Raw genomic sequence first — 57039 nt, forward strand, 5'->3', positions numbered from 1 at the left:
TACAGGAACAGCAGGACGAGCTTCCACGACCATTCCGCGTGCGGCAGGCCGTCCGTGACCAGCGCCGATCCTGTCAGCACGACCGTCGCAACGAGCACCTGCCAGATCAGAAGCTGGAGCGGCGAGGCGATCCAGCGATGCGCGCGGATATAGATGATGTTGGCGGCCCAGGAGATCGCGGCCAGGATGACCATCCCGGCGCCGATGAGGACGTTGACATTGGTCCAGTCGATCGACGTTGGGTTCAGGATCACGGCAAGGCCGATCAGCCCGAGCAGGGCGCCGGCGAGCTTTGGCGCAGTCAGCGTATCCTTCCCCAGCAAGGGCGAAGCGATCGCGACCCAAAGCGGCGTGGTGTAGCCGAGCACGATGGCCTTGCTCGCAGGCAGGAAGCGCACACCGGCCGCAACCAGAACCGAGAACACCGTCATGTGCAGCAGCGCCACGCTCAGCACCACCGGAATGTCGCGCCGCTCCGGGATCATCAGATTGTTGCTCAGTCCGAGGATCACGAACAATCCGGCCAGCGCGATCCAGCTCCGGATCGCTGACGTCCACAGGGGCGGGAAGAACTGGACGAGCTGCTTCGTCACCGACCAGTTGACGCCCCAGGCAACGACGACGATCAGGAACAGGCCGATGGCCGCACGGGGTGACAGGGAGTTCATCGCGGAGGTCCTTGAAGCAGTCCAGTGCCGCGGTTAGCATCGTTATTGGCACCTGAAAAAGTGCCAGATTGGAGAATAATAAGATGCCAGTTTCAGACGGTGTGATTTCCGCCATGATCGACCTGAACCGGGCTGACGAGCAGGGGCTGATGGCACAGCTCACCAGCCAGCTCCGCGGCCTGATCGCGAGCGGCCGTCTCGGCAAAGGCCGCGTGCTGCCGTCGAGCCGTCGCCTTGCCGGCGATCTCGGCGTCTCACGCAACACCGTCACCTATGCGTTCGAGCAGCTCGCGGCCGAGGGATATCTCGAGGCCTCGCACGGACGCCGTCCGGTTGTCACGGTCGATGGCGGCGAACCCGGCAAAGCGGCGAGTGCCGCCGGTGCGCGCACCGGCAAGCCGCGGCTCTCGCCATGGGCCGCAAGGCTCAAGCAGACCGACTGGCCGATGTCCTACCAGGCGCCGCTGAAACCGTTGCGTCCGGGGCATGGTGATGCAAGGGAGTTTCCGAACGAGGTCTGGGCGCGCTGCCTGCGTCGCACTGCCGTGCGTGCGGCGAGACGTGAGCTCGGACCGATCAACCGGCCGCGCCTGCGCGAGTCGCTGGCGCATTATCTCGCGACCAGCAGGGGCGTTCGCGCTACGGCAGACCAGATCCTGATCCTGCCGAGCGCCCAGGCCGCGCTGACCTTGATCGCGGCTGCGCTGATCTCGCCCGGTGACGAGGTGTGGGTCGAGGATCCCGGCTATCCCGGCGCGGCGGCCGCCTTCCGCGCCTCCGGCGCGCGCGTGACCGGCATCGGCCTGGACCAGCAGGGCATGCAGCGGATGGCGGGATTGGCGGCCCCGACGCTCATCTTCATGACGCCATCGCACCAGCATCCGACCGGACGGCTGATGTCGCTGGCGCGCCGCACGGAGTTTCTCAAGGCAAGCAGGCCGGGCAAGACCTGGATCGTGGAGGACGACTACGACGGCGAATTCCACTATGACAGCCGACCCGTGCCGGCCCTGCAGGGGTTAGACGTCCATGGCCGCGTGTTCTATGTCGGCACTTTCGCGAAGTCGATGACGGCGGATATCCGGCTCGGCTATCTCGTCGTGCCGCCGGCGCTGGTCCGCACCCTCGAGATCGCGCAGCGGCACATCGGGCTGATCGCTGCCAGCCACATCCAGGAAGCATTGGCCGAGTTCATTGCCGACGGTCACTTCCTCGCGCATCTGCGGCGGATGCGCCGGCTCTATCATGCGCGCCGCGATCATCTCGCCGAGGGACTGGAGCGCCAGCTTGGCGAGGTGCTTTCGGTCGAGGTGCCCTCCGGCGGCATCCAGCTCGTCGCGCGCCTCAAGCGCGGCCGTGGCGATCAGGACGCGGTGAAGCGGCTGGTCGCCGCGGGTGTCGAGACGCGCGCTCTATCGAGCCTTGCGCTCGGCAGGCCGCGCGATCACGGCCTGCTGCTTGGCTTCGCAGCCTGGCGCGAGAGCGAGATCAGCGCAGCGCTGCGGGCGATGGCGGCGTGCTTCTAGCGCGCCACTTCAACCGACGGCTTTCGTCACGATGCGGATCTCGGACGTCAGCGTCCGGTGCACCGGGCACTTGTCGGCGATCTCCATCAGCTTCTTGCGCTGCTCGACGTCGAGCGCGCCGTCCATGGCGATATCGCGCTCGATCTGGTCGAGCATGCCGTCCCGCGTCTCGCACTCGGCGCAGTCCTTGGCGTAGATTTTCGAATGTTTCAGCGTCACCGTGACGCGATCGAGCGGCAGCGACTTGCGGTCGGCATAGAGGCGCATGGTCATGGAGGTGCAGGCGCCGAGGCCGGCGAGCAGGAAATCGTAGGGGCCGGGGCCGGCATCCTCGCCGCCGGCGGCCTTCGGCTCATCCGCGACCAGATGATGCGGGCCCACGGTGATGATCTGGTTGAACTTGCTCTTGCGGGTTTCCTGCACCACGACCCGGCGCGGCTCCTCCGCGAGGTCCATCGCCGGCGCGGGCTTCGCCGTGTCGATGTAGCGGCTCGCCCAGGCCGTGATCACGTCGGCTGCATAGAGCGCGTCGGCCGGCTTGGTCAGGAGATGATCGGCATGATCGAGCGAGACGAAGCTCTTGGGATGCTTTGCCGCAACGAAAATCCTGGTCGCATTGTCGATGGCGACGGTGTCGTCGACAGGCGAATGCATCACCAGCAGCGCCTTGTGCAGGCCGGCGACGTCCTTCATCAGCTCGTGCTCGACGATATTGTCGAGGAATTCGCGCTTGATCCGGAACGGGCGCCCTGCGAGCGACACCTCGACTTCGCCCCGCGCGCGGATGTTGTCGAGGTGCTCCTTGAAGAGGCCGGTGACGTGCGCCGGATCGGACGGCGCCGCGATGGTCACGACCGCCCTAGCTTCGGGGATCTTCCCGGCTGCCGCGAGGATGGCGGCACCACCGAGGCTGTGGCCGATCAGGATCGACGGCGCCTCACGAACGCTGCGCAGATGATCGGCGGCCCGCACGAGATCGGCGACGTTGGAGGAGAACGTCGAATTGGCGAAATCGCCTTCGCTGGAGCCGAGCCCTGTGAAGTCGAAGCGGAGCACGGCGATGCCCCTGGCGGCGAGTGCAACCGAGATGCGCTTGGCCGCCAGCGTGTCCTTGTCGCAGGTGAAGCAGTGCGCGAAGAGCGCGTAAGCCGCGGGCTCGCCGTCAGGCAATTCCAGCGCGGCCGCGAGCTGATGGCCACCCTCGCCGGTGAATTGGAAGCGCTCCGTTGCCATGATCCTCCCCCACTCTTGTTCGACTTCAATCGCCTGAATAGCGCTGCTCGGCCCAGGGATCGCCGCGGTTATGATAGCCGCGGACTTCCCAGAAGCCCGGCGCGTCCTCAGTCAGGAATTCGATGGCCTGGAGCCATTTGGCGCTCTTCCAGAAATAGAGATGCGGCACGACCAACCGCACCGGGCCGCCATGCTCGTCGGACAGCGGCTGGCCCGACCAGCTATGGGCGAGCAGCGCGTCCTCGGCGGCAAAATCCTCCAGCGCGAGATTGGTGGTGTACCCGTCATAGGAATGCAGCACGACGAAACGCGCATCCTCGCGCGGCCGGCAGGCTTGGAGCAGCTCGCGCGTGGCGAGCCCTTGCCATTGATTGTCATAGCGCGACCATGTCGTCACGCAATGGATGTCGGAGGTGAATTGCTGCTGCTTCTGCGCGGTAAACTCGGCAAAGCTCCAGAACACGGGATTGTCGACCGCGCCATAGACGTCGAGCCGCCAGCGTTCCCGCGACACCGGCGGCACGATGCCGAGATCGAGCACCGGCCAGTCTTTTGTCAAATGCTGGCCGGGCGGCAGGCGCTGGTCCTCCGGTCGCGTGACCTTGCCTGTCAGGAAGCGGCGCTCGCGCGCCCATTTCTCCTTGGTGCGCGTCAGCTTGCTGTCGGATGGCGTCTCGTCAGCCATAAGTTACTCGTGGATGGGCTACTCGTGAATGAGCTACTCGTGGCGATGCATCGCGGAGGCGTGCTTGGTGTCGCGCATGGTGGAATAAATGATCAGCGACAGGAAGATGATTCCGGCGAGATAATAATAGAACCAGTCCTCGTGCCCGATGCTCTTGAAATAGAGCGCGATCGCCGGCGCCGTGCCGCCGAAGATCGAGACCGTGATCGCATAGGGCAGGCCGACGCCGAGCGCCCGGACATTGGTCGGGAACAGCTCGGCCTTCACCACCGCGTTGATCGAGGTGTAGCCGGCGACGAACAGCCAGGCGCAGCAGATCAAGATGAACGCCATGAAGGGCGATTTGGTCTCCTTCAGCGTCATCAAGAGCGGCACGGTCGCGAGCGTGCCGGCGGCACCGAAGAAGATCAACAGCGGCTTGCGGCCGATCCGGTCGGAGATCGCGCCGTAGATCGGCTGCAGGATGGTCGCGAAGATCAGCGTGCCGAAGATCACGAAGGTGGTCTGGTCCTCGGTCAATCCGACCGAGAGCTTGACGAAAGTCTGCATGTAGGTGGTGAAGGTGTAGAACGCTGCGGTGCCGCCGGCGGTGAGGCCGACCACGAGCAGCAGCTCGCGCGGGTAACGCAGCAGATTGGCGAGCGAGCCCGTCGGCTTCACCACCTTCTTGGCCTCCACGAACGCCTCGGTCTCGTGCAGGCCGCGCCGCATAACGGCTGCGAAGATCGCGAGCGCGGCGCCGATCGCGAACGGGATGCGCCAGCCCCAGGCTTTCAGCTCCTCCGGCGTGAGGAAGACCTTTTGCAGGAGCAGCAGCACGATGATCGCGGTGAGCTGGCCGCCGATCAGCGTGACGTACTGGAAGCTGGAATAAAAGCCGCGGTGCTTGGGATCGGCGACCTCGCTCAGGTAAGTGGCGCTGGCGCCATATTCGCCGCCGAGGCTGAGGCCCTCGATCACGCGGGCGAGCGCCAGGATCAACGGCGCGGCAAACCCTATCGTGGCATAGGTCGGTGTCAACGCGATGATGAGCGAGCCGAAGCACATGAAGACGACCGACAGGGTCAGCGAGATGCGTCGGCCGAAATGGTCGGCGAGATAGCCGAAGAACCAGCCGCCCAGCGGGCGCATCAGGAAGGTCGCCGCGAACACCACGGCCGCGTTCAGCTGCTGCACGACCGGGTCGTTGCCAGGGAAGAACGCCGGGGCGAAATAGAGCGCGAACGCCGTATAGGCGTAGAAATCGTACCACTCGACGAGGTTGCCGACGGAACCGATGAAGATCGCCTTGATCCGCCGCTCGGCGTCGGCGATGTCGAAGTGGTCGGAGGCCGGTTGGGTTGCTTGCTCAGTCACGTCCGGCCTCTCCGCTGGTCCTGGAAAAAGCCTACATCGCCTTTCCCAGCAAAAATGGCAACTGGCGGGGGCCTCGCACCGTGCCCTGCGACCAGGTCACGGTGCCTGCCGGATCGAGGCGGAAATCCGGAATGCGCTTCAGCCATTCCTCCAGCGCAACCTGCATCTCCATGCGTGCAAGATTGGAACCGACGCAGCGGTGGATGCCGAGGCCGAAGGCGGCATGACGATTCTCGCGGCGGTCGATCACGACTTTGTCAGCGTCCGGAAACATCTTTGGATCGCGATTGGCGGCCGGAAAGGACAACAGCACCATGTTGCCTGGCTTCACCGGGCAGCCGGAGATGGTGGTTTCCTTGACCACCTCGCGCGCCATCGTCACCGGCGAATAGGCGCGCAGCAGCTCCTCCACCGCGGTCGGGATCAGCCCGGGCTCGGCGATCAGCCGCTCGCGGTCTGCCGGTGTCCGGGCGAGGTGCCACAGCGAGGAGCCGATCGCGCTCCAGGTGGTGTCGATGCCGGCGATCAGGAGCAGCCGCAGCGAGCCCAGCACGTGGGAGTCCTCGAGCGGATTGCCCTCCTTGTCCTTCGCATTCATCAGGTAGGAGATCAGATCGTCGGTCGGCTTCTTCTTGCGCGCCTCGATGTGTCCGCTGAAATAAGCGCTCATCTCCTCCACCGCCTGCAGCAGCACGTTCTCGTCCTTGATGCCGAGCTCGAGGATCATGTGAATCCAGTTGATGAAGAGGTCGCTGTCGGTCTCGGGAATGCCGAGCATATGCGCGATCGCGCGCACCGGGATGTGCTTGGTATAGCGCTCCGCCGCGTCGATCCGTGCTTCGGCGACGAAGCCGTCGATCAGTTCGTTGCAGATCGCGCGCACCCGCGGCTCGAGCTTCTTCATTGCGTCCGGTGTGAAAGGCGGCAGCAGCAGCTGCTTGGCCGGCTTGTGCGCGGGCGGATCGGACGTGATCGGCGGGGCGGCGTTCCTGCTCGTGATCTCCGGCCGCACGTCGCGGACAATGATGCGGCGGGAGGAGAAATGCTCGGTATCGTTGGCGATCGCGCGCACCGCTTCGTAGGTCGTCGGCATGTAGCAGCCGAGGAAGCGCTGGGTGTGCACGACCGGGCTTGCGGCGCGCAATTCCTCCCAGATCGGGAACGGATCGTCGGTCCATTGCGGGTCCGTGTGATCGAAATCATGGACCCAGTCGGTCACGGGCGGATGGGCGGCGGGCTGGCTGACGTCGGACATCTCGAAAATCCCTTGTAGCTCGTGTTCGCTCAAAGCACGCGGGGCGCGGGGAGGTCCCGCTACTCTTCGATCACATCGATCGCGATTTCCGGGCAGTTGGATTTGGCAAGCCAGGCCTTGTCTTCGAGGCCCGGCGGAACGACGCCGTCACCGGCCTCATGGGCGTTGCCGTACGCGTCGAGCTCGAACAGCTCCGGCGCCAGCGCCTTGCAGCGCGCGTGGCCCTGGCACTTGTCGGGATCGACGTGAACCCTCAGTCGCTCTGTCATGGCGGCTCCTCGGTCGTATGCGCGTGGCCCGAAGGGCGCGCGTTCCTCAATCTTGACCGCGACATTTGCGGCTTGTTCTAAGTTATATGCTATTACATTCGCGACAGGCTTCCCCTGTCAAGCGCAAACTTATAGGTTGGCCGCAACATGCGCTCAAAACTAGCCCGCAAGCCCGAGAAGACCTACCACCACGGCGATCTCCGCGACGCTCTGATCAAGGCCGCGTTGCGCGAAGCGGAGCAGGGCGGGGCGGAAGCAATCAGCATCAAGGCGCTGGCAAAGCAGCTCGGCGTCTCGCAGCCGGCGCCCTACCGCCACTTTGCCGATCGGGAGGCGCTGCTTGCGGCGGCGACGGCGGAAGCGTTCCGCCAGCTCAGTGCGATCCTGCGCGAGGCGATGGCGAAGCCGTCGAAGCAATCAAAACTGTCGCGGCTGGCGCAGGCGACGCTCGATTTCGGGTTGCGCCGCAACGGCATCTACCGATTGATGTTCGCATCCCGCACCGTGTCATGCGCGGCCAAGGGCAGCGAGCTGCACGCGGCGACGCGGGAGACGTTTGGGCTCGTGATCGAGGCGCTGGAAGCGCCGGCCGTCGGCTATTTGCGCGAGCGGCAGGCTCTCAAGATCTGGGCCGCCCTGCACGGCGTGGTGATGCTGGCCGAGCAGGGCCTGTTCACCGGCGAGTCGGCGCACGCCACGCGCGAGGAGCTGGTCGAGGATTTTGTCAACGAGACGAAGGCCGCACTCGCGGTTGCGATCAAGGATGCGCGGCGTCAGAAGACTGGCGCCTAAAGCGCGACGAGATTTGGATGAATCATCATCGCGCTTCAGGTTGTTGTTTGAGCATGATCTCCGCGCAAACGCGTTCCGCGTTTGTCGCGAGGGAAAACCGCTGCGCATTTTTCCGGATCATGCTTTAGGTTTTCGCCTTGAGCAGCCGCATCAGCTTGTCGACCGCGCTGTCAGGCGTTGTCACCACGGGACGGCCGGTCGCCTCCGCGACCAGCGGCGCTGTCGCCGCGATGCTGAACTGCGCCAGCGCGATGACGTCGCAATCGCGCAGGTCACGCGAGGCTTCCGCGATCAGCCGGTCGTGCGTGGCGCGGTCCCCGCGGTCGAGCGCCGCCAGGGCGCCCTCGGCGAGTTTTGGTACCAGCTGAACGGAGGCGGGAAACTCCGGCGGCATCGAAGCCAACGTCGGCGGGAAGGTCGAGAGCAGGCCGATCCGTTTGCCCATCGTCACGGCACGTTCGATCATCGCTTCATTGGGCTTCAGCACCGGCGTCGGCGCATGTGCCCGCGCCACCGCCTCGATGCAGGTACCGAAGGCCGAGCAGGTGAACAGGATCGCATCTGCTCCGGTCGCCGCCGCATAGTCGCCGAGCGCGAGGAAGCGCTCGGTCATGGCATCGTTGAGTGCACCGGCGCGCGCCAGATCCGCCGACAAGCTGTCGTCAAGCAGGTTCATCAGCCGCGCCTCCGGCCACACCTTCGCGAAGGCCGCCTCGATCGGGCCGATGGAGTGCTTGAGGGCGTGGATCAGGGCGATGCGAGGGGGCATTGTCATTGAGCGCGTAGACCCGGTCTCGTGCCCCGGGCGCAGCGCAATGCGAAGTATTGCGCTGCAGAACCGGGGCCCATTGTCGCTGCTGGGTCCCGGCTCTGCGCAGCAGCGTGCCGGACGATGCTTCGCATCGCCGGGACGCTGCAGCGCGTCCGGGACACGCGAGATTTTTACTTGAATGGTATCGCGTACATCAAGCCGCCCTTGCTCCAGAGGCCGTTGAGACCGCGCTCGAGCTTGAGCGGGCTCGCCTTGCCGACATTGCGCTCGTAGATCTCGCCATAATTGCCGGTGGCCTTGATCACTGTCACCAGCCATTTGTTGTCGAGACCGAGCCGCGAGCCGAGATCGCCGGTGGCGCCCAGCAGGCGCTGGATCGCGGGCGTCTGCGACTTCGTCATCTCCTCGACATTGGCTTGCGTGACGCCGAGCTCCTCGGCTTCGATCAGGCCGTAATGCAGCCAGGTGATGATGTCGCTCCACACCTCGTCGCCGTTGCGGGTGAAGGGACCGAGCGGCTCCTTGCTGATGGTCTGCGGCAGCACGACGTAATCCGCAGGGTTCGGGGCGGCGGTCGTGACGGCGCCTGCGAGCGCGGAGGCGTCCTGGGTCATGGCGTCGCAGCGGCCGCCAAAGAAGGTCTGGTACATGGTGTCGACGCGGTCGAACACCAGCGGCTTCCAATCGATGCCGTTGGCCCGGCCGTAATCGCCTAGCGTGACCTCATGCGTGGTGCCCTGTGCGACACAGACGGTGGCGCCCTTGAGGTCCTTCAGCTCTTTCACGCCGAGGTCCTTCTTCACAACAAAGCCCTGGCCGTCGTAGAAATTGATCGGGCCTTGCCGCAGGCCCAGCGTGACGCCGCGCAAATAGGTCTGCGTCGAGTTGCGGTAGAGCACATCGATCTCGCCCGATTGCAGGGCGGTGAAGCGGTTCTGCGCCGTCAGCGAGACGTAGCGCACCTTGCTGGGATCACCGAGCACGCCGGCTGCGAGCGCGCGGCAATAGTCGACGTCGAGACCTTTGTAATTGCCCTGCGAGTCCGGCGCGGAGAAGCCGGCAAAGCCAGCGCTGACGCCGCACACCAGCGTGCCGCGGCTTTTCACCGTATCCAGCGTCGCCGCCGATGCGACGATCGTCGATGCGGCGAGCACGCCCGCTGCGATGACCACTTTCCTCATTCTACTCTCCCCTCAGTGATTGACACTACGCAACACGTTGTCGACGGCCGTGCCGAGCTTATCGACGATCTGATCGATCTCGCCTGCCGAGGCGATATAGGGCGGCGCCAGCAGCACATGATCGCCGCGGACCCCATCCGCGGTGCCGCCGCCGGGATAGCAGCCGAGCCCGTTCGCGAAGGCCTCGGCCTTGATCTTCTGGTGCAGCTTCAGCGCCGGGTCGAACGAGGTGCGGCTGGCGCGATCGGCGACGAGCTCGATCGCCCAGAACAGGCCGCGGCCCCTGATGTCGCCGACATGGCGATGATTGCCGAAGCGCTCGGTCAGGCGCTGCTCGAGCTGCTTGCCGCGCTCCCTCACGCGATCGAGCAGACGGTCCTCGCGGATCACCTCCTGCACTGCAAGCGCGGCTGCGCAGGCGAGGGGATGGGCGAGATAGGTGTGGCCGTGCTGGAATGCGCCGGAGCCGGACCGGATGGTGTCGATGATCTCTCTGCTCGCGAGCATCGCGCCGATCGGCTGGTACCCGCCGCCGAGACCCTTTGCGATCGCCTGAATGTCGGGCGCGATGCCTTCCTGCTCCCAGGCGTGCGTCGTGCCGGTGCGGCCCATGCCGCTCATGACCTCGTCCAGAATGAGCAGCGCGCCATGCCGGTCGCAGATCTCGCGAACCGCCTTGAAGTAGCCGTCCGGTGCCGTCACGGCGCCGGCGGTGGCGCCAACGACGGGCTCGGCGAGGAATGCTGCGACAGTGTCGGGACCAAGCCGCTGAAACTCGGCCTCCAGCTCCGCGGCAAGACGCGCGACGAACTGCGCATCGGACTCGCCGTCGTGCTTCTCGTGATAGGCGAAAGCCGGCGTCACATGGCTGAACGCGGCCGAGAGCAGCGGCGCGTAGGGTGCGCGGCGCCAGGCATTGCCGCCGGCGGCGAGCGCGCCGAGCGTGTTGCCGTGATAGCTCTGCCGCCGCGCGATGAAATGCTGCCGCTGCGGCTCGCCGCGTTCGATGAAGTATTGCCGCGCCAGCTTGATGCTGGCTTCGATCGCCTCCGATCCGCCGCTGACGAAATAGGCGTAGGCGAGGCCGCCGGGCTCGTGCCCGACCAGGGTTTCGGCGAGCGCCTCGGCCGGCTCGGATGAGAAGAAGGCGGTGTGGGCATAGGCCAGCGTCGAGGCCTGCTTGGCGATCGCCGCGATCACGCGGGGATGCTGGTGGCCGAGGCAGGAGACCGCCGCACCGCCGGACGCATCGATCACGCGTCGTCCGTCCTCCGCAAAGAGATAGACGCCTTCGCCGCCGATCGCCTTGGGCGGCGTTTCGCGGAGCGAGCGGTGCAGCACGCGGCTGGTACGGGTGCCCATGACTCAACCTTTCTCTGAGACGTAGGTGGAGGCAGCGGCGAGCCGCGCCTCGGTATGTTCCAGGCGCTTCTTCGCGGCAGTGCCGCCGAGCGAGAACGTCACTGCGGCCAGTGACTGTGCGATCGCGATGGCTCCGGTGAGGCTGGGGAAGAACCCGGGGGAGGAAGCCGCTTCGAACAGCAGCACCTGGTCGGCGCCCTCGGCCATCGGTGCCGAGAGGCTGTCCGCGATCGCAATCAGCGTTGCACCGGCGCGATGAGCGGCTTGTGCGACCCGCACGCTCGCGTTCGTGTAGGGCAGAAAGCCGATGACGATCACCGCCTCGCCGGAACGAAAGGCGCCGAGATCGAGATCGTCGGGACCGGATGCGCCGACAAGCTGCACCTGTTCGGGGCGGAACAGCCGCAGCTCGTAGTTCAAGAGCTCCGCGACGCTGCGGCAGCTGCGGTAGCCGGCGATCCAGATCCGCTTGGCTTCGTGCAGCGCGCGGGCTGCGGCCGCAATGGGTTGTGCCGGAATGCGCGGAAGACCGGCAGCTTCAGCTTCGAGCTTGTCGATGACCAGCGCGACATCGGCGTTGGGGCCATGACGCCGGCCCTTCGCCCTGGCGGAAAACGGCGAGGTCTGCAACGGCCGCCGCGCTTCGGTCAGCGCCGCGCGCAGCTCGTCCCAGCCGGAATAGCCGATCGCCTTGGCAAGCCGGGTGAAGGCGGCGGGATCGGCGCCGGCTTCGGCGGCGAGATCGCGCATCGAACGGGTGGTGGCGTCGTAATCATTGGCGGCGACGAAGCGGCCGACCTCCTGCAGGCGCAGGGGAAGCGATGGCAATGCGATGCGCAGTTCGCTCAGCGGCGAGGATTTCGCGGGCTCGGCCATGAAACATTTGTTGCATGAATCCAGGATTGGTGCAACAGTTGACGTGCGCCGCCGGAAATCGTTGCTTTTGAGAAGGATTTTTGTGCTGTGACATCAGACACGCCAAGACCGCCGCCGCGTCGCCGCCTGTTCGGTGGATGGGGCCCCCGCGAGCTGAAGGGCCTGCTCTGGCAGGTGCTGGTGGTCGGGATCGCGGTCGCGGTCATCGCTTTCCTCTGGTCCAACACCGTCACCAACCTGTCGGCCCGCCGCATCACCACCGGCTTTGCCTTCCTTGGCCGCGAGGCCGGCATGCCCATCGCGGACAGCCTGCTCGCTTATAGTCCGAGGGATACGTATTTCTGGGCGTTCGTCGTCGGCGTCGCCAACACCCTGCGCGTCGCAGTGATCGGCATCGTGCTCGCCACCCTCCTGGGCACGCTGATCGGTATCTCCAGGCTGTCGGCGAATTGGCTGCTGTCGCGGCTCGCCGCCGTCTATGTCGAGACTCTCCGCGACATCCCGCTGCTGCTTCAACTCTTGTTCTGGTACGTGCTGATGCAGGCGCTGCCGGCCGCGCGCGCGGCATGGCGGCCGGTCGAGGGGGTTTTCCTGTCCAATCGCGGCCTGATCCTGCCGGCGATCCCGGTCGGAGCGCCGCAGCTCTGGGTACTCGGCACGGCTGTGCTCGGGATTGCCGCGTTCTATCTGATCCGGCGATGGTTGATCGCGCAGCAGATGCGCGACGGCAAACCGCGGCCGGCCTGGCCGTTCGCGCTTGGTCTCATCGTCGCGCTGCCTGCGGCCGTTTCGCTGGTGCTCGGCGTCTCCTGGACGATCGAGTGGCCGCAGCTGCGCGGCTTCAACTTCGTCGGCGGCCTGACGCTCGCGCCGGAATATTTCGCGCTGCTGATCGCGCTCGTGACTTACACGTCCGCCTTCATCGCCGAGATCGTGCGCAGCGGCATCCAGTCGGTGCCGCGCGGGCAGTGGGATGCCGCCAATGCACTTGGTCTGCGCCGCAGCTTCATGCTGCGGCAGATCATCCTGCCGCAAGCGCTGCGCGTCATCGTGCCGCCGATGACGAGCCAGTATCTGAACCTCACCAAGAACTCCTCGCTCGCGGTCGCGATCGGCTACCAGGACGTGGTCTCGGTCGCCAACACCACGTTGAACCAGACCGGGCAGGCGATCGAAGCGATCGCGCTGATCATGGCTGTGTTTTTGACCATCAGCCTGTCCATCAGCTTCTTCATGAACTGGTACAATGCGCGCATCGCGCTGGTGGAGCGCTGACGAATGACCGCGATCACCGACATGCCCGATGCACCACGGGCAGCCCGCCGCCCGCAAGCCGGCAATCCCGTGCTGCGCTGGCTGCGCACGAATCTGTTTTCGTCGATCCCGAACGGCATCCTCACGGTCGTGCTGCTGGCGCTGCTCGCCAAGGGCATTTTCAGCTTCGTGCAATGGGGCATTGCCAATGCGGTCTGGCTGACGCCGGCGAACGATTCCAGCGCCTGCCGCGCGGTGCGTGGGCTTGGCGCCTGCTGGGCGATCATTCCGGAAAAATATCGTTTCATCCTGTTCGGTACCTATCCGTTCGACGAGCAGTGGCGGCCGGCGCTGTCGGTGCTGCTGTTCATCGCGCTGTATTATCTCTCGACCCGCCGCGCCCTGTGGCGGCGCGAACTCGTCTATGTCTGGATCGGGGCGCTGGCGCTGATCAGCCTGCTGATGTGGGGCGGCCTGTTCGGGCTCTCCTTCGTCTCGCAGGACCGTTGGGGCGGCCTGCCGGTGACGCTCATCCTGGCGACATTCGGATTGGCGTTCGGATTCCCGCTCGGCATCCTGGTCGCACTCGGCCGGCGCTCAAAACTGCCGGCGATCCGCTCGCTCAGCGTGCTCTATGTCGAGCTGATCCGCGGCGTGCCGCTGGTGAGCCTCCTGTTCATGGCGAGCGTGATGTTCCCGCTGTTCATGCCTGCCGGCTTCAACATCGACAAGCTCTTGCGCGCGCAGATCGCGATCATCCTGTTCGCGGGCGCGTACCTCGCCGAGGTCATCCGCGGCGGCCTGCAGGCCGTGCCCCGCGGGCAGTATGAAGCCGCCGACGCACTGGGACTGTCCTACTGGCGCAAGCACCGGCTGATCATCCTGCCGCAGGCGATCCGGCATGTCATCCCGCCGCTGGTCAACACCTTCATCGCGTTCTTCAAGGACACCAGCCTCGTGCTGATCATCGGCATCTTCGACCTGCTCACCACGGCCAAGACCGCGATCATCGATCCGGCCTGGCAGCAGTTTTCGGTTGAGGTCTACATCTTCGTCGCCGCGATCTATTTCGTGTTCTGCTTCGCGATGTCGCGCTATAGCCGAAGTTTGGAAGCGACGAGCGCAAGGTAAGGTCCGGTGTCCCGGACAAGGTGCAGCGCGTGAGCGCTGCGCTGCGTCCGGGGCACGAGAGCGGTTACTTCACCTTCGGGTCGATCGGTGTCGTGCCGCGAAGGTCCAGAATGTCCTCCAGCACCTTGGCGCCCGAGATCACCTGCGCATCCGCGCGCGGGGCGCCCACGACCTGCACGCCGACCGGCAGGCCAGAGGCCGTGAAACCACAGGGCAGCGACAGTGACGGACAGCAGGCAAGCGTGATCGCATAGACGATCCCGAGCCATTCGACGTAGTTCTCGAATTTCTTGCCGCCACATTCGGCGACATAGCGGTGCTCGACCGGGAAGGGCGGCACGATCGTCGTCGGCGTCAGCAACAGATCATACGTCTTGAAGAACTCGACGGCGCGTGCGGTCATGCCGACGCGCTGCGCTTCGGCGCGCGCGAGTTGCTCGACAGTGAGCTTGAGACCTTCGTTAATGTTCCAGATCACCTCGGGCTTGAGCAGGTCGCGCTTGGTGCGCAGCAGGTTGGCCTTGGTGATCGCGAAATCGAAGGCGCGCAGCACGTGGAAGCATTCATGCGCCTCGCGCCAGTCCGGATGCGCCTCTTCGACGATGACGCCGGCTTCGGCAAAACGTTCCGCTGCCTTGCGCGTGATCGCCTTCACCTCGGGATCGACCGGGGTGATGCCGAGATCGGGCGAATAGGCAATCCGCCTCGGTTTCTTGCCGGATTGCGCCGCCGACAAGAACGAGGTCAGAGGCGCCGGCAGCGACAGCGGATCGGCGGCATAGTCGCCGCTCATGGCATCGAGCAGCAGCGCGAGGTCCTCGACATTGCGCGCCATCGGGCCGACCACGCCGAGATTGCGATCGATCGCCGATTTCGGGGTATGCGCGACCCGGCCGATGCTCGGGCGCATGCCGACGACGCCGCAGAATGCCGCGGGGCTGCGCAAGGAGCCGCCCATGTCGGAGCCCTGCGCGAGCCAGGCCATGCCGGTGGCGAGCGCTACGGCCGCGCCGCCGGACGAGCCGGCGGCCGATTTCGACGTATCCCACGGATTGAGCGTCGCGCCGAACACCTCGTTGAAGGTGTTGGCACCGGCGCCGAATTCGGGCGTGTTGGACTTGGCGTAGACCACCGCGCCGTTGGCCTCGAGGTTCTCGACCATGAGGTCGGACGTTGCAGGGATGTTATCCCTGAAGATTGGCGAGCCCTGGGTGTTCAGGACGCCTGCGACGTCGGTCAGGTCCTTGATCGGCACCGGCAGGCCCGCGAGCAGCCCGCGCGCGCCGGCCGGCTTCTGCATCAGCACTTTGGCATGGTCGCGCGCGCGATCGAAGCACAGCGTCGGCAGCGCGTTGACCTTGCCGTCGATCTCCTTGACGCGCTTCTCCACCACATCCAGCAGTTCGAGCGGAGAGACGTCCCCCGAGCGCAGCTTGTCGACGACGGTGCAGGCGGTTTCGCGGATCAGGTCTTGGGACAAGTATCGTACTCCTACCTCTTGATTGTCATTCCGGGGCGCCCGCAGGGCGAACCCGGAATCTCGAGGTTCCGGGTTCGATGCTTCGCATCGCCCCGGAACGACGATGCTCAATGCTCTATGTCAGTTTAACTCCAACCCGCGCTGATGCCGCCATCCACCGTATAGATCACGCCGGACGTATAGCCCGCGCGATCCGAGGCCAGGAACGCCATGAGATCACCGATCTCGCGCGCATGCGCGGGCCGGCCGAGCGGCAGGCTCTTCTGGAACTCCTTGTAGCGGCTCTCGTCGCCGAACTGGTGCTTGGCGCGTGTCTTGAGCAGCGTCACGTGGCGGTCGGTGCCGACAGGGCCGGGATTGATGCCGACCACGCGGATGTTGTCGGCGAGGCTTTTTCCCCCGAGCGCACGGGTGAAGGCCATCAGTGCGGCATTGCCCGCGCTGCCGCAGATGTAATTGGCGTCGAATTTCTCGCCGGCGGCGCCGATGTCATTGACGATGACGCCGCCGCCCCTGGCCTTCATCTGCGCATAGATCTGCCGCGTCAGGTTGATATAGCCGAAGACTTTCAATTCCCAGGCGTGGCGCCAGGTCGCCTCGTCGATCTTGTCGATCGAGCCGCCCGGGATGTCGCCGGCATTGTTGACGAGCACGTCGATGCCGGCGGCGTCCTTGGCGAGTCGTGCAATGTCCTCGGCCTTGCGCAGGTCCACCACGCTGGTTGCCGCGTCGATCTGGTGCGCAGAGCGCAGGCGCTCTGCCAACGCCTTGAGCTGGTCGCCGCTGCGGGCGGCCAGCAGGAGGTGCGCGCCTTCCTCGGCGAACGCCTCGGCGGCGGCAGCGCCAATGCCCTTGGACGCGCCTGTGATCAGGACGCGCTTGCCACGCAGATGCAAATCCATGAGGAGTACTCGCGAGGATGAGAACAGGATGAAACCAGTAGGCGCTCGGCAGCGCCATGGTCAACATTGCAGTGCAGCGTTGCGCTGCCCGCGAGTTTGGTCCATTGCAGTGCGGTCAAAACGCGGCGGCTGCCGGACCAACCAAGGACGTTCTCGATGAGCAAGAAACAATACCGGATCGCGGTCATTCCCGGCGACGGCATCGGCAAGGAAGTGATGCCCGAGGGCCTGCGCGTTTTGGAGGCCGCGGCGAAGAAGCACGGCGTCTCGCTGCAATTCGATCATTTCGACTTCTCGTCCTGGGACTATTACGAGAAGCACGGCCAGATGATGCCCGACGACTGGAAGGAGAAGATTGGCAAGCACGATGCGATCTATTTCGGCGCGGTCGGCTGGCCGGCCAAGATTCCGGATCACGTCTCGCTGTGGGGCTCGCTGATCAAGTTCCGCCGCGAGTTCGACCAGTACGTGAATTTGCGTCCGGTGCGGCTGATGCCCGGCGTGCCGTCGCCGCTGGCAAACCGCAAGCCCGGTGACATCGATTTCTGGGTGGTGCGCGAGAACACCGAAGGCGAGTATTCCTCGGTCGGCGGCCGCATGTTCCCGGATACCGATCGCGAGTTCGTGACGCAGCAGACCGTGATGACCCGAACCGGCGTCGACCGCATCCTGAAGTTCGCCTTTGAGCTCGCGCAGTCGCGGCCGAAGAAGCACCTGACCTCGGCGACGAAGTCGAATGGCATTTCCATCACCATGCCCTATTGGGACGAGCGCGTGGAGGCGATGGCCAAGAAGTTCCCGGGCGTGAAGTGGGACAAGTACCACATCGACATTCTCACCGCGAATTTCGTGCTGCATCCGGACTGGTTCGACGTCGTGGTCGGCTCCAACCTGTTCGGCGATATCCTGTCCGATCTCGGCCCGGCCTGCACCGGCACCATCGGCATCGCACCGTCAGGCAACATCAATCCGGAAGGAGATTTCCCCTCGGTGTTCGAGCCGGTCCACGGCTCGGCGCCTGATATCGCAGGGCAAGGCATCGCCAATCCGATCGGCATGATCTGGTCCGGCGCGATGATGCTCGAGCATCTCGGCGAGAAGGTCGCCGGCAAGTCCATCGTCGAGGCGATCGAGCGCACGCTCGCCGAACGCACGCTGCGCACCAAGGACCTCGGCGGCAATGCCGACACCACCGCCTGCGGCAAGGCAGTTGCGGACATGGTGGACTAAGGCGGAGCAACAACCACGGTGTCGTCCGGGACGACACCGGTTATGATCGTTCAGCCCGCGATCTTCTCGATCGCGGCCTGATCCAGCCCGAACTTCTTTCCGGCCTCGACGATCTCCTGCCAGGTGGTCGGATCGACCGGGATGCCTTCGGCCAGGCGCTTCGTCTTGGTCTCGCGTTCGGGCTCACCGGCGATCTTCACCTTGTCGACGCCGGGGCCGGGCGGCGAGCCGGTGTGCCAGGCAACGAAGCTCTCGACTTCGCGCGCGAGGTTTTCACCGGTGCCGAGCTTGTCCGGATCGATGACGATCGAGAGCATGCCGTTGAGGACGTTGTACTTGCCGTCGGACGGGCCCTTGACCACTTGCCCCCCGGCGAGCGCGCCGCCAAGGATTTCGCACACCAGCGCGAGCCCCGAACCCTTGTGCTCGCCGAACGGCAGGATGGCGCCATGCGGCGGGATCACGGTGTAGCGCGGGTTGGTGGTCGGCTTGCCCTCGTTGTCGATGATGGTGCCGGGCTCGAGCTCGACGCCCTTGTTGTGGGCGACGCGAGTCTTGCCTTGCGCGATCCTGCTGGTGGCGAAGTCGAGCACGATCGGGTCCTTGCCCCTGCGCGGAATGCCGACGCAGAACGGGTTGGTGCCGTGGCGGGCATCGCTGCCGCCCCAGGGCGCGACGATCGGGCGTGAGATCACGTTGACGAAGTGGATCGAGACCAGCCCGTGATCGATGCACTGCTCGGCCCACTGGCCGATGCGGCCGATGTGGTGCGAGTTGGAGAGGCCGACGAGACACACGCCGTTGCGCTTGGCGCGCTCGGCCGCCAGCTCCATCGCTTCATGGCCGATCACCTGGCCGTAGCCGGTGAGGCCGTCCAGGGTGAGAAGTGGGCCAGTGTCGAGCACGATCTTGACGTGCTGGTTCACGGCGAGCCCCCCATTGGTGACGCTCTGGACATAGCGCGGGATCATGCCAACGCCGTGGGAGTCATGTCCTTTGAGATTGGCCTCGACGAGGTTGGTGGAGACGAGCTCGGCTTCGCGGTCCGAGGAGCCGCCGGCCTTGACAATGGCGCGGACGACGTTGGTGAGCGGCTCAGCCTTGATGGTGCGGTAGTCGGCCATTGTCGTTGCTCTTATCCTTTCGCGATCCGGCGGCAGTGGACCCAGGCCGCTTCAATCAGGTTCTCGCTGGCCTCCGGCGTGCGGAAGGCCGAATGCGCCGACAGCGTCACGTTCGGAATCCTGGTCAGCGGATGGTCGGCGGGCAGGGGCTCGATGTTGAAGACGTCGAGGCCGGCATGACGGATATGGCCCGACTTCAGCGCGTCGATCATGGCGGCTTCGTCGACGATCGCGGCGCGCGCGGTGTTGACGAGGATGACACCGGGCTTCATCGCAAAGATCTTCTCGCGCGTGATCATGCCGCGCGTCTCGTCATTGAGCAGCAGATGCAACGATACGACGTCGCTTCGCGCCAAGACGCTGTCGAGATCGGTGAACTCGACGCCGGGATGGCTCTTCGGCGAGCGGTTCCAGGCGATCACCTTCATGCCTGAGCCGGACGCGATGCGCGCGACCTCCGCGGCGATGCCGCCGAAGCCGATCAGGCCGAGCGTCTTGCCGGTGAGCTGCATGCCGTCCTCACGCAGCCAATTGCCGGCGCGCATCTCGCGATCCATCATCGCGATGACGCGAGCGGAGGACCACATCAGCGCGATCGCGGATTCCGCCACCGCCGTGTCGCCATAGCCCTTGATCAGGTGCACGGAGATGCCGAGCTCGGCGAGCTCCTCCGGGTTCATGTAGCTGCGCGCGCCGGTGCCGAGGAACACGACGTGCTTCAGCCCTGCACATTTCTTCGCGACCTCAGTTGGCAGCGCGGTGTGGTCGACGATCGCGATCTCGGCGCCGTCGAGGATCTCAGGGTATTGCTGGGGCTTGATATCGGGATCGCGGTGGATCCGCACCTTGGGATCACCGGGCTTCTCCAGCCGCTCCATGATCACGGCGAGGGCTTCGTTGGCGTCGACGAAAACTCCGCGCATGGCTCTCTCCGGTCAGGACGCGACGCCGGCGATCGCCAGCACGGTGTGCATGAGCACGTTGGTCCCCGCGGCGCAGTCAGGCTGCGTGGCGTCCTCCAGCTCGTTGTGGCTGATGCCGTCCTTGCAGGGCACGAACACCATCGCTGCCGGCATCACGGTGTTGAGGTTGCAGGCATCGTGGCCGGCGCCGGAAGTGATGCGACGAGAGGAATAGCCGAGCGTCTTAGCGGCATTCTCGACGGCTGCGATCAGCTTGGGATCGAAATGCGTCGGCGGCTTGCGCCAGACCAGTTCGATCTTCACGTCAACCTTGCGGCGCGCGGCGATCTCGGCAATGGCGGCGCGCAAGTCCCGATCGAGCGCATCCATGATGGCGCCATCAGCGCTGCGGCAATCCATGGTGAAGGCGATCTCGCCGGGGATGACGTTGCGCGAGGGATTTGCGATCACGGCCTCGCCGATAGTGCCGACGGCGTTCGGCCCGTGCTTCTTGGCGATGGCCTCCATCGCCAGCACGATCTCGGAAAGCGTTGCCAGCGCATCGCGCCGCAGCGGCATCGGGGTCGAGCCCGCATGGCTCTCGAAGCCGGAGATCTTGCCGTCGTACCAGAGCACGCCCTGGCCGGAATCGACCACGCCGATGGTCTTGCCCTCGGCCTCCAGGATCGGGCCCTGCTCGATGTGCAGCTCCACGAAGCAGCCGAGCTTCTGGAAGCCGACCGGCTTGTCGCCGCGATAGCCGATGCTGTCGAGCGCCTGGCCGACGGTCGTACCCTCGATGTCCTTGCGCGAGAGGATGTCGTCAGTGGTGAAATCGCCGACATAGGCGGCGGAGGCCATCATCGCCGGCGCAAAGCGCGAACCCTCCTCATTGGTCCAGTTGACCACGCAGATCGGCGCCTCGGTTTCGATCCCGGCATCGTTGAGCGTGCGGATCACTTCGAGCGCGCCGAGCGTTCCCAAAATGCCGTCATACTTGCCGCCGGTCGGCTGGGTGTCGAGGTGCGAGCCGATGCCGACGGGCAGCTTCGACATGTCGCGGCCCTTGCGCAATCCGAACATCGAGCCGAGCGCATCGACGTGCACTTCGAGGCCTGCATCTTCGCAGGCCTTTCGGAACCAGTCACGCACCTGCTTGTCCTCGTTGCTCAGCGTCAGCCGTCGCACGCCGCCCTTGGCCGTCGCGCCGAATTGCGCGGTCTCGTGGATCGAGCCCCAGAGGCGGGCGGAATCGATTTGCAGATTGGTGGCGGCTCGGCTCATACGGTCAGTCTCTCAGTTGTCATTCCGGCGCGGCTCGAAGAGCCGAACCCGGGATCTCGAGATTCCGGGTTCGATGCTGTCGCATCGCCCCGGAATGACGTGGAAGGTTGTCCGGCGCCTTTTTCAATGACGCGCCAGCACGGGCGCGTCAACAGCAAGGCTCCTCTGCGCAATCTGACGTGCAAGCTCCGCGACGCGTTCCACCGCGACGACGTCGGGCGAGGCGAGCCAGCTCGCGGTGAATGTCAGCGGCGCGATGGCAAGATCGGTGTCGAGCAGCTGCAGCCGCCCGTCGGCGAGCTCGTTCTCGACGATGGCATCGGGAATCACGGCGATGCCGAGTCCCTCGACCGCCATGTGGATGACGGTCGCAAGCGATGCGGACGCATGCAGCCGGATCGGCGGTAGCTCCGGCCGGTCGAACACCTCGCGCACGACCTCATAAGGCTTCGTCTTGCGCGGGAAGGTGATGATCGGAAACCGCGCGAGCTCCGCCGGCGTGACCGGCCCCTTGCCGAGGCCGAGCGAGGGGCTTGCGAGAAAGCCGATCGGATAATCGGCGAGCACGCGATTATGCACGCCCGAGGCCGACAGCGGCCCGACGACGAAGGCGAGCTCGATCTCCTGTGCGAGCAGGCGCGCGGTGAGGTTCGGCGTGATGTCGACCTCGATCTCCAGCGACAGGTTCGGATAGACCTCGTTCACGCTCTTCACGAGGCGCGGCAGCCAGGTGTGTACGATGGTCTCGGCGACGCCGAGACGCATCACGCCGCGCATGGCCGAGCGGTCACCGATCTCCGCCATCATTTGGGCGCGCAGGCCGATCAGCTTCTCCGCATAGACCATCATCTGCCGCCCGCTCGGCGTCGGCGAAGCCACGCGATGGTCGCGGTTGAGGAGCTTGACACCCATCTCGCGCTCGAGCTGGGCGATGCGCTGGGAGATCGCCGGCTGGGTCGTATTGAGCCGCGCCGCAGCGCCGCGGAAGCTGCCGAGCTTCACGACCCAGAGGAAGGTTTCGATCGACCTGAAGTCGAGCATTGGAAGGATTTTCCTGGTCGATAAAGCGAGTTTATCGATATCGATTAAAAAGGACGATTAGACTTTATAGTATGCTTGATGTTGGCTGTGCTTGTCGAGTTCATAGGCAGGTCGATCAAATGACTGTTTTAGTGGCAGCGCAGCAAACTGAAACGCCCGACACGCTCCCGAGCCGCAAGGCCCGGCTCGCCTACCGCGAGGGGCTGGTCGCTTCCACCGCCGGAATCGCTCCGGGCTTCGTCCAGGGCAATCTGGCGATCCTGCCGGCCGAATATGCCAGTGCCTTTCACCGCTTCTGTCAGCTCAATCCGAAGCCGTGCCCGATCATCGGCATGTCCGATGTCGGCAGCCCGCACATTCCCGCGCTCGGCGCCGATCTCGACATCCGCACCGACGTGCCGCGCTACCGGGTCTGGCGCGACGGCGAGGTGGTGGACGAGCCGACCGACGTGACCAGCTATTGGCGCGACGACCTCGTGACCTTCGTGCTCGGCTGCTCCTTCTCGTTCGAAGAGGCGCTGCTCGATGAAGGCATGCCGATCCGCCACATCGAGCACAATGTGCGCGTGCCGATGTACCGCACGAACATCGCCTGCGGCGAGGCCGGTCCGTTCGCCGGCCCCATGGTGGTGTCGATGCGCCCGTTCAAGCCGGCGGACGCGATCCGCGCGGTGCAGATCACGTCGCGCTATCCCGCCGTGCACGGTGCGCCCGTGCATCTCGGCCATCCGCATCTGATCGGCATCAAGGACATCGCCAAGCCCGACTATGGTGACCCCGTGCCCGTCGCCGACGACGAGATCCCGGTGTTCTGGGCCTGCGGCGTGACGCCGCAATCTGTAATCAACGCTGCGAAACTCCCGTTCGCGATCACGCATTCGCCCGGCCTGATGCTGGTGACAGATCTGAAGAACAGGGCCATGGCCGTGATTTAGGAGGCAGCGTTTGCTGCTTCTTCGGGCTTTACGCTAATCGCCAATCGCTTCATTCGAACAGTCGAAATTCAACAGGGGACTTTGCCATGACGATCACTCGCCGCGACGTGCTGCTGGGCGCCACCGCTATTGCCGCGCTGGTGCCGCTCGCCGCACGCGCCCAGACCTCGGAAGTCGTGATCGGCGTGATCTATCCGTTCTCCGGCGGCAGCGCACAGCAGGGCGTCGACGCGCAGAAGGCCTACGAGACTGCGCTCGAGGTCATCAACAAGGATACCGATTTCGACCTGCCGCTGGCCAAGGGCGAGGGCCTGTCGGGGCTTGGCGGCGCCAAGGTGCGCCTCGTGTTCGCCGACCACCAGGCCGATCCGCAGAAGGGCCGCGCCGAGGCCGAGCGCCTGATCACGCAGGAGAAGGTCTGCGCCATCATCGGCACCTATCAGAGCGCAGTCGCCGTCACCGTCAGCCAGATCTGCGAACGCTACCAGATTCCGTTCGTCTCCGCCGACAATTCCTCGCCGAGCCTGCATCGCCGCGGCCTGAAATATTACTTCCGCGCCGCGCCGCATGACGAGATGTACTCGGCCGCGATGTTCGACTTCTTCGATGCCATGAAGAAGAAGGGGACGAAGATCGAGACGCTGTCGCTGTTCCACGAAGATACCATCTTCGGCACCGACTCCGGCAACGCGCAGGCCAAGATCGCCGGCGAGCGCGGCTACAAGATCGTCACCGACATCAAATATCGCGCCAACTCGCCCTCGCTCTCGGCCGAGGTGCAGCAGCTCAAGACGGCCAATGCCGACGTGCTGATGCCCTCGAGCTACACCACGGACGGCATTTTGCTGGTCAAGACCATGGCCGAGCTCGGCTACAAGCCGAACGCGATCGTGGCGCAGGACGCCGGCTTCTCCGAGAAGGCGCTGTATGACGCCGTCGGCGACAAGCTCGAAGGCGTGATCTCGCGCGGCACTTTCTCGCTCGACCTCGCGCAGAAGCGCCCGATGGTCGGCAAGATCAACGAGATGTTCAAGGCGCGCTCGGGCAAAGATTTCAACGACCTCACCTCGCGCCAGTTCATGGGCCTGATCATCCTGGCGGACGCCATCAACCGCGCCAAGTCGACCGACGGCGAGAAGATCCGCGATGCGCTGGCGGCGACCGACATCCCGGGCGAGGAGACCATCATGCCCTGGAAGCGCGTCAAGTTCGACGAGATGGGCCAGAACAACGACGCCGACCCGGTGCTGCTGCAATATATCGGCGGCAAGTTCGTCACCATCTTCCCGCCGCAGGCCGCGATCGCCGAAGCGACCTGGCCGATGAAGTAAGCGCTGCGGGAGCAGGGGAGCAAGTAGAGATCGTCGCGCGAGCCTCGTCATTGCCAGGAGCGAAGCGACGAAGCAAACCAGGCAATTGCCGGAGAGGCAGTCTGGATTGCTTCTTCGCTCGCAATGACGGAGCAAACGATCACGTTTCGGACGGGGGACCAGAGTTGACAGCCCAAGCCATAATCCAGAAGTCTCGCGAGCGGCCTTCTCATGGGCCTGCTCTATGGATTGATCGCCGTCGGCCTCGCGCTGATCTTCGGCCTGATGGACGTCGTGAACTTCGCTCATGGCGAGTTCCTGATGATCGCGATGTATGCGAGCTTCTTCCTGTTCGCGTTCTTCGCCATCGATCCCTTGCTGTCGGCGCCCTTGGTCGCCGCCGCACTGTTCGTGTTCGGAGCGGTCGTCTACCTCTTGATTGTACGCTTCGCCATGCGGGCCAAGGCCAATGCCGGCATGGTGCAGATCTTCTCGACCTTCGGCCTTGCCATCGTCATGCGCGGCCTCGCGCAGTTCTTCTTCACGCCGGACTACCGCAGCATTCCGCAGTCCTGGCTCGGCGGCAAGACGGTATCGATCGCCGGCATCTTTCTGCCGGAGCCGCAGCTGATCGGCGCGCTGGTCTCGATCGCAGCCTTCGCCGGCCTCTACTTCTTCATCCACCGGACCGATTTCGGCCGCGCGCTGGAAGCCACGCGTGAAGATCCCGGCGCGGTCGCGCTGGTCGGCATCGACAAGAACCGCGTGTTCGCGCTCGGCTGGGGCCTCGGCGCCGCGTTGGTCGGTCTCGCCGGCGCGATCATGGCGGTGTTCTTCTACATCTATCCCGACGTCGGTGCGTCCTTCGCGCTGATTGCCTATGTGACCGTGGCGCTCGGCGGCTTCGGCAGCGTGTTCGGCGCCTTCGCCGGCGGCATCATCGTCGGTCTGGTCGAGGCGACGACCGCCCTGGTGCTGCCGCCCTCGCTGAAATCGGTCGGCATCTATGCGGTCTACCTGCTCGTCGTCTTCATCCGGCCGCGCGGCCTGTTCGGGTCGATGTGATGGACAAGAATTTTGCCGCGCGGCGCCGCCGCGACCTCATCATCGCCGCGGTGCTGGCAGCCCTCGCCGCACTCGCGCCGCTGTTCATCAAGGACGTCTACGTCCAGAACATCCTGATCCTGACCCTGATGTATGCGGCGCTGTCGCAGAGCTGGAACATCCTGTACGGCTATTGCGGACAGATCTCGCTCGGCCACGCGCTCTATTTCGGCATCGGCGCCTACACCACCGAGCTCTTGTTCACCAAGTTCGGCGTGCTGCCCTGGTTCGGCATGCTCGCCGGCGGCGTGATCGCGGCGGTGATCGCGATGGGGCTCGGCTATCCCTTCTTCCGCCTGCGCGGCCACTACTTCGTGATCGCGACCATCGTCATCGCCGAGATCGGCCTGCTGCTGTTCCAGAACTGGGAGTGGGCGGGCGCTGCGATGGGCATCACCATTCCGGTGCGCGGCGACAGCTGGCTGAAATTCCAGTTCCTGCGCAGCAAGCTGCCGTACTTCTATTTCGCGCTGGCGCTGTGCAGCCTCGCCTGGTTCGTCACCTGGTGGCTGGAAGACTCCAAATGGGGTTTCTGGTGGCGCGCGGTGAAGGACAATCCGGAAGCGGCCGAAAGCCTCGGCGTCGTCGTGTTCAACTCCAAGATGGGCGCGGCTGCCGTCTCGGCCTTCCTCGTCGCCATCGGCGGCGCCTTCTATGCGCAGTTCCTCGCCTATATCGATCCTGAGAGCGTCATGGGCTTCCAGTTCTCGCTGCTGATGGCGCTACCGGCCGTGCTCGGCGGCATCGGCACCCTCTGGGGCCCCGTGCTTGGCGCCGCCATCCTGATCCCGATGACCGAGCTGACGCGGTCTTATATCGGCGGCTCCGGCCGCGGCGTCGACCTCATCGTCTACGGTACGCTGATCGTGGCGATCTCGCTGGCCCTTCCTCAGGGCCTAGTGAGCCTGTTCTCCCGTTCAAAGTCGAAAGGAGCCACGCGATGACCGCGCTCCTTGAAACCCGCGGCGTCTGGCAGCGGTTCGGCGGCCTCGTCGCCAACAGCGACGTCTCGATCTCGGTCCGCCGCGGCGAGATCGTCGGCCTGATCGGCCCCAACGGCGCCGGCAAGTCGACCCTGTTCAATCTGATCGCCGGCGTCTTGCCGCCGACGCAAGGCTCGATCTGGTTCGACGGCGAGGACGTCACCCACATGCCGGCGGCCGCGCGCTGCCAACGCGGCGTCGGGCGCACCTTCCAGGTGGTCAAGAGCTTTGAAACCATGACCGTCGTCGACAACGTCATCGTCGGTGCGCTCGTGCGCAACACCGTGATGCGCGAGGCGCGCCGCAAGGCGCGCGAGGTGCTGGAATTCACCGGCCTTGCCGCGCGCGCCGACGTGCTCGCGAGCGATCTCGTCCCGGCCGAGAAGCGCCGCCTGGAAGTTGCGCGTGCGCTCGCAACCGAACCGAAGCTACTGCTGCTCGACGAGGTCCTCACTGGCCTTACGCCGACTGAGGCGCAGACCGGCGTGGCGCTGGTGCGCAAGGTGCGCGATGCCGGTATCACCGTCTTGATGGTCGAGCATGTCATGGAGATCGTGATGCCGCTGGTCGACCGCGCCATCGTGCTCGACCTCGGCAAGGTGCTGGTCGAGGGCAAGCCCGCCGACGTCGTCCGCGATCCCAAGGTGATCAGCGCATATCTGGGAGATCGTCATGCTCAGCGTGCATGAAGTCACGACCGCCTATCAGGGCCTGGTCGCGATCTCCGCGGTTTCGATCGAGGTCCAGAAGGGCGAGATCGTCTGCGTCGCCGGCGCCAACGGTGCGGGCAAGTCGACGCTGCTGAAATCCATCGCCGGCGCCGAGCGCCCGCGCTCGGGCACGGTGACGTTCGATGGCAGGCGCCTCGACGGCATGGCGCAGCATCACGTCACCGCCACCGGCATTGCCTACGTGCCGGAGAACCGCCGCTTGTTTCCGCGCCTGTCGGTGCGCGACAATCTCCGCCTCGGCAGCTACCTCTATCGCGGCGATGCGGATCGCGAGGGACCGCTCGACCTGGTCTTCAACCTGTTTCCGCGCCTGTCCGAGCGCCTCGAGCAGCGCGCTGAGACGCTCTCCGGCGGCGAGCAGCAAATGCTCGCGATCGGCCGCGCCCTGATGACGCGCCCGCGGCTGTTGATGCTGGACGAGCCCTCGCAGGGCATCATGCCAAAACTGGTCGATGAGATCTTTCAGGCCGTGAAACGGATCCGCGACGCCGGCATGACCGTCCTGATCGTCGAGCAGCGCATGGCCGAGTGCCTCGAGATCGCCGACCGTGCCTACATCCTGCAAACCGGCCGCGTGCTGATGCAGGGCCCGTCCGCGGAGATCAAGGGCAATCCCGACGTGCGCAAGGCGTATCTGGGGCTGTAGCTAGACTGCCGTCGCAATCTCCGCCGTCATTGCGAGGGAAGCGAAGCAATCCAGACTGCCTCGGCGGAAAGATTCTGGATTGCTTCGCTGCGCTCGCAATGACGAGGGGTGAGAGCCGGGCTCTAGTGCTCGTGCCCACGCTCCGGCAACGTCACCCCGAACACCTTCACCAGATCCGTCACCTGCTCGGGCGAGAGATACCGCGGGTTTAGCCCGCGCAGCAGCAGATACAGCTTCGCGGTCTCCTCAAGCTCCTCCGTCGCGAACACGGCGGCTTCGAGCGTGTCGCCAGCGACGACGGGGCCGTGGTTGGCGAGCAGCACGGATGAGTACTTTCCCGCTAGTCCCTTGATCGCGTCGGCCACCGCGGGATCGCCGGGGCGGTAATAGGGCACGAGCGCGGTGGCGCCGCATTTCATCAGGTAATAGGCGGTCATCGGCGGCAGTGCGGCGCGCGGGTCGATCTCGGGCAGCATCGAGAGCGCCACCGAATGAGTCGAATGCAGATGCACGATCGCGCGTGCGCTGCCGCGCGTGTCATAGAGCGCCGTGTGCAGCGGAACTTCCTTGGTCGGCGCATCGCCCGATACCAGCCGGCCCTGATCATCCAGCCGGGACAATTTTGCGGGATCGAGGAAGCCGAGCGAGGCATTGGTGGGGGTCACCAGCCAGCCACCGCCGTCCAGCCTGACGCTGATATTGCCGGAGGAGCCCGGCGTTAGCCCGCGCTCGAACAGGGACCGTCCGATCCGGCAGATATCCTCACGCAGCCTTGTCTCGTTGCTCGGTTCAGTGCTCATGGCCGTCATGCCCGCTTGTCTCACGCTTTGGCAGCGCGGCCAAGCCGTGTTATTCGGTTGCCAAGCCGCCGCAAAGGGCGGCCGTCCAGGAAACGTTCGCAAGGGTCAGTTGCATGTCCGCCACCACGTCACAAAATCAGCGCATCGCCGTCATCGGGCTCGGCTCGATGGGGTATGGCATGGCGACCTCGCTGAAGCGCGCCGGCCATGCCGTGACCGGCTGCGACGTGTCGGCGGACGCTGTGGCGCGGTTCGTGAAGGACGGCGGCAGCGGCGCCAAAACGCCGGCCGAGGCCGCCAAGGACACCGACATCGTCGTCAGCGTCGTCGTCAATGCCGCCCAGACCGAAGCGATCCTGTTCGGCAAGGACGGCGTCGCCGAGACCCTGCCGAAGGACGGCGTCTTCATCTCCTCCGCCACCATGGATCCCGACGTGGCGCGGCGCCTTGCAAAACAGCTCGAGGCGACCGGCCGGCATTATCTCGATGCGCCGATCTCCGGCGGCGCGCAGCGCGCCGCGCAAGGCGAGCTGACGATCCTCGCCTCCGGCAGCCCTGCCGCCTTTACAAAGGCGCGGCCGGCACTCGACGCGATGGCCGCAAAGCTCTACGAGCTTGGCGATGCCGCAGGGCAGGGCGCCGCCTTCAAGATGATCAACCAGCTGCTCGCCGGCGTGCACATTGCCGCTGCCAGCGAAGCCATCGCGTTCGCCGCCAAGCAGGGCCTCGACATCCGCAAGGTCTATGAGGTGATCACGGCCTCCGCCGGCAATTCCTGGATGTTCGAGAATCGCATGCCGCACGTGCTCGACGGCGACTACACGCCGCGGAGCGCGGTCGAGATTTTCGTGAAGGACCTCGGCATCATCCAGGACATGGCGCGCAGCGCCCGGTTTCCGGTGCCGGTCTCCGCCGCCGCGCTGCAGATGTTCCTGATGACGGCTGCCGCCGGCATGGGCCGCGACGACGATGCCTCGGTGGCGCGGATGTACGCGCAGGTCACTGGCGTGAAGCTCCCCGGCGACAAGTAAGAGGATCTCCAATGCCCCGTTTCGCCGCCAACCTCTCAATGATGTTCACTGAGGTGCCGTTCCTCGACCGCTTCGATGCCGCAGCCCAAGCCGGCTTCACCGCGGTCGAGTTCCTCTTTCCTTACGAGCATCCGGTCGAGGCCGTCGGCGAGCGGCTCAAGCGCAACGGTCTGACCCAGGCGCTGTTCAACCTGCCGCCGGGCGACTGGAATGCCGGCGAGAAGGGGTTTGCGGCACTCCCTTCGCGCTTCAATGATCTCAAGGCGAGCCTCGAGACAGCGCTGCCTTATGCCAAGGCAACCGGCGTCAAGCGCCTTCACCTGATGGCCGGCATCGCCAACCGCGGCGAGCGCGTCGCGATTGAGGCGTTCTACAAGTCGGTGGCGTGGGCCGCCGAGTTCTTCGGCCCGCACGGCATCGACATCGTGCTCGAGCCGATCAACGCCCGCAACGTGCCCGGCTACTTCCTCAACGATTTCGGCTTCGCGCGCGACCTGATCCAGGAGTTGCGGCTGCCGAACCTGAAGCTCCAGTTCGACATCTATCACTGCCAGATCATCCATGGCGATGTCACCATGCGGCTGCGCGAGATGATGCCGATCATCGGCCACATCCAGATCGCCAGCGTCCCCTCGCGCAACGAGCCCGACGGCGAAGAGCTGAACTATCCGTTCCTGTTCGAAGAGCTCGACCGGCTCGGCTATCCCGGCTTCGTCGGCTGCGAATATAATCCGCGCGGCAAGACCACCGATGGCCTCGCCTGGTTCAAACCTTACGCCGGAGTGAAGCCGTGACCCCCGCAGCAAAAATTTCTCTTGGCTGCATCGCGGACGACTATACCGGTGCTTCCGATCTCGCCAACACGTTGACGCGCGCGGGCCTGCGCACCGTGCAGACTATCGGCGTGCCCGCCGATGATCTGGCGCTGCCCGAGGTCGACGCTGTCGTGGTGTCGCTGAAAAGCCGCTCGATCGAGGCCGGCCTTGCCGTGTCGCGCTCGCGCGCGGCCGAGACATGGCTGCGGGGCCGCGGCGCGGACCACGTGCTGTTCAAGATCTGCTCGACCTTCGATTCCACCGATGCCGGCAACATCGGCCCGGTGATGGATGCTCTTCGCGCCGATGGCGGCGAGGGCGTCGTGCTGGTGACGCCGGCCTTCCCGGAGACCGGCCGCACCGTCTACCAGGGCAACCTCTTCGTCGGCGCGGTGCCGCTGAACGAGAGCCCGCTGAAGGACCATCCGCTCAACCCGATGCACGATTCCAACCTGGTGCGCGTGCTGGCGCGCCAGAGCCGGACGCAAATCGGCCTCGTCGATCTCGCTACCGTCACGCGCGGCGCAGATGCCGTGCGCGTGCGGCTCACCGAGCTCGCGGGCAAGGGCATTGGGGCAGCGATCATCGATGCCGTGTTCGACCGCGATCTCGAGACCATCGGTCTCGTGGCCGCCGAACATCGGTTGTCGGTCGGTGCCTCCGGCATCGGCCTCGGTCTGGCGCGGGCGCTGGTGTCGACGGGTAAGGTCAAATCGGCCGCGACGAGCGGAGAGGCGGGCGCCGCGGTCGGCGGACCGGCGGCCTGCCTTGCCGGAAGCTGCTCGCAGGCGACACTTCAGCAGATCGCGAATGCCGAACGTGTCATGCCGGTGTTGCATCTCGATCCCGACCGTATTCTTACGGGAGCGCGCGAAGCGCAGCGTGCGCTGGACTGGGCAAGGCCGCGACTGGCCGAAGGTCCGGTGCTGATCGCATCGAGTTCGACACCGGATCAGGTCGCCGCGCTCCAGGCGCGTCACGGCCGCGACGCGGCGGGCCATGCAATCGAGCAGACGATGGCTGATATTGCGGAAAGCCTTGTAAAATCAGGTGTACGGCGCCTGGTCATTGCCGGTGGCGAAACATCCGGCGCCGTCGTTGATCGGTTGAGGATTCCCGGATTTCTCGTCGGAGTGGAAATCGCCGCTGGCGTTCCGGTGCTGCGCGCGGTCGGTGCTGGCGGCGACATGCTGCTCGCGCTGAAGTCCGGAAATTTTGGCGGCGCGGAGTTTTTCGCGGACGCGCTTAGGCTCATGCGCTGAGCGCAGGGCATTCTTAGCCCCTCATTCATTTCTTTCGGCTTCCGTACCTGTGCGGAGTCGTAGTTAAGAGCTGCTCAGTCGCCTTGCTGTTGGATATCGGCACCGCATCGTTTGTTGATGACCATTTCCGGACGCGCCGCCGCGCCAACGCAAAGAGACCGCTTATGCTCGCTAAGATTTCCATCCGCGCCAAGATCATCAGTGTCGTGGCGTTCCTGCTCGTCGCGATGGCCGGTATGGGCCTGCTAGCCGTCATCAAGATGCGGTCGATGAACGCCAATACGGTCGACATCACCACGAGCTGGATGCCGAGCGTGCGCGTGCTGGGCGATCTGCGCGCCGGCGTGATCACCTACCGCAACGTGATCCGCGAGCACATGCTGGCCGAGACGCTGGATGAAAAGCTGGCGGCGGAAAAGACTGCGGCGTCCGTAACCGAGATGTTGGCCAGGGCTCGCAAGGACTACGAGGCGATGATCACCTCGCCGGAAGAGCGGGCGCTCTACACCGAGTGGTCGAAGCTCTGGAGCGAGTACCAGAAAGGCGGCCAGGACGTCATGGAATTGTCGCGCATGGAGGCGGGCAAGGTGCCGCACGGATCCCATGAGCTCAACACCAAGACTGTCAACAAGATCGGCCTGAAGTCCGACGAGGTGCTGCAGAAGGACATCGAGCTCAACACCAGGGGCGGCGACCAGGCCGCACGGGACGCGGCCGACAGCTATTATCATGCGTTCATGCTGCTCTCGATCATCCTCGGCGCCGCCGTCATCGTCGGCATCGGCGTCGGTTTCTATCTCGTCCATGATGTTTCCAGCGGCATCAACTCGATCACCCTGCCGATGCAGGCACTGGGCAAGGGCGACCTTTCAGCCGAAGTCCCGCACCGGGGCGAGAAGACCGAGATCGGCGCCATGGCCGACGTGCTTCAGATCTTCAAGGAGGCGCTGATCGCCAAGAAGGCCGCCGACGAGGCCGCCGCGGCCGCTGCCGAGGCCAAGATCGAGCGCGGCCGCCGCGTCGACAACATTACCCGCGAATTCGAGACGATGATCGGCGAGATCGTGCAGACCGTGTCGTCGGCCTCGACCCAGTTGGAGGCCTCCGCCTCGACGCTGACCTCGACCGCCGACCGCTCCCAGCGGCTCGCGACCACCGTTGCCGGAGCATCGGAGGAAGCGTCCACCAACGTGCAGTCGGTGGCCTCGGCGACCGAGGAGATGGCCTCGTCCGTCGGCGAGATCAGCCGTCAGGTGCAGGAATCGGCACGGATGGCGGGCGACGCTGTCGGCCAGGCCCGCGCCACCACCGAGCGCGTCAGCGAGCTCTCCAAGGCGGCATCCCGCATCGGCGACGTCGTCGAGCTGATCAACACCATCGCCGGACAGACGAACCTTCTGGCGCTGAACGCCACGATCGAGGCGGCGCGCGCCGGTGAAGCCGGCCGCGGCTTTGCTGTGGTGGCTTCCGAAGTGAAGGCGCTCGCCGAGCAGACCGCGAAGGCGACCGGCGAGATCGGCCAGCAGATCTCCGGCATCCAGGCGGCGACCAACGACTCTGTCGGCGCGATCAAGGAGATCTCCTCGACCATCGAGCGCCTCTCGGAGATCTCCTCGGCGATCGCGGCTGCGGTGGAAGAGCAGGGCGCAGCGACCCAGGAGATCGCCCGCAACGTGCAGCAGGCGGCGCAGGGGACCCAGCAGGTCTCCTCGAACATCACCGACGTGCAGCGTGGCGCGACCGAGACCGGCACGGCCTCCTCGCAGGTGCTGTCGGCGGCGCAGATGCTGTCCAACGATTCGAACCGGCTCAAGGCCGAGGTCAGCAAGTTCCTGACGAACGTCCGCGCGGCGTAAACCGCGGCGCCGGACATCCATCGACGAACGGGCGGCGCCGCGAGCGCCGCCCGTTTTCTTTTGGCGGACGCATGATATCGTCTAAAGGTAGCATTGTGACGGATTACCCGTACTCGTACGGGCGCGCAGTTTCATCGATGGTTAAATTCGATTTACAAGAATTGCTCGCGGGCGGCCTCATATGGCGACAGCCCCGGTTGGAATGAGTCCATACCGAAGCGTGCTCTGGGGGGCCGATGCGCAAGAATTTTCCTGTCACCGATATCGAATATCCCGTCAGCGACGAGACGCTGATCGTCTCGCGCACCGACCTCAAGGGCAAGCTCACCTATTTCAACGAGGACTTCATCGCGGCCGCCGGCTTCAGGTCGGCGGAGCTGATGGGCCAGCCGCACAACATCGTCCGCCACCCCGACATGCCGTCGGAGGCGTTCGACAATCTCTGGGACACGCTGAAGGCCGGCAAGCCATGGCTCGGCGCCGTGAAGAACCGCCGCAAGAACGGCGACTTCTACTGGGTGCTGGCGACGGCATCTCCGATCCGTGAGAACGGGCAGGTCAAGGGTTACACCTCGATCCGCACGAGGCTGCCGGCCGACCAGCGCAAGCTCGCCGAAGAGGTCTACGCCGCAATCCGCGAGAAGAAGCCGCATGGCTATCGCATCGATGCCGGCATCATTCGCCGCCGCTCGCTGCTCGACCGCTTCAGCGTCTTCACCGGAACCCTGAGGGCGCGCCTCGTCACGACGATGGCGCTCCAGGCGCTGTTCATGCTCGCGCTTGGCGCCGGTGGTGCGCTCTCCACCGGCGGTTCGACCGGCCTGATCCTGTCGCTGCTGGCCGTCATCGGCGCTGCCAGCGCCGGGTTCGCCGGCGTTGCGACGATGCTGGCGATCAAGGGGCCGATGCAGCACCTCAACGACACCCTGGTCAACCTCGTCCAGGACAAGCTCGACAACCGCATCAACATCGAGCGCGATGACGAGATCGGCGAGGCGCTGCGCAATCTCCAGACCGTCCAGACCATCATCCGCTTCAGCCGCGACGAGGTGCAGGCGGTGCAGCGCCGCGCCGAGGCGCAACGCAAGACCGACATGACCAAGCTGGCCGACGGCTTCGAGGCCGCGATCGGCGAGATCGTCGAGACCGTGTCCTCGGCCGCGACCGAGCTCGAGGCGTCGGCCTCGACGCTGTCCTCGGCCGCGGGCCGCGCCGAGGAACTGGCGACGGCTGTCGCCTCCGGCTCCGACAGGGCCTCCAGCAACGTCCATTCGGTGGCCTCGGCGGCCGAGCAGATGTCGTCCTCGGTGCGCGAGATCAGCCGCCAGGTGCAGGATTCGGCGCGTATCGCCGGCGAGGCGGTCAGCCAGGCGCACGCCACCACCGAGCGGGTCAGCGAATTGTCGCGCGCCGCAGCGCGGATCGGCGACGTTGTCGAGCTCATCAATGCCATCGCGGGTCAGACCAATCTGCTGGCACTGAATGCCACGATCGAGGCGGCGCGGGCCGGCGAGGCCGGCCGCGGCTTCGCGGTGGTTGCGTCCGAGGTCAAGGCGCTGGCCGAGCAGACCGCCAAGGCCACCGGCGAGATTGGCCAGCAGATCGGCGGCATCCAGGCGGCGACCCAGGAATCGGTCAGCGCCATCAGCGAGATCAGCGGCACCATCGCGCGGCTGTCGGAGATATCCTCGATGATCGCGGCGGCCGTGGAGCAGCAGGGCGCGGCGACTCAGGAGATCGCCCGCAACGTGCAGGAAGCGGCCCACGGCACCCAGCAGGTCTCCTCCAACGTCAACGGTGTTCAGCGCGGCGCCTCCGAGACCGGCTCGGCGTCCTCGCAGGTGCTGTCGGCGGCGCAAATGCTGTCGCGCGATTCCAACCGGCTTAAGATGGAGGTCGGCAAGTTCCTGACCAACGTCCGCGCCGCCTGAGGCATGCGGCTGCATGGCTGCGATGTAGATTTCGCAGTGCGGTAGCAGGGAAGTGAATGCAGGACAGCCGCCGGAGATTAGCGTTTCCGGCGGTGCTCGGGTAAAGGGGAAAGGGATCCCCATGGGCGGATTCCGTAAATCCTCGCTCGACCTGGAATTGCCTGACGAATGATCGCTCTGGTCCGAATTGCCCTGAGCCGACCCTATACGTTTGTCGTGCTCGCGCTCCTGCTCCTCATCATCGGACCGCTGGCGGCGCTGCGGACGCCGACCGACATCTTCCCTGATATCCGCATCCCCGTCATCGGCGTGGTCTGGCAGTACACTGGCCTGCCGCCGGACCAGATGTCCGGCCGCATCACGACGCCGTTCCAGCGCGCACTGACGACGACGGTCAACGACATCGAGCACATCACCGCCAACTCCTACAACGGCTTCGGCATCATCAAGATCTTCTTCCAGCCGAACGTCGACATCCGCACCGCCAATGCGCAGGTCACCGCGATCTCGCAGACGCTGCTCAAGCAGATGCCGCCGGGCGCGACGCCGCCCCTGATCCTGAACTATTCCGCCTCGACCGTGCCGATCATCCAGGTGGCGCTCTCGGGCGAGGGCCTCACCGAGCAGAACCTCGCCGATATCGGCATCAACCAGCTGCGAACACCGCTGGTCACCGTGCCGGGCGCGGCGATCCCCTATCCGTTCGGCGGCAAGCAGCGCCAGGTGCAGATCGACCTCGATCCCTCCGCGCTCCAGGCCCGCGGGCTGTCGGGCCAGGACGTCGCCAATGCGCTCGCAGCCCAGAATCTGATCACGCCGGTCGGCACCCAGAAGATCGGCCAGTTCGAGTACAACATCCAGCTCAACAATTCGCCGCTGAAGATCGACGAGCTCGGCAATCTGCCGATCCGCACGGTCAACGGCGCGATGGTCTATGTCCGCGATGTCGCGACCGTGCGCGACGGCAATCCGCCGCAGACCAACATCGTCCATGTCGACGGCAACCGCTCCGTGCTGATGATGGTGCTGAAGGCGGGCACGACCTCGACGCTCGATATCATCGCCGGCATCAAGCAGAAGGTGATCGAGGTCAAGGACCAGCTGCCGGACGCGCTGAAGATCGGCTTCATCGGCGACCAGTCGGTGTTCGTGCGTGGTGCGATCGAGGGTGTCGCGTTCGAAGGCGTGATCGCAGCGCTGCTGACCAGCGTCATGATCCTGTTGTTCCTCGGCAGCTGGCGCTCCACGATCATCATCGCGGTGTCGATCCCGCTCTCGGTGCTGGGCGCCATCATCATGCTTTCGGCGATCGGCGAGACGCTGAACATCATGACGCTCGGCGGTCTCGCGCTCGCCGTCGGCATCCTCGTCGACGACGCCACCGTGACCATCGAGAACATCAACTACCATCTGGAGCAGGGCAAGCCGGTCGAGCAGTCGATTCTCGACGGCGCCAACCAGATCGTGACACCGGCCTTCGTCTCGCTGCTCTGCATCTGCATCGTGTTCGTGCCGATGTTCTTCCTCAGCGGCGTCGCGCGCTTCCTGTTCGTGCCTATGGCGGAAGCCGTGATGTTCGCGATGATCTGGTCGTTCATCCTGTCGCGCACACTGGTGCCGACTATGGCGAACTACCTCCTGCAGGCGCGTGTCCATCACGACGGCGCCCCGCCGAAGTCACGCAATCCCCTGGTCTGGTTCCAGCGCGGCTTCGAGGCGCGGTTCGAGCGCATCCGCGGCTTCTATCGCGGGCTGCTCGGCCTTGCGCTGGCGCATCGTGCGGTGTTCGTGATCGGCTTCCTCTGCGTGGTCGGCGCATCCTTTGCGCTGGTGCCGTTCCTCGGCCGCAATTTCTTTCCCGCCGTCGACGCCGGCAACATCCTGATGCATGTCCGCACGCAAGTCGGCACCCGCGTCGAGGAGACCGCCAACCAACTCGCCGACGTGCAGAAGGCGGTACGCAAGCTGATCCCGGGCGAGATCGAGACCATGACCGACAACATCGGCATGCCGATCTCCGGCATCAACATGACCTACAACAACACCGGCGTGATCGGCCCGCAGGACGGCGACATCCAGATCAAGCTGAAGGAAGGCCACAAGCCGACCGAGGAGCATGTGAAGGTGCTGCGTGAGCAGCTGCCGCGGCTGTTCCCCGGCGTCAGCTTCGCGTTCCTGCCCGCCGACATCGTCAGCCAGATCCTGAATTTCGGCGCGCCGGCGCCGATCGACCTGCAGATCCGCGGCGCCAATCTCAACGCCAACTTCGCTTACGCCAACAGCTTGCTGGCCAAAGTCCGCAAGATCCCGGGCGTTGCCGATGCGCGCATTCAGCAATCGCCGAACAACCCGACCTTCAACATCGACGTCGACCGCACCCGCGCGCAATATGTCGGCCTGACCGAGCGCGACGTCACCAACAGCCTCGTGGTCAATCTCGCCGGCTCCTCGCAGGTCGCGCCGACCTACTATCTCAACCCGGACAACGGCGTGTCCTACTCGATCGTGATGCAGACGCCGCAATACCAGATCGACTCGCTCAGCGCACTGCAGACGCTGCCGATCACGGCTGCAGGCAATGCGCAGTCGCCGATCCTCGGCGGCATCGCCGACATCAAGCGGTCGACCTCGAGCGCGGTGGTCTCGCAATACGACATCCAGTCGATGGTGCAGATCTTCGCGACGACCTCGGGCCGCGATCTCGGCGTGGTCGCCGCCGACATCCGCAAGGTCATCGCCGACACCGCCAACGACGTGCCGAAGGGCTCGTCCGTGGTGCTACTCGGCCAGGTGCAGACCATGAACAGCGCCTTCACCGGCCTCCTGTTCGGACTGCTTGGTGCCGTCGTGCTGATCTACTTTCTGATTGTCGTGAACTTCCAGTCCTGGTCCGATCCGTTCGTGATCATCACTGCTCTGCCGGCTGCGCTCGCCGGCATCGTCTGGATGCTGTTCATGACGGAGACGACGCTGTCGGTGCCCGCGCTGACAGGCGCGATCATGTGCATGGGCGTTGCCACCGCCAACAGCGTGCTGGTGATCTCCTTCGCGCGCGAACGCTACGAGGAGCTCGGCGATCCCGTCGCGGCTGCGCTCGAAGCCGGCTTCGTCCGGTTTCGTCCGGTGCTGATGACCGCGCTCGCCATGATCATCGGCATGGCGCCGATGGCATTGGGCCTGGGCGAGGGCGGCGAGCAGAATGCGCCACTTGGCCGCGCCGTGATCGGCGGCCTGATCTTTGCAACTTTCGCCACGCTGATGTTTGTTCCCGTGGTGTTCAGCATGGTACACAAGAAACAAGGCGCCAAAGCCGCCGCCTCATCGGAGACACCGCATGTCGCCCACTGAACCACGCTCCCCGGTCTCGCACCGGAAACTGGGCATCTTCGGCGTGGTGGCGCTGATCGCGGCAGGCCTCGTCGTCGGCACCGGCATCCGGGCCCGCGAAGACCAGGGCTCCAAGCTGAAGGAGTGGACCGAGGACCAGGCCGTCCCCAGCGTTGCGGTGACCCTGCCCAACGCCAAGTCCCTCAATGCCACCATCGACCTGCCGGGCCGGCTGGAGGCCTATTACCGCGCGCCGATTTTCGCGCGTGTCTCGGGCTATCTGAAGAGCTGGAGCGCCGATATCGGCGCGCGGGTCAAGGCCGGGCAGGTGATTGCCGAGATCGAGGCGCCCGATCTCGACCAGCAATTGCTTCAGGCCCGCGCCGACCTCGCCAGCCAGCAGGCCAGCGCCAGGCTGTCGGAAGCCACCCTCAACCGCCGCAAGACGCTGGTCGCCTCCAACTTCGTCTCCGCGCAGGAGATCGACGAGCGCACCGCCGATCTCTCCAACAAGAACGCGGCGGTGAAGTCCGGCCCGTCGAGCGGCTTGAAGCGCTGGCCGGCTATAAGAAGATCACGGTGCCGTTCGACGGTGTGGTGACCTCGCGCGACACCGACGTCGGCGCGCTGATCAACGCCGGCGGCGGCTCGGGCCCGGCGATGTTCGTGGTCTCCGACATCACCAAGCTGCGCGTCTACGTCAACGTGCCCCAGAACTACGTGCCGGCGATCAAGATCGGCGCCAAGGCCACCATCACGCTGCCTGAGTATCCGAACCGGACCTTCCAGGCGACGGTGGAAGCCTCCTCGCAGGCAGTCGACGTCGCCTCCGGCACCACGCGCATGCAGCTCGGCCTCGACAACTCCTCCGGCGAGCTGATGCCCGGCGGCTATGCCAGCGTGAAGCTGAACCTCCAGCGCGACTCTGCGCCGCTCAGCATCCCGGCCAGCGCCCTGATCTTCAACGGCAGCGGCCTGCGCGTCGCAACTGTCGGCGCCGACGACAAGGTGCTGTTCAAGACCGTGACCGTCGCCCGCGATCTCGGCCGCGAGATCGAGCTCGCCTCGGGCATCGCCGCGGACGACCGCGTCATCACCGCCCCGCCGGACGGCCTCTCCGATGGCGACCAGGTCCGCGTGGTTGGCGCCGGCGCCAAGGGCAAGCCGGCGACGGCATCCGAGAAGCAGGCGCCGAAGAGCTGAAGACTGTCTCGTGCCCGGACGCGGCGCAGCACCACAAGCGCGTTTACGCGCGTCTTTGATGCGCTATGGTGGTGCGCTGCTGAGCCGGGGCCCATCTCTCCTCGCTGTCTTGTGTAGCTTTCTGGTCCCGGCTCTGCGGAGCGGCATGGCATGCCGCGCCGCGTCCGGGACAAGAGAGGGAGCTATGCCACCTGCCACTCCGGCACGCCATCCGCGGCCATATTGACCTCGCCGAGCGAACCCACCGGCGTGCGGTCCATATTCAGCAGATGCGCCAGCGTCGCATTATCGCTCGCTGGAATCCGCGCCAGCGTGCGCCGGTCATGTTCGGTCCGCAGCATCACGACGCCATGCTCGACCTCGCCGCCACGGCCGTAGAGCACCGTAAAACTCTCGACCTTGCCCTTGCCCGAGGCCTTCGTGACGAACTCAGGTACCGCGCGCTTGTTGCGGTCGGCCTCCGCCTGGACGCTCGTCTCGTGCGCCAGCGCCTCGCGCGGCGGCGCCTTCGCCACCACCAGCGCATGGTGCTTGGTGACGAAGCCGCCCTGGCCGTAGAGCAGGCCGAGCCTGGCGCCGTCGCGCAGGCGCCGCACCATCGCGCAGGCCGCATGCGTCATGTAGGTATTTAGCGGCGCGCCGAAGAAGGTGAGGCCCCCGGTCACGGTCGGCTGGACGTCATCGGAAAGACCCAGCGTCCGCCGCGCCATCTTCGGCACGCAGGGAAAGCAGCTGTAGAGCTCGATCGCGTCGAACTTCTTGCCGTCGCCACCGGCGAGGTCCATCACGCTTCTGAGCACCGCGTTCTGCGGATGGCTTTCGTAGAACTGGTCACGCAGGAGATAATCGCGCGGCTCTTCCGCCGAGGCCCCGCCGAGTGGATAGACCAGCTTGTCTTCGGCGATGCCCGCTGCGCGCACCTTGGCGAGGCTGGTCAGCAGCAGCGCGCCGCCCATGTTGACGCTGGGATTGGCGACCATCAGCTTGTTGTAGGGCCAGGCGATCAGACGGTTGTCCGCAGTCGGCGTCGTGATCTCCTCCGGCGCATAACGCCGCTTCAGCCAGGCGCTGGGATTTTGCGCGGCAGCTTCCGAATAGCGCGACCACAGCGTGCCTGACTCCGCCATGGCCTCGCGCGGCGTCTGGCCCCAATGCGCCGAGGAGGCCGCCTCGTAGAACGGATAGACCGTGACGGGCCGGAACACGCCGAGCTTCACCGCCAGCGGCTTCTGGAACGCCGCGCCGCGCTTGGGCTCCTCGACGTCATGGGCGAACGGCGTCCATGGCAGCTTGACGCCGGCGCGCTCCGCCTTGGTTGCGGTCGACTGCGCCTCCGCGCCACACACTGCCGCCACAGTGCATTCGCCGCGCGCGATGCGCTTGGCTGCCTCGTGGATGTAGCGGATCGGGCTCTCGCCGCCGACCGGCCCGTAATAGCAATGCGCCGGCGAGATGCCGAGACGTTGCGCCAGCAGTTTTTCCGGATCGCGATAGCGCCAGCTCAGGAAATTAACGACGTCGAGCGATTGCACCTCGCCGAGCAGCTTTGCGCCAGCGTCAGCCTCGGCGCGCCGCAGCGCCTGTTCGAGCAGATCGAGCGGCTCGAGGCCTTCGGTGATCTCCTTGGGGCGGTCGACGATCTCGCCGATGCCGACGATGACGGGGATACGATCTTCGGGGGTATTGGTCATTTCTTCTTCAATTCACGATGTTAGTTGTTCGTCATTGCGAGCGCAGCGAAGCAATCCAGAATCTTTCCGCAGAGGCAGTCTGGATTGCTTCGCTGCGCTCGCAATGACGACTGGGATTAGTCCGCCACCAGCGCATTCATGTGCTCGACGGCTTCGGCGAAATCTTCCTTGAACTCCTGCACCACCGCGCCGGCCGACTTCACGCTGTCGATCAGCCCGACGCCCTGGCCGACGAAATAGCTGACGAGATCGCGCGCCTTCGCATTGCCGCTTGCGGCGGCGCGATCGATCGAATTGAACGCATCGCGGCTGATGATGCTCTGCAGCGGCATCGGCAGCGCACCCGGGCTTTCCGGCGCGCGGTCCCAGGCATCGGTCCAGACCGAACGGAGTTGCCGCGCCGGCTTGCCGGTGCGGCCCTTCGAGCGGATCGCATCGCGCGAGGACGCCGCGATCATCTTCTCGCGAAAGACCTCGCTGGTCTCGGCCTCGACGGTCGCGAGCCACACCGAGCCGGTCCATGCGCCCGCCGCGCCCATCGCCATGCAGGCGGCCATCTGCCGGCCCGTCATGATGCCGCCGGCCGCGAGCACGGGCACGTCGCGGATATTCTTGATCGCCTTGATCACCTCCGGCACCAGCACCATGGTCGAAACCTCGCCGCAATGGCCGCCGGCCTCGGTGCCCTGCACCACGAGGATGTCGACGCCGGCCGCGACCTGGCGCAGCGCGTGCTCCTTGGCACCGACGAGCGCGGCCACGGGCACGCCGTGCGACTTGCCCATCTCGATCATCGCCTTCGGCGGCACGCCGAGCGCATTCGCGATCAGGCGGATCGGATGATTGAAGGAGATCTCGAGCATCTCCAGCGCCGTCTTGGCGTCGAACGGCTGAGGTTGATCGTCGGCAACGCTCGTCGTGGTCAGCTCGATATCGTACTTCTTCAAGAGGTCGCGCGTGTAGGCGCGGTGCTGTTGCGGCACGCGCGCCTCAAGGCTCTTCCAGGTGACGTCCTTCTCGCCTGCAGTCGAGATGTTTTCCGGGATCAGCACGTCGATGCCATAGGGCCTGCCGTCGACGTGATCGTCGATCCATTTCAGCTCGCGTTCGAGCGTATCGGGCGTGTGCGCGGTGGCACCTAACACGCCAAAGCCGCCGGCACGGCTGACGGCGGCAACGACATCGCGGCAATGGCTGAAGGCGAGCAACGGGAACTCGATGCCCAGCATGTCACAGATCGGCGATTTCATGGTCCTCTCCCGGCGCGCGTTCGACGAGACTGTGCCCTCATCGTCGTGCGCGATGCCATGCCGGATTCCAGCGCGCATCTTGCGTGCAGGCGCCACGTCGCGCGACGGGCCATTGCCCTCGCAACCATGCGCGGCCTAACGAGGTTGCCGGATGCATGACACCGACCTGAGGCCCGCGCCTGACGCAGAGCCGGCAGGCCTTGCCATCGACCGCGCGCGGGCTAATTAATGCAGGCGCATCTTTTTGCCGGAGCCCCCGCATGACCGACGCCCCCGCCTACGTGCCGCCCAAAGTCTGGACCTGGAACAAGGAGAATGGCGGGCAGTTCGCCAGCATTAACCGGCCCATTGCCGGTCCCACCCACGACAAGGAGCTGCCGGTCGGCAAGCATCCCCTCCAGCTCTATTCGCTGGGGACCCCGAACGGGGTGAAGGTCACGGTGATGCTGGAGGAGCTGCTGGCGCTCGGCCACAAGGGTGCCGAATACGACGCCTGGCTGATCAGGATCGGCAATGGCGACCAGTTCGGCAGCGGCTTCGTCAACATCAACCCGAACTCGAAGATCCCGGCGCTGATGGACCGCTCGGGTCCGGAGCCGATCCGTGTTTTCGAATCCGGCTCGATCCTGTTCTACCTCGCCGAGAAGTTCGGCGCCTTTCTGCCGAAGGACATCAAGACCCGCACCGAGGCTATGTCCTGGCTGTTCTGGCAGATGGGCAGCGCGCCCTATCTCGGCGGCGGTTTCGGCCATTTCTACGCCTACGCCCCGACCAAGATCGAATACGCCATCGATCGCTTTGCGATGGAGACCAAGCGCCAGCTCGACGTGCTCGACCGGCGCCTCGCCGACAACGAGTACCTCGCGGGCAAGGAGTACACCATCGCCGACATCGCGGTGTGGCCGTGGTACGGCGCGCTCGCCAAGGGGCTGGTCTACGGCGCCGGCGAATTTTTGTCGGTGCAGGACTACAAGAACGTGCAGCGCTGGACCGACCAGATCGCGCAACGCCCCGCCGTGAAGCGCGGCCGCATGGTCAACCGCGTCTCCGGCGATCCCTCAAGCCAGCTCCACGAGCGGCACGACGCGAGCGATTTCGAGACGAAGACGCAGGACAAGGTCGAGGCGGCGAAGACTGCGTAACTCCCAGGTATTGTAGGGTGGGCAAAGCGAAGCGTGCCCACGCGTTTATTGCTAGCGGAGAGAGGTCGTGGGCACGGCGCGTTGCGCCTTTGCCCACCCTACGGTTCTTCCCGCGTCAGGAGAGGCGAGGTTCACGCCATGCTCAGCTCGTGGCGGCCGACCACCATCCAGTGCACCTCGTCCGGACCGTCGGCAAAGCGCAGATGACGGACGTCCTGATACATCTCGGCGAGCGGGGTCCAGTGCGAGATGCCGGTGGCGCCATGCATCTGGATCGCCTGGTCGATGATCTTGCAGGCGCGCTCGGGCACCATGGCCTTGACCATGGAGACCCAGACCCGAGCCTCCTTATTGCCGAGCACGTCCATCGCCTTCGCTGCTTTCAGCACCATCAGCCGCATCGCCTCGATCTCGCAGCGCGCCTGCGCGATGATCTGCATGTTGCCGCCGAGATGGGCGATCTTCTTGCCGAACGCTTCGCGGGTGAGGCCACGCTGCACCATCAGGTCGAGCGCCTTCTCGGCCTTGCCGATAGTGCGCATGCAGTGATGGATGCGGCCGGGTCCGAGGCGCAGCTGCGAGATCTCGAAGCCGCGGCCTTCGCCGAGCAGAATGTTCTCCTTGGGAACGCGCACATTGTTGAAGCGCATGTGCATGTGGCCGCGCGGCGCGTGGTCCTGGCCGAACACGTACATCGGGCCGAGCACTTCGACGCCGGGCGTGTCGCGCGGCACCAGGATCTGTGACTGCTGCTTGCTCGGCGCCGCATCCGGATTTGTCTTCACCATCACGATGAGGATCTTGCAGCGGGGATCGCCCAAGCCGGAGATGTAATATTTCTCGCCGTTCATGACCCATTCGTCCCCGACGAGCTTTGCCGTCGTCGAGATGTTCTTGGCATCGGAGGAGGCGACGTTCGGCTCGGTCATGACATAGGCCGAGCGGATCTCGCCGTTGAGCAGGGGCTTGAGCCACTTCTCCTTCTGCTCCTTGGTGCCAACGCGCTCCAGCACCTCCATGTTGCCGGTGTCGGGCGCCGAGCAGTTCATGGTTTCGGACGCCAGCGGGCTCTTGCCGAGCTCGGCCGCGATATAGGCGTAATCGAGGTTCTTCAGGCCCTGGCCAGTCTCATCATCGGGCAGAAAGAAATTCCAGAGGCCTTCCTGCTTGGCCTTGTTCTTGGCCTTCTCCAGCACCTCGAGCTGCTTCGGCGTGAAGCTCCAGCGATCCTCCTTGCCTTCGCCGGCCTTGGCGAACTCGATCGACATCGGCTCGACGGTGTCGCGGATGAACCTCTTGACGTGATCGTAGAGCGGCCGGACCTGGTCCGACATGCGCAGATCGTTCAGCTCGTCGCCGGGATTGAGCGTGTAGTTGGTGGTGCGGGGAATGTAGGCGTGTTTTGTCATTGGTCCTCCCGGGGGCGCTGAGTTCGTGTTGGCCGCAAGAATAGTCGCAGCCTCGCCAAAGTGCGAGCGCGTATTTTCTCGCGCGAGCCATGCCACGCGATGGAATTTCGCGACGGCGTTTGAAATGTTGTTTGAATGAGGGTGAGTGGCAGGCGCGGGCCGCGCTCACCGCTGTCATCGCCCGCGAAGGCGGGCGATCCAGTACGCCGTGACGTCAGCGTTTCACGGAGAAGCCGTGGCGTACTGGATTCCCCGCTTTCGCGGGGAACGACACCGTCCTAGAGCAATCAAATCGGCATCCGGTGCATCGCGCAGATCTTGTTGCCGTCGAGATCGCGCAAATAGGCGAGATAAAGCTTGTTTCCCGCGCCCTCGCGGATGCCGGGCGGATCCTCGATCGGCGTTCCGCCGGCCGCGACGCCGGCGGCGTGCCATTTGTCGACCTGCTCGGGTGAGTTGGCGGCAAAGCCGATCGTGCCGCCGTTCGCGCAGGTCGCCGGCTCGCCGTTGATCGGCTTGGAGACGGAGAACACGCCGGTCTTGGTGATGTAAAAGATGCGGTGCCCGTCGACCCGCGCCGGTCGCACGTCGAGCGTGCTCAGCAGGCTGTCGTAGAACGCCTTGGCTTTGTCCAGATCGTTGGTGCCGATCATCACATGTGAAAACATCTGCCTGTCCCCTCTGCGCTTACAGACTCGGAAAAACCGTAGGGTAGGCAAAGCGCAGCGTGCCCACCACTGCAAATCGAAAACCGAATTGGTGGGCACGCCGCAAGTGCGGCTTTGCCCACCCTAGGAGATATCAAAACGCCGTATAGCCGCCGTCGATCACGAACGTATCCGCGGTGTGATACGATGACGCCTTGCTCATCAGATACACGGCAATGCCGCCGAAATCGGATGCCTCGCCGAAGCGCCGCACCGGAATCCGCGGCATCACGTTGGCGACGAACTTTTCGTTGGCCATGAGACCTGATGTCATGTCGCTCTTGATCCAGCCGGGCAGGATCGCATTCGCGGTGACGCCGTGGCGCGCCAACTCGACGCCGAGCGCGCGCACCAGCGCGTTGATGGCGGCCTTGGTCGCGGCATAATGCTCGTTGCGCGCGGTGCCGAAGATCGAGGCGAGGCTCGAGGTCGCAACCAGCCGGCCAAAGGGATCGCCGGCATTGGCACGCTCGGTCATGTGCTTCGCGGCGGCCTGGAACGCGTGGAACACGCCGTCGAGATTGGTCGCGAACATCGTGCGCCATTCCTCTTCGGTGCGCTCGATGAAGGCGCGTCGTCCGCCGCCGCCGATGCCGGCATTGGCGAAGCAGCCGTCGACCCGGCCGAAAATGTCGAGCGTCGCCTTCATCGCGGCATTGACCGAGGCCGGATCGCTGACGTCGCAGACGCGGCTGTCGACCTTGCCTGACAGCCCCGCCAAGCTCGCGGCAGCGGCCTTGTTCTTGTCAGCATTGCGGCCCCAGATCGAGACGTTGCAGCCCTGGCCGGCGAGCGCCTGCGCTATGCCGAGCCCGATGCCGCCGTTGCCGCCGGTGATCACGGCGACGCGGCCGGTGAGGTCGAAAAGGGTCATGGCGCGTTTCCTGTTCTTGATATGAGGGGCATCAGCCGCTGCGCACAAGATTGCTTGCTATGCTCTGATCACCATGGACAAGGCCGCGACAAAAATCAAATATGCGCGCCGGAAAAAGAAATTCCGGTCTGCGAAACTGACGCGGTCCGCAACTGACGAGGAAACCATGCAGTTCAAACATGTCACGCTCGATTTCGATGGCTCGGTCGCGGTTCTCCGGCTCGACCATCAGGAGGTGATGAACGCGGTCTCCGTGGACATGCTGGGCGGCCTTGCCGAGGCGCTGGACGCGATCGAGGAGAAGAAGGACGAGGTGCGCTGCATCGTGCTGACCGGCGCCGGGCGCGCGTTCTGCACCGGTGCGAATCTGCAGGGCCGCAACAACCAGTCGAAGAAGACCAAGGCCGGCCTGACGCTCGAGACCGGCTTTCATCCCTTCCTCCGCCGCATCCGCAATCTGCACTGCCCGATCATCACCGCGGTCAACGGGCCGGCCGCGGGCGCCGGCATGAGCTTCGCCCTGCTCGGCGACATGATTCTTTGCGCTCGCTCGTCGTATTTCCTGCAAGCGTTCCGCCGCATTGGCCTCGTGCCGGATTGCGGCTCGACCTGGCTCTTGCCGCGCCTCGTCGGCCGGGCGCGCTCGATCGAATTGTCGCTGATGGGCGAGCGCCTGCCGGCCGAAAAGGCGCTGGAATGGGGCCTCGTCAACCGCGTCTATGACGACGGCGTGCTGATGGAGGAGGCGATGAAGCTCGCGCGCGATCTCGCCAGCGGGCCGACAGTGGCGCTGTCGCTGATCCGCAAGCTCTATTGGGACAGCCCGGAAAATTCCTTCGAGGAGCAGCTCAATCTCGAATTCCAGTGCCAGCTTCGTGCCGGCGACACCGAGGATTTCCGTGAGGGCGTTGGCGCGTTCCTGGAGAAGCGGCCCGCACAGTTCAAAGGCAAATGATCGAGGCGGAGCTTTCGCGCAGCGTCAAGCGCTGGTGCAAGGGCGCGACAGGCGTCACCGGCGCGGCAAAACTGTCCGGCGGCGCCAGTCAGGAGACCTGGCGCTTCGACATTGTGCATCCCGACGGGGCGATCGGCGCGATCCTGCGCCGCTCGCCTAAGGGCTATGGCGCCGCGCCAACGCGCGCGGCCGGACTCGCCGCCGAGGCGCAGCTGATGCAGCTCGCTTACGAAGCCGGCGTGCCTTCGCCGCGGGTGATGCATGTGCTGACGCCGGAAGACGATCTGGGCACTGGCTTTATCATGCAACGCGTCGAGGGCGAGACCATCGCGCGCAAGATCCTGCGCGATGAGGAGTTCGCGGCGGCGCGGCCCATCCTCGCGCGGCAGATCGGCGGCGTGCTCGCCGGCCTGCATCGGCTGCCGCAGGACAAATTGCCCGAGCTGCGCAGCCGGGGCGCGACCCAGGAGATCTCAGAGTTCGAGCGCGACTATCGCAGCCTGAACTGGCCAAAGCCGGTGTTCGAGCTGGCGCTGCGCTGGCTGCGCGATCACGATCCGGGTCCCTCAGTCGAGACCACGCTGGTGCATGGCGATTTCCGCAACGGCAATCTCATCATCGGCGCTGATGGCGTTCGCGCTGTGCTCGACTGGGAGCTCGCCCATCTCGGCGACCCCATGGAGGATCTCGGCTGGGTCTGCGTCAACTCCTGGCGCTTTGGCGAGATCGACAAGCCCGTCGGCGGCTTTGGCTCGCGCGAGGAGCTGTTCGCCGGCTACGAAGCGGCAGGCCGCAAGGTCGATCCGGCGCGCGTCAAATTCTGGGAAGTGATGGGGACGCTGCGCTGGGGCATCATGTGCGGCGGCATGATGCAGCGTTTTCGCGAGGGGCCGGACCATTCCATGGAGCGCGCCATGATCGGCCGCCGCGCCAGCGAGAGCGAGATCGATCTGCTGCGGCTGCTTGCGCCGCGGGGAGGGTAGACATGCAGGACGAGCCGACCCCGATCGAGCTGACCAAGGCGGTCGCCGATTTCCTTCGCAACGACATCACGCCGCTGATCTCCGGCCATCATGCCTTCAAGCTGCGCGTCGCCATCAACATCCTCGATCTCGTCACGCGACAGCTGACGCAGGAGGCGGGGAGCGATGCGCGAGAGGTCGAGCGGCTGCGTGCGCTGCTCGGCATCGACGGCTCGGTGATCGAGCTGAACCGGGTGCTCGCCGATCGCATCGCCAAGGGCGAGGTCGATCTGACAACGCCCGGCCTCGCCGAGCATCTGTGGGCAACCACGATGGACAAGCTCGCCGTCGATCAGCCGAATTACGCGTCCTACAAGCGGGAGCTCGGGCGGGGAGGGTAGGCGGCGCTGCATCCACCGTCATTGCGAGCGCAGCGAAGCAATCCAGAGTCTCTACGCAGATGAGTCTGGATTGCTTCGTCGCAAGGGCTCCTCGCAATGACGGCCGAGACACCTTTTACTTCCCCACCCATTTCGGCGGCCGCTTCTCCGAGAACGCTTTCGGGCCCTCGATGTAGTCCTGCGAAGCCACCATCGCTTTCACCGCTGGATATTCGCGCTGTTCCTCGATCGCCTGCTCCAGCGACACGCCGAGCCCCCGCTGGATGGCCTGTTTGGACGCGCGGATCGACATCGGCGAGTTCTTGGTGATCATCTCGGCCCACCGCAATGCGGCAGCGAGCGCTTCGCCTTGCGGCACCACCTCGTTGACGAAGCCGAGCTCGTGGCCTTCCCTGGCGCTGACATGGCGCGCGGTGAGGATCATGCCCATCGCGCGCTTCAGCCCAATCTGGCGCGGCAGCCGGTGCAGGCCGCCGGCGAGTGCGGCGAGGCCAACGCGCGGCTCGGGCAGCGCGAAGGTCGCATTCTCCGAGGCGATGATGAGGTCGCAGGCGAGCGCGATCTCGAAGCCGCCGCCCATCGCGACGCCGTTGACCGCCGCGATGATGGGCTTGTCGCAATCGAAGCGCGAGGTGAGTCCGGCAAAGCCGCCCTTGTCCCAGCCGCGCTTGCCGCCCGCCGCCTGCCACTTCAGGTCGTTGCCGGCGCAGAACGCCTTGTCGCCGCTGCCTGTGACGACCGCGACCCACTGCTCGGGATCGGCGGCGAAATCGTCAAACACCTTGTTGAGCTCGAAATGCGCATCGATGTGCAGCGCGTTGTAGACCTCGGGCCGCGACAGCGTGACGATCGTGATCGGCCCCTTGCGTTCCACGTTCGAAAATTTCAGCTCCATCGCGCGCTCCCGCATTTTCTTCTGAAGGAATATTGGCGTCATACTACCGCGCCTCAGTGCCGGAGCACCATCGAATTGCGCGGGCGCGCCTTGCGCATCCGGCACGCCTCGGCTTGCTTGACTTGACGGCGCTCTTCTCACCTTAATCGTGCGAAGCAAGAACGCGCTAGCGCCTTAACACAAAACGATAAAATCAATCCGGGAGAGAACCTGTGGATTTCTCATTGCCTGCCGATCTCGTCACCTATCTCGGAGAGCTCGATCGTTTCATCGAATGCGAGATCAAGCCGCTGGAGGAGGCCGACGACAACATCCGCTTCTTCGACCATCGCCGCGAATGGGCGCGCACGGATTTCGAGAATGGCGGCCTGCCGCGCCCTGAATGGGAAGCGCTGCTGCGCAAAGCCAAGGATCTCGCGGACGCCGCGGGTCACTTGCGCTTTCCGGTGCCGAAGCAATATGGCGGCAAGGACGGCTCCAATCTCTGGATGGCGGTGATCCGCGAGCACTTTGCCGCGAAGGGCCTCGGGCTGCACAACGATCTCCAGAATGAGCATTCCATCGTCGGCAATTTCCCCGTCGTCACGATGCTCGACCGCTACGGCCGCGACGACCAGAAGGCGATGATCGACGGCTCGATCAAGGGCAAGTATCGCATCACCTTTGGCCTGACCGAACCGCATCACGGCTCGGATGCAACCCACATGGAGACACGCGCGGTGCCGGCGACGCGCGACAACGTCAAGGGCTGGATCATCAACGGCGAGAAGATGTGGACGACGGGCATGCACGTCGCCACGCATTGCGCGCTGTTCGCGCGCACCTCGGGCAATGACGGCGATGCCCGCGGTATCACCTGCTTCCTGGTGCCTGCCAAGAGCCACGGGGTGAAGATCGAGGAGTACATGTGGACCTTCAACATGCCGACCGACCATCCGCGCGTGAGCTTCACCGAGGTGTTCGTGCCCGAGGATGCGCAGTTCGGCGAGGTCGGCCGAGGCCTGTCATTGGCACAGTGCTTTGTCCATCAGAACCGCATCCGCCAGGCGGCGAGCTCGCTCGGCGCGGCGGTCTACTGCATCAACGAGAGCGTGAGATACGCGCGCGAGCGAAAGCCGTTCGGCCGGGCGCTCGCCGAGAACCAGGCGATCCAGTTCCCGCTGGTCGAGCTCGCCACCCAAGCCGAGATGCTGCGCCTTCTGATCCGCAAGACCGCCTGGGAGATGGACCAGCTCACCGAGGAGCAGATCGAGCGCACGCTCTCCGATCGCGTCTCGATGTGCAATTACTGGGCAAACCGTCTCTGCTGTGAATCCGCCGACCGCGCCATGCAGGTCCACGGCGGCATGGGCTATTCACGCCACAAGCCGTTCGAGCACATTTACCGGCACCATCGCCGCTACCGGATCACGGAGGGCAGTGAGGAGATCCAGATGCGCAAGGTGGCGGGGTTCCTGTTCGGCTATATGGGGCCGGGGAAGCACTGAAGCTTGCTCCAGTCTCGTAGGGTGGGCAAAGCGAAGGGTGCCCACGATCTTTCGATTATCGAGCGAGCACGTGGGCACGGCGCTTCGCGCCTTTGCCCACCCTACGGCACCGCGGAATCAATTCACCCGTCGGTCCTTCCCCGCCCAATAGGGCTCGCGCAATTGCCGCCGCAAGATCTTGCCTGACGGATTCCGCGGCAGGGCCGGCAAGAACTCCACGCTCTTCGGCGTCTTGTAGCCGGCGATGCGCTCGCGGGTGAAGTTGATGATATTGGTGGCACTCGCCTGCTTGCCAGGCTTCATCACCACCACGGCCTTCACCGCCTCGCCCCATTTGTCGTCGGGCACGCCGATCACGGCGGCCTCGGCGACGTCAGGATGGTCGCACAGCGCGCTCTCGACCTCGGCGGGATAGATGTTCTCGCCGCCGGAGATGATCATGTCCTTGATGCGGTCGTGGATATAGAGATAGCCGTCCTCGTCCATGTAGCCGGCATCGCCCGTGCGCAGCCAGCCGTCACTGCGCAGCGTCGCGGCGGTCGCCTCCGGCAGGTTCCAATAGCCCGCCATGTTCGAGCCCGAGCGCGTCGCGATCTCGCCGACCTCGCGCGGCGGCAGCGGCTTGCCGTCGGGGTCGAGGATCGCGATCTCGACACCCGGCAGGGCCTTGCCGGCCGAGCGCATCCGCTCGAGACCCTCGACATGATCCTCCGGCGGCAGCGCGACGATGGTGCCGGTCGTCTCGGTCATGCCGTACATCTGCACGAAGCCGCATTTGAAGACCTCGATGCACTCCTTCAGCAGCGCCGCCGGAATCGGGGACGCGCCGTAGAGCATGTATTTCAACCGTGAAAAGTCGACGGTCTTCGCGCGTGGCTGCCGCACCACGAATTGCATCGCCGCCGGCACCATGAACAGTTTTGTGATGCCCGACTGCTCGAAGAAATCCAGCACCTTGGTCGGATCGAACTCGCGCGCGATGACGCCGCGGGCACCGTGATAGAGGCCCATCACGCCCCAGCCGGACCCGCCGATGTGGAAGATCGGCATCGCGACCAGCGAGACGTCGTCGGTCGACCACCGGTTCCACTCCGGCTTGTCCTCCGCATTGCCTGTTTGCACGAGGTTGAGGAAGTTCGCGTGGCTCAGCATCGCGCCCTTCGGCTTGCCCGTCGTGCCCGAGGTGTAGAGCTGGATCGCGATGTCGTTGGTGTCGATCGGCACCTTCGGGTCGGCGCCGCTCTGTGCATCGCGCCAGGCTGTGAAATCCTGCCACTCCGGGGCACCGCCTTCAGTCGTGATGATCGTGCGCACGTCTGATATCTGATCCCTGATCTGCCGGACCTGCGTGATGAACTCCGGCCCGACGAACAGCACCGGCGCCTTGCAATCGGAGACGATGAAGGCGACCTCCGGGCCGGCGAGCCGCCAGTTCACCGGCGCCATGACGACGCCGGCCTTCATCGCGCCCATCAGCAATTCGAAATAGAGATCGCTGTTCTTGCCGAGATAGGCGATGCGGTCGCCCTTCTTCAAGCCCATGGCGAGGAGCGCGTTGGCGACCTTGTTGGTCTTGACATCGAACTCGGCAAAGCTGGTGATGCGACCCTCGAACTCAAAGGCAATGGCGTCGCCGCGGCTCGTCGCGCGCTCGCGCACCATGTCGGCGAGGTTCGCCAATGGCTGTGTGGACATGTCTCTCCCGTGGCGTTTTGTTTTGTGCCGGGGAGTGTGGCGTTATCCGCAGGTGAAGACAAGATGCGAGAAGGCCAGCCATGGTCTCGTGTCCCGGACGCGCTGCAGCGCGCACAAGCGCGTTCACGCGCGTCTTCAACGCGCTATGCACTGCTGCGCAGAGCCGGGACCCATTCATTGCGTACGCCGAGAGATGGACCCCGGCTCAGCAGCGCACCACGACGCATTGGACGATGCTTCGCATCGCCAGGGGCGCGCTGCGCTGCGTCCGGGGCACGAGAGAGACTACCCCCGCTTCGCCCGGTCCTTCTCGTTCTGCGCCATGATGCTTTCGCGCGCGGCTTTCCAGTCGTCGTCGCTCCAATCGCGCAGCTGGTAGAAATTGCCGCCCATGGCGAGCGCCTGGGCGCCGTCCATCGCGATGGTCTCGCCGTTGATCCAGTCGCAGCCGCCGGAGATCAGGAACACCGCAAGGTTCTGCAACTCCTCCATGGTGCCGACGCGGCCCATTGGGTTCATCGCCTTGGTGCGCGCGCCGGCCTCGTCGCCCGGCTTGATGCGCTTGCTCATGCCCTCGGTCGGGATTTCGCCCGGCGCGATGGTGTTGAGGCGGATACCGTAGCGGCCCCATTCGGTCGCGAGCGACATCGTCATGGCGTGGATCGCCGATTTGCTCATCGCCGACGGCACGACGTAGGGCGAGCCGTTGCGCACCCAGGTCACGGTGATCGACACGACATTGCCGGGCTGCTTCAGGGCGATCCAGCGCTTGCCGACCGCATGGGTCACGTAGAACGTGCCGTGCATGACGATGTTGGCGACGGCATCGAAGCCGCGCGGCGAGAGTTCTTCGCTGCGCGAAATGAAATTGCCGGCGGCGTTGTTGATGAGATCGGTCAATGGTCCGTCGCGAAAGATGGTCTCGATCATCTCCTCGACCGCGAGCGCGTTGCGAATATCGACGCCGTGGCTGGTGACGCGGCCGCCATACTCGGCCATCAGCTCGGTCGCGGTCTCGTCGCAGACGATCTTGCGCCGGCCGCAGATATGCACCTCGGCGCCGAGCTGGAGAAAGCGCGCCGCCATCGATTTGCCGAGCCCGGTGCCGCCACCGGTCACGAGGATGCGCCGCCCAGCCAGAAGATTTTCCTTGAACATGGCTGTTTCTCCCGTACGGATTGTCAGTTAATTGGTCGATTGACTAAATCCGGCCGCCAGCTTTCTGTAAAGCGGCAACCGGTCAAGAACAGGGGAGAATTCGTCCATGGAAGAGCGCGTCTCGATCTCGATCTCGAAAGGCGTCGCCGACGTGCGGCTGGTGCGCGCCGACAAGATGAATGCGCTGGATCAGGCCATGTTCGAGGCCCTTGTCGCCGCAACCGAGCGGCTTTCGAAGGAAAAAGGCCTCCGCGCCGTCGTGCTGTCGGGCGAGGGCCGCGCCTTCTGCGCCGGGCTCGACATGGGGCGTTTTGCCGCCATGAAGGAGAAGGGCGGCAACGGAATTCCGGGTGGCGAAAATCGCGATCTCACCAAGCGCACGCATGGCCAGGCGAACTTTCCGCAGGCCGCGGTGTGGGGCTGGCGCCAGCTTCCGGTTCCGGTGATCGCGGCGGTGCATGGCGTTGCCTTTGGCGGCGGCTTCCAGCTCTCGCTCGGGGCCGACATGCGCTTTCTCAGCGCTGATGCGCGCATGTCGATCATGGAAATCAAATGGGGCCTCGTCCCCGACATGGCGGGCACGCCGATCCTGGCCTCGCTGGTGCGCGACGACATCCTGCGCGATCTCACCTATACGGGCCGCATCTTCTCCGCGCAGGAGGCGATGACCTACGGTCTCGCCACGCGCATCTGCGACGAGCCGCGCGCGGCAGCGCTCGAAGTCGCGCGCGAAATCGCCGGCAAGAGCCCCGATGCGATCCGCGCGGCGAAGCGGTTGCTGAACAATCTCTCGGTCGATCCGGGTCCGGCACTGCTCGCCGAGTCCGTCGAGCAGCAGAAGCTGATCGGCAGTCCGAACCAGACCGAAGCGGTGCGGGCCAATCTGGAGAAGCGTGCGCCGAAGTTTGCGGATTAGTTCACTGTCGTTCCGGGGCGATGCGCAGCATCGAACCCGGAACTCGAGATTCCGGGTCTGGTCCTTCGGACCATCCCGGAATGACGAACACAAGAACAAAGAAAAACAAAAATGAGCGAAACGTCCCAATTCCTCGGCATCGTCTCCGGCGAGCGCCGTCGTGATCACGCCCAAGTCGCCAACCGCGCCGATCGCATCGCTTCGGGTCTTGCCAAGATCGGCGTCCGCCAGGGCGATTGCGTCTGCATGCTGATGCGCAACGACATTGCCTTCCTGGAGGCCGCCTACGCCGCGATGCGCCTCGGTGCCTATGGCGTACCGATCAACTGGCACTTCAAGCCGGAGGAGATCAACTACATCCTCCGCGACACCGGCACGTCCGTGCTGATCGGACATGCCGACATGCTGCACGCCCTGCGCGATGCGATTCCCGAAGGCGTCACCGTGCTCAGCGTGCCGACGCCGCCGGAGATCCTGGCCAACTACAAGATCGATCCAGATCATCTCAGGACGCCCGAATTCGCGATCGATTTCGAACCCTGGCTCGCGCAATTCCAGCGCTATGAGGGCCCTGTCGTGCCGCAGCCGATGAACATGATCTACACGTCAGGGACGACGGGCCATCCCAAGGGCGTGCGGCGCAATGCGCCGACGCCGGATCAACAGGCCGCCGGCGAGCGCATGCGCGCGATGATCTATGGCCTCAAGCCCGGTGCCCGCGCGCTGCTGCCGGGGCCGCTCTATCATTCCGCGCCGAACTCGTTCGGCATCCGCGCGGGAAAACTCGGAGGCGCGCTGGTCTTGATGCCGCGCTTCGAGGCGGAAGAGTTTCTGCAGCTGATCGAGAAATACAAGATCGACACCATGTTCATGGTGCCGACCATGTTCATCCGCCTGATGAAACTGCCGGAAGAGACCCGCAAGAAGTACGACGTCTCTTCGCTGCGCCATGTCATCCACGCCGCCGCGCCGTGCCCGGCCGACGTCAAGCGCGCCATGATCGAGTGGTGGGGCCCGGTGATCTACGAATTCTATGGCTCGACGGAATCGGGCGCCGTCACCTTTGCGACGTCCGAGGACGCGCTCAAGAAGCCGGGCACCGTCGGCAAGGTTTCGCCCGGCGCCGAGCTGCGCTTTCTCGGTGAGGACGGCCGCGTGCTCGGCGTCGGCGAGATCGGCGAGATCTATTCCCGCATGGCCGAGCTTGCCGACTTCACCTACCACAACAAGCCCGGGAAGC

At 65.1% G+C, this 57039-nt stretch carries 48 protein-coding genes and 2 pseudogenes (2 of these 50 running past the window's edge); 25 read left to right on the forward strand and 25 right to left on the reverse strand.

Annotation, left to right across the window (positions count from 1 at the left end; genetic code table 11):
• Positions 1–668: pseudogene (locus AC5V87_RS12720) on the reverse strand (DMT family transporter) (it extends 246 nt beyond the left edge of the window).
• A gap of 83 nt (positions 669–751) precedes the next feature.
• Here AC5V87_RS12720 and pdxR point away from each other — a divergent pair.
• Positions 752–2194, forward strand: a complete 1443-nt coding sequence (pdxR, locus tag AC5V87_RS12725; protein ID WP_495371177.1) for a MocR-like pyridoxine biosynthesis transcription factor PdxR — start codon at positions 752–754, stop codon at positions 2192–2194.
• A 9-nt stretch (positions 2195–2203) separates the two neighbouring features.
• On the opposite strand, the gene AC5V87_RS12730 is transcribed toward pdxR, so the two are convergent.
• Genes AC5V87_RS12730 through AC5V87_RS12750 form a run of 5 tightly spaced genes read right to left on the reverse strand, consistent with a single transcriptional unit; the run spans position 2204 to position 6992 of the window.
• Entirely contained in the window at positions 2204–3427 is a 1224-nt protein-coding gene (locus AC5V87_RS12730) for a bifunctional alpha/beta hydrolase/OsmC family protein (protein ID WP_495371178.1), read from the reverse strand.
• Between the two features lie 25 nt (positions 3428–3452).
• A complete protein-coding gene (locus tag AC5V87_RS12735) occupies positions 3453–4112 on the reverse strand; it encodes a sulfite oxidase-like oxidoreductase (protein ID WP_495371179.1) in 660 nt (219 codons plus the stop codon).
• 33 nt (positions 4113–4145) lie between these two features.
• Entirely contained in the window at positions 4146–5468 is a 1323-nt protein-coding gene (locus AC5V87_RS12740; RefSeq protein ID WP_456839763.1) for an MFS transporter, read from the reverse strand.
• Positions 5469–5499: 31 nt separating this feature from the next.
• A complete protein-coding gene (locus AC5V87_RS12745; protein ID WP_456839762.1) occupies positions 5500–6723 on the reverse strand; it encodes a cytochrome P450 in 1224 nt (407 codons plus the stop codon).
• A gap of 59 nt (positions 6724–6782) precedes the next feature.
• Entirely contained in the window at positions 6783–6992 is a 210-nt protein-coding gene (locus AC5V87_RS12750; RefSeq protein WP_456839761.1) for a ferredoxin, read from the reverse strand.
• Positions 6993–7139: 147 nt separating this feature from the next.
• On the opposite strand from AC5V87_RS12750, the gene AC5V87_RS12755 reads away from it, so the two are divergent.
• Positions 7140–7784 carry a TetR/AcrR family transcriptional regulator gene (locus tag AC5V87_RS12755; protein WP_495371180.1) on the forward strand — a complete coding sequence of 215 codons (645 nt, stop codon included), beginning with the start codon at positions 7140–7142 and terminating at the stop codon, positions 7782–7784.
• Between the two features lie 124 nt (positions 7785–7908).
• On the opposite strand, the gene AC5V87_RS12760 is transcribed toward AC5V87_RS12755, so the two are convergent.
• From AC5V87_RS12760 to AC5V87_RS12775, 4 genes are all read right to left on the reverse strand, one after another.
• The gene (locus tag AC5V87_RS12760) at positions 7909–8559 is read right to left on the reverse strand and encodes an aspartate/glutamate racemase family protein (protein WP_456839759.1); all 651 of its coding nucleotides are present in this window, start codon (positions 8557–8559) and stop codon (positions 7909–7911) included.
• 167 nt (positions 8560–8726) lie between these two features.
• Entirely contained in the window at positions 8727–9737 is a 1011-nt protein-coding gene (locus AC5V87_RS12765; protein ID WP_456839758.1) for an amino acid ABC transporter substrate-binding protein, read from the reverse strand.
• Between the two features lie 12 nt (positions 9738–9749).
• Entirely contained in the window at positions 9750–11099 is a 1350-nt protein-coding gene (locus AC5V87_RS12770; protein ID WP_495371181.1) for an aspartate aminotransferase family protein, read from the reverse strand.
• 3 nt (positions 11100–11102) lie between these two features.
• Positions 11103–11975: a MurR/RpiR family transcriptional regulator gene (locus tag AC5V87_RS12775; protein WP_495371182.1), complete on the reverse strand. Its 873-nt coding sequence runs from the start codon at positions 11973–11975 to the stop codon at positions 11103–11105.
• Positions 11976–12062: 87 nt separating this feature from the next.
• Between AC5V87_RS12775 and AC5V87_RS12780 the strand changes: the two genes are divergently transcribed.
• Both AC5V87_RS12780 and AC5V87_RS12785 read left to right on the forward strand, forming a co-directional pair.
• Complete coding sequence (locus AC5V87_RS12780; RefSeq protein WP_495371183.1) at positions 12063–13250, forward strand: amino acid ABC transporter permease; 1188 nt, start codon at positions 12063–12065, stop codon at positions 13248–13250.
• 3 nt (positions 13251–13253) lie between these two features.
• Entirely contained in the window at positions 13254–14360 is a 1107-nt protein-coding gene (locus tag AC5V87_RS12785; protein WP_456839754.1) for an amino acid ABC transporter permease, read from the forward strand.
• A gap of 64 nt (positions 14361–14424) precedes the next feature.
• Here the strand turns inward: AC5V87_RS12785 and AC5V87_RS12790 are convergent, their stop codons facing one another.
• Complete coding sequence (locus AC5V87_RS12790) at positions 14425–15840, reverse strand: amidase (RefSeq protein WP_456839753.1); 1416 nt, start codon at positions 15838–15840, stop codon at positions 14425–14427.
• 125 nt (positions 15841–15965) lie between these two features.
• Entirely contained in the window at positions 15966–16742 is a 777-nt protein-coding gene (locus AC5V87_RS12795) for an SDR family oxidoreductase (RefSeq protein ID WP_495371184.1), read from the reverse strand.
• Between the two features lie 156 nt (positions 16743–16898).
• On the opposite strand from AC5V87_RS12795, the gene AC5V87_RS12800 reads away from it, so the two are divergent.
• Positions 16899–17972 (forward strand): tartrate dehydrogenase, encoded by a 1074-nt coding sequence (locus AC5V87_RS12800; RefSeq protein ID WP_456839751.1) that lies wholly within the window; start codon positions 16899–16901, stop codon positions 17970–17972.
• 50 nt (positions 17973–18022) lie between these two features.
• Here the strand turns inward: AC5V87_RS12800 and AC5V87_RS12805 are convergent, their stop codons facing one another.
• The 4 genes from AC5V87_RS12805 to AC5V87_RS12820 all read right to left on the reverse strand — a co-directional run bounded on the left by AC5V87_RS12805 (position 18023) and on the right by AC5V87_RS12820 (position 22323).
• The gene (locus AC5V87_RS12805) at positions 18023–19096 is read right to left on the reverse strand and encodes a malate/lactate/ureidoglycolate dehydrogenase (protein WP_456839750.1); all 1074 of its coding nucleotides are present in this window, start codon (positions 19094–19096) and stop codon (positions 18023–18025) included.
• Positions 19097–19107: 11 nt separating this feature from the next.
• Positions 19108–20019, reverse strand: a complete 912-nt coding sequence (locus AC5V87_RS12810) for an NAD(P)-dependent oxidoreductase (protein ID WP_495371185.1) — start codon at positions 20017–20019, stop codon at positions 19108–19110.
• A 12-nt stretch (positions 20020–20031) separates the two neighbouring features.
• Positions 20032–21282, reverse strand: a complete 1251-nt coding sequence (locus AC5V87_RS12815) for a Zn-dependent hydrolase (RefSeq protein WP_456839748.1) — start codon at positions 21280–21282, stop codon at positions 20032–20034.
• Between the two features lie 123 nt (positions 21283–21405).
• Complete coding sequence (locus AC5V87_RS12820; protein ID WP_495371186.1) at positions 21406–22323, reverse strand: LysR family transcriptional regulator; 918 nt, start codon at positions 22321–22323, stop codon at positions 21406–21408.
• Between the two features lie 119 nt (positions 22324–22442).
• On the opposite strand from AC5V87_RS12820, the gene AC5V87_RS12825 reads away from it, so the two are divergent.
• The 6 genes from AC5V87_RS12825 to AC5V87_RS12850 all read left to right on the forward strand — a co-directional run bounded on the left by AC5V87_RS12825 (position 22443) and on the right by AC5V87_RS12850 (position 28032).
• Complete coding sequence (locus tag AC5V87_RS12825; protein WP_456839746.1) at positions 22443–23258, forward strand: putative hydro-lyase; 816 nt, start codon at positions 22443–22445, stop codon at positions 23256–23258.
• A gap of 86 nt (positions 23259–23344) precedes the next feature.
• Positions 23345–24589 (forward strand): ABC transporter substrate-binding protein, encoded by a 1245-nt coding sequence (locus AC5V87_RS12830; protein ID WP_495371187.1) that lies wholly within the window; start codon positions 23345–23347, stop codon positions 24587–24589.
• 210 nt (positions 24590–24799) lie between these two features.
• Positions 24800–25633, forward strand: coding sequence for a branched-chain amino acid ABC transporter permease (locus AC5V87_RS12835; RefSeq protein ID WP_231164374.1), 834 nt, complete (start codon positions 24800–24802; stop codon positions 25631–25633).
• Positions 25633–26616: a branched-chain amino acid ABC transporter permease gene (locus AC5V87_RS12840; protein WP_495371188.1), complete on the forward strand. Its 984-nt coding sequence runs from the start codon at positions 25633–25635 to the stop codon at positions 26614–26616. Before AC5V87_RS12835 ends, AC5V87_RS12840 begins: the two co-directional genes overlap by 1 nt.
• On the forward strand, positions 26613–27344 hold the full coding sequence (locus AC5V87_RS12845; protein ID WP_456839743.1) for an ABC transporter ATP-binding protein: 732 nt from the start codon (positions 26613–26615) through the stop codon (positions 27342–27344). Before AC5V87_RS12840 ends, AC5V87_RS12845 begins: the two co-directional genes overlap by 4 nt.
• A complete protein-coding gene (locus tag AC5V87_RS12850) occupies positions 27328–28032 on the forward strand; it encodes an ABC transporter ATP-binding protein (protein WP_456839742.1) in 705 nt (234 codons plus the stop codon). Before AC5V87_RS12845 ends, AC5V87_RS12850 begins: the two co-directional genes overlap by 17 nt.
• A 122-nt stretch (positions 28033–28154) precedes the next feature.
• On the opposite strand, the gene otnC is transcribed toward AC5V87_RS12850, so the two are convergent.
• Positions 28155–28841, reverse strand: coding sequence for a 3-oxo-tetronate 4-phosphate decarboxylase (otnC, locus tag AC5V87_RS12855; protein ID WP_495371190.1), 687 nt, complete (start codon positions 28839–28841; stop codon positions 28155–28157).
• A 104-nt stretch (positions 28842–28945) separates the two neighbouring features.
• On the opposite strand from otnC, the gene ltnD reads away from it, so the two are divergent.
• The 7 genes and pseudogenes from ltnD to AC5V87_RS12890 all read left to right on the forward strand — a co-directional run bounded on the left by ltnD (position 28946) and on the right by AC5V87_RS12890 (position 40257).
• Positions 28946–29863 (forward strand): L-threonate dehydrogenase, encoded by a 918-nt coding sequence (ltnD, locus tag AC5V87_RS12860; RefSeq protein WP_456839740.1) that lies wholly within the window; start codon positions 28946–28948, stop codon positions 29861–29863.
• An 11-nt stretch (positions 29864–29874) separates the two neighbouring features.
• Positions 29875–30657: a 2-oxo-tetronate isomerase gene (otnI, locus tag AC5V87_RS12865; protein ID WP_456839739.1), complete on the forward strand. Its 783-nt coding sequence runs from the start codon at positions 29875–29877 to the stop codon at positions 30655–30657.
• Positions 30654–31940: a 3-oxo-tetronate kinase gene (otnK, locus tag AC5V87_RS12870; protein WP_495371191.1), complete on the forward strand. Its 1287-nt coding sequence runs from the start codon at positions 30654–30656 to the stop codon at positions 31938–31940. The genes otnI and otnK overlap by 4 nt, the downstream gene beginning before the upstream one ends.
• Before the next feature lie 164 nt (positions 31941–32104).
• Complete coding sequence (locus tag AC5V87_RS12875) at positions 32105–33796, forward strand: methyl-accepting chemotaxis protein (protein ID WP_456839738.1); 1692 nt, start codon at positions 32105–32107, stop codon at positions 33794–33796.
• Positions 33797–34032: 236 nt separating this feature from the next.
• Positions 34033–35727 (forward strand): methyl-accepting chemotaxis protein, encoded by a 1695-nt coding sequence (locus AC5V87_RS12880; RefSeq protein WP_495371192.1) that lies wholly within the window; start codon positions 34033–34035, stop codon positions 35725–35727.
• A 168-nt stretch (positions 35728–35895) separates the two neighbouring features.
• Positions 35896–39075, forward strand: coding sequence for an efflux RND transporter permease subunit (locus AC5V87_RS12885; protein WP_456839736.1), 3180 nt, complete (start codon positions 35896–35898; stop codon positions 39073–39075).
• Positions 39062–40257: pseudogene (locus AC5V87_RS12890) on the forward strand (efflux RND transporter periplasmic adaptor subunit). Before AC5V87_RS12885 ends, AC5V87_RS12890 begins: the two are co-directional and overlap by 14 nt.
• A gap of 182 nt (positions 40258–40439) precedes the next feature.
• Here the strand turns inward: AC5V87_RS12890 and AC5V87_RS12895 are convergent.
• Together AC5V87_RS12895 and AC5V87_RS12900 are read right to left on the reverse strand one after the other, a co-directional pair.
• Positions 40440–41948, reverse strand: coding sequence for an acetyl-CoA acetyltransferase (locus tag AC5V87_RS12895; RefSeq protein ID WP_495371193.1), 1509 nt, complete (start codon positions 41946–41948; stop codon positions 40440–40442).
• Positions 41949–42064: 116 nt separating this feature from the next.
• Positions 42065–43198 (reverse strand): nitronate monooxygenase, encoded by a 1134-nt coding sequence (locus AC5V87_RS12900; RefSeq protein WP_495371194.1) that lies wholly within the window; start codon positions 43196–43198, stop codon positions 42065–42067.
• Between the two features lie 260 nt (positions 43199–43458).
• On the opposite strand from AC5V87_RS12900, the gene yghU reads away from it, so the two are divergent.
• Complete coding sequence (gene yghU / locus AC5V87_RS12905) at positions 43459–44340, forward strand: glutathione-dependent disulfide-bond oxidoreductase (RefSeq protein ID WP_456839732.1); 882 nt, start codon at positions 43459–43461, stop codon at positions 44338–44340.
• Between the two features lie 131 nt (positions 44341–44471).
• Here the strand turns inward: yghU and AC5V87_RS12910 are convergent, their stop codons facing one another.
• The 3 genes from AC5V87_RS12910 to AC5V87_RS12920 all read right to left on the reverse strand — a co-directional run bounded on the left by AC5V87_RS12910 (position 44472) and on the right by AC5V87_RS12920 (position 47330).
• A complete protein-coding gene (locus AC5V87_RS12910; RefSeq protein WP_495371195.1) occupies positions 44472–45749 on the reverse strand; it encodes an acyl-CoA dehydrogenase family protein in 1278 nt (425 codons plus the stop codon).
• A gap of 287 nt (positions 45750–46036) precedes the next feature.
• The gene (locus AC5V87_RS12915; RefSeq protein WP_495371196.1) at positions 46037–46417 is read right to left on the reverse strand and encodes a VOC family protein; all 381 of its coding nucleotides are present in this window, start codon (positions 46415–46417) and stop codon (positions 46037–46039) included.
• 133 nt (positions 46418–46550) lie between these two features.
• Complete coding sequence (locus tag AC5V87_RS12920) at positions 46551–47330, reverse strand: SDR family NAD(P)-dependent oxidoreductase (protein ID WP_456839730.1); 780 nt, start codon at positions 47328–47330, stop codon at positions 46551–46553.
• 166 nt (positions 47331–47496) lie between these two features.
• On the opposite strand from AC5V87_RS12920, the gene AC5V87_RS12925 reads away from it, so the two are divergent.
• The 3 genes from AC5V87_RS12925 to AC5V87_RS12935 are packed head-to-tail and all read left to right on the forward strand — an operon-like array spanning position 47497 to position 49648.
• On the forward strand, positions 47497–48285 hold the full coding sequence (locus AC5V87_RS12925; RefSeq protein WP_456839729.1) for an enoyl-CoA hydratase/isomerase: 789 nt from the start codon (positions 47497–47499) through the stop codon (positions 48283–48285).
• The gene (locus AC5V87_RS12930) at positions 48282–49268 is read left to right on the forward strand and encodes a phosphotransferase family protein (RefSeq protein ID WP_456839728.1); all 987 of its coding nucleotides are present in this window, start codon (positions 48282–48284) and stop codon (positions 49266–49268) included. The genes AC5V87_RS12925 and AC5V87_RS12930 overlap by 4 nt, the downstream gene beginning before the upstream one ends.
• A 2-nt stretch (positions 49269–49270) precedes the next feature.
• Positions 49271–49648 (forward strand): DUF6285 domain-containing protein, encoded by a 378-nt coding sequence (locus AC5V87_RS12935; RefSeq protein ID WP_456839727.1) that lies wholly within the window; start codon positions 49271–49273, stop codon positions 49646–49648.
• A gap of 115 nt (positions 49649–49763) precedes the next feature.
• On the opposite strand, the gene AC5V87_RS12940 is transcribed toward AC5V87_RS12935, so the two are convergent.
• Positions 49764–50543 (reverse strand): enoyl-CoA hydratase-related protein, encoded by a 780-nt coding sequence (locus AC5V87_RS12940; protein WP_456839726.1) that lies wholly within the window; start codon positions 50541–50543, stop codon positions 49764–49766.
• A gap of 212 nt (positions 50544–50755) precedes the next feature.
• Here AC5V87_RS12940 and AC5V87_RS12945 point away from each other — a divergent pair, with 212 nt between their 5' ends.
• On the forward strand, positions 50756–52030 hold the full coding sequence (locus AC5V87_RS12945; RefSeq protein ID WP_456839725.1) for an acyl-CoA dehydrogenase family protein: 1275 nt from the start codon (positions 50756–50758) through the stop codon (positions 52028–52030).
• A 117-nt stretch (positions 52031–52147) separates the two neighbouring features.
• On the opposite strand, the gene AC5V87_RS12950 is transcribed toward AC5V87_RS12945, so the two are convergent.
• Both AC5V87_RS12950 and AC5V87_RS12955 read right to left on the reverse strand, forming a co-directional pair.
• Complete coding sequence (locus AC5V87_RS12950; RefSeq protein ID WP_456839724.1) at positions 52148–53725, reverse strand: fatty acid--CoA ligase; 1578 nt, start codon at positions 53723–53725, stop codon at positions 52148–52150.
• A 285-nt stretch (positions 53726–54010) separates the two neighbouring features.
• Entirely contained in the window at positions 54011–54883 is an 873-nt protein-coding gene (locus tag AC5V87_RS12955; protein WP_456839723.1) for an SDR family oxidoreductase, read from the reverse strand.
• Between the two features lie 106 nt (positions 54884–54989).
• On the opposite strand from AC5V87_RS12955, the gene AC5V87_RS12960 reads away from it, so the two are divergent.
• Positions 54990–55799 carry a crotonase/enoyl-CoA hydratase family protein gene (locus AC5V87_RS12960; protein ID WP_456839722.1) on the forward strand — a complete coding sequence of 270 codons (810 nt, stop codon included), beginning with the start codon at positions 54990–54992 and terminating at the stop codon, positions 55797–55799.
• A gap of 111 nt (positions 55800–55910) precedes the next feature.
• Positions 55911–57039, forward strand: partial view of an acyl-CoA synthetase gene (locus AC5V87_RS12965; protein ID WP_495371198.1) — the 5' portion only. 416 nt of this gene lie beyond the right edge of the window; 1129 of the gene's 1545 nt are visible here — the first part of the coding sequence; its start codon is at positions 55911–55913; the stop codon falls past the right edge of the window.

This window comes from Bradyrhizobium sp. SOJA106, assembly GCF_059448745.1.

Bases quoted from the DNA above. Each gene is read 5' to 3' on its own strand.
- AC5V87_RS12805 (WP_456839750.1), bottom strand. From the start codon at position 19,096: ATGGCCGACTACCGCACCATCAAGGCTGAGCCGCTCACCAACGTCGTC.
- AC5V87_RS12745 (WP_456839762.1), bottom strand. From the start codon at position 6,723: ATGTCCGACGTCAGCCAGCCCGCCGCCCATCCGCCCGTGACCGACTGG.
- AC5V87_RS12830 (WP_495371187.1), top strand. From the start codon at position 23,345: ATGACGATCACTCGCCGCGACGTGCTGCTGGGCGCCACCGCTATTGCC.
- AC5V87_RS12795 (WP_495371184.1), bottom strand. From the start codon at position 16,742: ATGGATTTGCATCTGCGTGGCAAGCGCGTCCTGATCACAGGCGCGTCC.
- AC5V87_RS12940 (WP_456839726.1), bottom strand. From the start codon at position 50,543: ATGGAGCTGAAATTTTCGAACGTGGAACGCAAGGGGCCGATCACGATC.
- ltnD (WP_456839740.1), top strand. From the start codon at position 28,946: ATGTCCGCCACCACGTCACAAAATCAGCGCATCGCCGTCATCGGGCTC.
- AC5V87_RS12800 (WP_456839751.1), top strand. From the start codon at position 16,899: ATGAGCAAGAAACAATACCGGATCGCGGTCATTCCCGGCGACGGCATC.
- AC5V87_RS12850 (WP_456839742.1), top strand. From the start codon at position 27,328: ATGCTCAGCGTGCATGAAGTCACGACCGCCTATCAGGGCCTGGTCGCG.
- AC5V87_RS12910 (WP_495371195.1), bottom strand. From the start codon at position 45,749: ATGACAAAACACGCCTACATTCCCCGCACCACCAACTACACGCTCAAT.
- AC5V87_RS12815 (WP_456839748.1), bottom strand. From the start codon at position 21,282: ATGAGCCGAGCCGCCACCAATCTGCAAATCGATTCCGCCCGCCTCTGG.
- AC5V87_RS12840 (WP_495371188.1), top strand. From the start codon at position 25,633: ATGGACAAGAATTTTGCCGCGCGGCGCCGCCGCGACCTCATCATCGCC.
- AC5V87_RS12955 (WP_456839723.1), bottom strand. From the start codon at position 54,883: ATGTTCAAGGAAAATCTTCTGGCTGGGCGGCGCATCCTCGTGACCGGT.
- AC5V87_RS12895 (WP_495371193.1), bottom strand. From the start codon at position 41,948: ATGACCAATACCCCCGAAGATCGTATCCCCGTCATCGTCGGCATCGGC.
- AC5V87_RS12820 (WP_495371186.1), bottom strand. From the start codon at position 22,323: ATGCTCGACTTCAGGTCGATCGAAACCTTCCTCTGGGTCGTGAAGCTC.
- otnC (WP_495371190.1), bottom strand. From the start codon at position 28,841: ATGACGGCCATGAGCACTGAACCGAGCAACGAGACAAGGCTGCGTGAG.
- AC5V87_RS12875 (WP_456839738.1), top strand. From the start codon at position 32,105: ATGCTCGCTAAGATTTCCATCCGCGCCAAGATCATCAGTGTCGTGGCG.
- AC5V87_RS12925 (WP_456839729.1), top strand. From the start codon at position 47,497: ATGCAGTTCAAACATGTCACGCTCGATTTCGATGGCTCGGTCGCGGTT.
- AC5V87_RS12785 (WP_456839754.1), top strand. From the start codon at position 13,254: ATGACCGCGATCACCGACATGCCCGATGCACCACGGGCAGCCCGCCGC.
- AC5V87_RS12920 (WP_456839730.1), bottom strand. From the start codon at position 47,330: ATGACCCTTTTCGACCTCACCGGCCGCGTCGCCGTGATCACCGGCGGC.
- AC5V87_RS12930 (WP_456839728.1), top strand. From the start codon at position 48,282: ATGATCGAGGCGGAGCTTTCGCGCAGCGTCAAGCGCTGGTGCAAGGGC.
- AC5V87_RS12770 (WP_495371181.1), bottom strand. From the start codon at position 11,099: ATGGGCACCCGTACCAGCCGCGTGCTGCACCGCTCGCTCCGCGAAACG.
- AC5V87_RS12885 (WP_456839736.1), top strand. From the start codon at position 35,896: ATGATCGCTCTGGTCCGAATTGCCCTGAGCCGACCCTATACGTTTGTC.
- AC5V87_RS12730 (WP_495371178.1), bottom strand. From the start codon at position 3,427: ATGGCAACGGAGCGCTTCCAATTCACCGGCGAGGGTGGCCATCAGCTC.
- AC5V87_RS12775 (WP_495371182.1), bottom strand. From the start codon at position 11,975: ATGGCCGAGCCCGCGAAATCCTCGCCGCTGAGCGAACTGCGCATCGCA.
- AC5V87_RS12835 (WP_231164374.1), top strand. From the start codon at position 24,800: ATGGGCCTGCTCTATGGATTGATCGCCGTCGGCCTCGCGCTGATCTTC.
- AC5V87_RS12765 (WP_456839758.1), bottom strand. From the start codon at position 9,737: ATGAGGAAAGTGGTCATCGCAGCGGGCGTGCTCGCCGCATCGACGATC.
- AC5V87_RS12755 (WP_495371180.1), top strand. From the start codon at position 7,140: ATGCGCTCAAAACTAGCCCGCAAGCCCGAGAAGACCTACCACCACGGC.
- AC5V87_RS12735 (WP_495371179.1), bottom strand. From the start codon at position 4,112: ATGGCTGACGAGACGCCATCCGACAGCAAGCTGACGCGCACCAAGGAG.
- AC5V87_RS12935 (WP_456839727.1), top strand. From the start codon at position 49,271: ATGCAGGACGAGCCGACCCCGATCGAGCTGACCAAGGCGGTCGCCGAT.
- AC5V87_RS12950 (WP_456839724.1), bottom strand. From the start codon at position 53,725: ATGTCCACACAGCCATTGGCGAACCTCGCCGACATGGTGCGCGAGCGC.
- pdxR (WP_495371177.1), top strand. From the start codon at position 752: ATGCCAGTTTCAGACGGTGTGATTTCCGCCATGATCGACCTGAACCGG.
- yghU (WP_456839732.1), top strand. From the start codon at position 43,459: ATGACCGACGCCCCCGCCTACGTGCCGCCCAAAGTCTGGACCTGGAAC.
- AC5V87_RS12750 (WP_456839761.1), bottom strand. From the start codon at position 6,992: ATGACAGAGCGACTGAGGGTTCACGTCGATCCCGACAAGTGCCAGGGC.
- AC5V87_RS12960 (WP_456839722.1), top strand. From the start codon at position 54,990: ATGGAAGAGCGCGTCTCGATCTCGATCTCGAAAGGCGTCGCCGACGTG.
- AC5V87_RS12845 (WP_456839743.1), top strand. From the start codon at position 26,613: ATGACCGCGCTCCTTGAAACCCGCGGCGTCTGGCAGCGGTTCGGCGGC.
- AC5V87_RS12900 (WP_495371194.1), bottom strand. From the start codon at position 43,198: ATGAAATCGCCGATCTGTGACATGCTGGGCATCGAGTTCCCGTTGCTC.
- AC5V87_RS12825 (WP_456839746.1), top strand. From the start codon at position 22,443: ATGACTGTTTTAGTGGCAGCGCAGCAAACTGAAACGCCCGACACGCTC.
- AC5V87_RS12880 (WP_495371192.1), top strand. From the start codon at position 34,033: ATGCGCAAGAATTTTCCTGTCACCGATATCGAATATCCCGTCAGCGAC.
- AC5V87_RS12915 (WP_495371196.1), bottom strand. From the start codon at position 46,417: ATGTTTTCACATGTGATGATCGGCACCAACGATCTGGACAAAGCCAAG.
- otnI (WP_456839739.1), top strand. From the start codon at position 29,875: ATGCCCCGTTTCGCCGCCAACCTCTCAATGATGTTCACTGAGGTGCCG.
- AC5V87_RS12760 (WP_456839759.1), bottom strand. From the start codon at position 8,559: ATGACAATGCCCCCTCGCATCGCCCTGATCCACGCCCTCAAGCACTCC.
- AC5V87_RS12810 (WP_495371185.1), bottom strand. From the start codon at position 20,019: ATGCGCGGAGTTTTCGTCGACGCCAACGAAGCCCTCGCCGTGATCATG.